Origin of the sequence: Bacillus sp. JJ1533 (genome assembly GCF_036965045.1) — a bacterium.
Classification (GTDB): Bacteria; Bacillota; Bacilli; order Bacillales; family Bacillaceae_L; genus Ferdinandcohnia.
On sequence record NZ_JBALOV010000017.1, the window covers coordinates 66,227 to 123,897 of the forward strand.

46 protein-coding genes (1 of these 46 cut by a window edge) are annotated in these 57,671 nt (G+C 41.0%); 37 read left to right on the forward strand and 9 right to left on the reverse strand.

Translation table 11 applies throughout. The annotated features are described in order from the left end of the window. Window positions 1-155: 155 nt before the first annotated feature. From V7138_RS08555 to V7138_RS08600, 10 genes are all read left to right on the forward strand, one after another. Window positions 156-785 carry a D-sedoheptulose-7-phosphate isomerase gene (locus V7138_RS08555; RefSeq protein ID WP_335396056.1) on the forward strand — a complete coding sequence of 210 codons (630 nt, stop codon included), beginning with the start codon at window positions 156-158 and terminating at the stop codon, window positions 783-785. After that, window positions 782-1,762: an ROK family protein gene (locus V7138_RS08560; protein WP_335396059.1), complete on the forward strand. Its 981-nt coding sequence runs from the start codon at window positions 782-784 to the stop codon at window positions 1,760-1,762. Before V7138_RS08555 ends, V7138_RS08560 begins: the two co-directional genes overlap by 4 nt. Before the next feature lie 529 nt (window positions 1,763-2,291). After that, window positions 2,292-3,044, forward strand: a complete 753-nt coding sequence (locus V7138_RS08565; RefSeq protein ID WP_335396061.1) for a glucosamine-6-phosphate deaminase — start codon at window positions 2,292-2,294, stop codon at window positions 3,042-3,044. A gap of 44 nt (window positions 3,045-3,088) precedes the next feature. Beyond that, window positions 3,089-4,027, forward strand: coding sequence for a carbohydrate ABC transporter permease (locus V7138_RS08570; protein WP_335396065.1), 939 nt, complete (start codon window positions 3,089-3,091; stop codon window positions 4,025-4,027). Between the two features lie 16 nt (window positions 4,028-4,043). Beyond that, the gene (locus V7138_RS08575; RefSeq protein WP_335396067.1) at window positions 4,044-4,868 is read left to right on the forward strand and encodes a carbohydrate ABC transporter permease; all 825 of its coding nucleotides are present in this window, start codon (window positions 4,044-4,046) and stop codon (window positions 4,866-4,868) included. Between the two features lie 68 nt (window positions 4,869-4,936). Next, on the forward strand, window positions 4,937-6,247 hold the full coding sequence (locus tag V7138_RS08580) for an ABC transporter substrate-binding protein (RefSeq protein WP_335396070.1): 1,311 nt from the start codon (window positions 4,937-4,939) through the stop codon (window positions 6,245-6,247). A gap of 91 nt (window positions 6,248-6,338) precedes the next feature. Beyond that, a complete protein-coding gene (locus V7138_RS08585) occupies window positions 6,339-7,439 on the forward strand; it encodes a LacI family DNA-binding transcriptional regulator (protein WP_335396073.1) in 1,101 nt (366 codons plus the stop codon). Further along, on the forward strand, window positions 7,399-8,544 hold the full coding sequence (nagA, locus tag V7138_RS08590; protein ID WP_335396075.1) for an N-acetylglucosamine-6-phosphate deacetylase: 1,146 nt from the start codon (window positions 7,399-7,401) through the stop codon (window positions 8,542-8,544). Before V7138_RS08585 ends, nagA begins: the two co-directional genes overlap by 41 nt. A 107-nt stretch (window positions 8,545-8,651) precedes the next feature. Then, window positions 8,652-9,662, forward strand: a complete 1,011-nt coding sequence (locus V7138_RS08595) for a Gfo/Idh/MocA family protein (protein WP_335396078.1) — start codon at window positions 8,652-8,654, stop codon at window positions 9,660-9,662. Window positions 9,663-9,796: 134 nt separating this feature from the next. Further along, window positions 9,797-10,780, forward strand: coding sequence for a C-terminal binding protein (locus V7138_RS08600; protein ID WP_335396080.1), 984 nt, complete (start codon window positions 9,797-9,799; stop codon window positions 10,778-10,780). 71 nt (window positions 10,781-10,851) lie between these two features. On the opposite strand, the gene V7138_RS08605 is transcribed toward V7138_RS08600, so the two are convergent. The 7 genes from V7138_RS08605 to V7138_RS08635 all read right to left on the reverse strand — a co-directional run bounded on the left by V7138_RS08605 (window position 10,852) and on the right by V7138_RS08635 (window position 18,557). Beyond that, complete coding sequence (locus V7138_RS08605) at window positions 10,852-11,910, reverse strand: BtaManbiosPhlase (RefSeq protein WP_335396083.1); 1,059 nt, start codon at window positions 11,908-11,910, stop codon at window positions 10,852-10,854. Window positions 11,911-11,978: 68 nt separating this feature from the next. Next, entirely contained in the window at window positions 11,979-12,944 is a 966-nt protein-coding gene (locus V7138_RS08610) for a DUF1861 family protein (RefSeq protein ID WP_335396086.1), read from the reverse strand. Between the two features lie 16 nt (window positions 12,945-12,960). Beyond that, on the reverse strand, window positions 12,961-13,899 hold the full coding sequence (locus V7138_RS08615; protein WP_438824333.1) for an MTP-1 family protein: 939 nt from the start codon (window positions 13,897-13,899) through the stop codon (window positions 12,961-12,963). 12 nt (window positions 13,900-13,911) lie between these two features. Continuing rightward, complete coding sequence (locus tag V7138_RS08620; RefSeq protein WP_335396088.1) at window positions 13,912-15,522, reverse strand: glycoside hydrolase family 13 protein; 1,611 nt, start codon at window positions 15,520-15,522, stop codon at window positions 13,912-13,914. A gap of 14 nt (window positions 15,523-15,536) precedes the next feature. Beyond that, the gene (locus V7138_RS08625) at window positions 15,537-16,364 is read right to left on the reverse strand and encodes a carbohydrate ABC transporter permease (protein WP_335396091.1); all 828 of its coding nucleotides are present in this window, start codon (window positions 16,362-16,364) and stop codon (window positions 15,537-15,539) included. Next, window positions 16,351-17,229 (reverse strand): carbohydrate ABC transporter permease, encoded by an 879-nt coding sequence (locus V7138_RS08630; protein ID WP_335396093.1) that lies wholly within the window; start codon window positions 17,227-17,229, stop codon window positions 16,351-16,353. The genes V7138_RS08625 and V7138_RS08630 overlap by 14 nt, the downstream gene beginning before the upstream one ends. Next, the gene (locus V7138_RS08635; RefSeq protein ID WP_335396094.1) at window positions 17,229-18,557 is read right to left on the reverse strand and encodes an ABC transporter substrate-binding protein; all 1,329 of its coding nucleotides are present in this window, start codon (window positions 18,555-18,557) and stop codon (window positions 17,229-17,231) included. Before V7138_RS08635 ends, V7138_RS08630 begins: the two co-directional genes overlap by 1 nt. 351 nt (window positions 18,558-18,908) lie before the next feature. Here V7138_RS08635 and V7138_RS08640 point away from each other — a divergent pair, with 351 nt between their 5' ends. From V7138_RS08640 to V7138_RS08675, 8 genes are all read left to right on the forward strand, one after another. Further along, window positions 18,909-19,919: a substrate-binding domain-containing protein gene (locus V7138_RS08640; RefSeq protein ID WP_335396097.1), complete on the forward strand. Its 1,011-nt coding sequence runs from the start codon at window positions 18,909-18,911 to the stop codon at window positions 19,917-19,919. A 66-nt stretch (window positions 19,920-19,985) separates the two neighbouring features. Continuing rightward, window positions 19,986-20,933 (forward strand): mannose-6-phosphate isomerase, class I, encoded by a 948-nt coding sequence (manA, locus tag V7138_RS08645; RefSeq protein WP_335396099.1) that lies wholly within the window; start codon window positions 19,986-19,988, stop codon window positions 20,931-20,933. Between the two features lie 130 nt (window positions 20,934-21,063). Next, window positions 21,064-21,957 (forward strand): aminoglycoside phosphotransferase family protein, encoded by an 894-nt coding sequence (locus V7138_RS08650; RefSeq protein ID WP_335396102.1) that lies wholly within the window; start codon window positions 21,064-21,066, stop codon window positions 21,955-21,957. Window positions 21,958-22,148: 191 nt separating this feature from the next. Then, on the forward strand, window positions 22,149-23,219 hold the full coding sequence (locus tag V7138_RS08655) for a glycoside hydrolase family 130 protein (protein WP_335396105.1): 1,071 nt from the start codon (window positions 22,149-22,151) through the stop codon (window positions 23,217-23,219). A gap of 43 nt (window positions 23,220-23,262) precedes the next feature. After that, a complete protein-coding gene (locus V7138_RS08660; protein WP_335396108.1) occupies window positions 23,263-25,770 on the forward strand; it encodes a beta-mannosidase in 2,508 nt (835 codons plus the stop codon). A 13-nt stretch (window positions 25,771-25,783) separates the two neighbouring features. Continuing rightward, on the forward strand, window positions 25,784-26,782 hold the full coding sequence (locus V7138_RS08665; protein ID WP_335396109.1) for a zinc-dependent alcohol dehydrogenase family protein: 999 nt from the start codon (window positions 25,784-25,786) through the stop codon (window positions 26,780-26,782). 68 nt (window positions 26,783-26,850) lie between these two features. Next, window positions 26,851-27,723, forward strand: a complete 873-nt coding sequence (locus V7138_RS08670; RefSeq protein ID WP_335396111.1) for an ROK family protein — start codon at window positions 26,851-26,853, stop codon at window positions 27,721-27,723. A gap of 812 nt (window positions 27,724-28,535) precedes the next feature. Further along, window positions 28,536-29,054 (forward strand): AAA family ATPase, encoded by a 519-nt coding sequence (locus tag V7138_RS08675; RefSeq protein ID WP_335396114.1) that lies wholly within the window; start codon window positions 28,536-28,538, stop codon window positions 29,052-29,054. Window positions 29,055-29,146: 92 nt separating this feature from the next. Here the strand turns inward: V7138_RS08675 and V7138_RS08680 are convergent, their stop codons facing one another. Together V7138_RS08680 and gtfA are read right to left on the reverse strand one after the other, a co-directional pair. After that, entirely contained in the window at window positions 29,147-30,388 is a 1,242-nt protein-coding gene (locus V7138_RS08680) for an MFS transporter (RefSeq protein WP_335396116.1), read from the reverse strand. A gap of 27 nt (window positions 30,389-30,415) precedes the next feature. Further along, complete coding sequence (gene gtfA / locus V7138_RS08685; protein ID WP_335396118.1) at window positions 30,416-31,885, reverse strand: sucrose phosphorylase; 1,470 nt, start codon at window positions 31,883-31,885, stop codon at window positions 30,416-30,418. A gap of 187 nt (window positions 31,886-32,072) precedes the next feature. Between gtfA and V7138_RS08690 the strand changes: the two genes are divergently transcribed. The 19 genes from V7138_RS08690 to V7138_RS08780 all read left to right on the forward strand — a co-directional run. Beyond that, entirely contained in the window at window positions 32,073-33,149 is a 1,077-nt protein-coding gene (locus tag V7138_RS08690; RefSeq protein ID WP_335396121.1) for a GNAT family N-acetyltransferase, read from the forward strand. Window positions 33,150-33,295: 146 nt separating this feature from the next. Further along, window positions 33,296-34,288 carry a LacI family DNA-binding transcriptional regulator gene (locus V7138_RS08695; protein WP_335396124.1) on the forward strand — a complete coding sequence of 331 codons (993 nt, stop codon included), beginning with the start codon at window positions 33,296-33,298 and terminating at the stop codon, window positions 34,286-34,288. Between the two features lie 66 nt (window positions 34,289-34,354). After that, window positions 34,355-36,409: a hypothetical protein gene (locus V7138_RS08700; protein WP_335396127.1), complete on the forward strand. Its 2,055-nt coding sequence runs from the start codon at window positions 34,355-34,357 to the stop codon at window positions 36,407-36,409. Between the two features lie 23 nt (window positions 36,410-36,432). Continuing rightward, window positions 36,433-37,776, forward strand: coding sequence for a GH1 family beta-glucosidase (locus V7138_RS08705; RefSeq protein ID WP_335396130.1), 1,344 nt, complete (start codon window positions 36,433-36,435; stop codon window positions 37,774-37,776). 11 nt (window positions 37,777-37,787) lie between these two features. Beyond that, on the forward strand, window positions 37,788-39,671 hold the full coding sequence (locus V7138_RS08710; RefSeq protein WP_335396133.1) for a beta-N-acetylhexosaminidase: 1,884 nt from the start codon (window positions 37,788-37,790) through the stop codon (window positions 39,669-39,671). Between the two features lie 317 nt (window positions 39,672-39,988). After that, window positions 39,989-40,795 carry a sugar phosphate isomerase/epimerase family protein gene (locus V7138_RS08715; RefSeq protein ID WP_335396135.1) on the forward strand — a complete coding sequence of 269 codons (807 nt, stop codon included), beginning with the start codon at window positions 39,989-39,991 and terminating at the stop codon, window positions 40,793-40,795. A gap of 18 nt (window positions 40,796-40,813) precedes the next feature. Beyond that, window positions 40,814-41,788 (forward strand): Gfo/Idh/MocA family protein, encoded by a 975-nt coding sequence (locus V7138_RS08720; RefSeq protein WP_335396138.1) that lies wholly within the window; start codon window positions 40,814-40,816, stop codon window positions 41,786-41,788. A 13-nt stretch (window positions 41,789-41,801) separates the two neighbouring features. Then, on the forward strand, window positions 41,802-43,925 hold the full coding sequence (locus V7138_RS08725) for a Sip1-related alpha-galactosidase (protein WP_335396140.1): 2,124 nt from the start codon (window positions 41,802-41,804) through the stop codon (window positions 43,923-43,925). Between the two features lie 84 nt (window positions 43,926-44,009). Further along, window positions 44,010-44,609 (forward strand): YesL family protein, encoded by a 600-nt coding sequence (locus V7138_RS08730; protein WP_335396142.1) that lies wholly within the window; start codon window positions 44,010-44,012, stop codon window positions 44,607-44,609. Between the two features lie 305 nt (window positions 44,610-44,914). Beyond that, window positions 44,915-46,246 (forward strand): ABC transporter substrate-binding protein, encoded by a 1,332-nt coding sequence (locus V7138_RS08735; protein ID WP_335396143.1) that lies wholly within the window; start codon window positions 44,915-44,917, stop codon window positions 46,244-46,246. 71 nt (window positions 46,247-46,317) lie between these two features. Beyond that, on the forward strand, window positions 46,318-47,277 hold the full coding sequence (locus tag V7138_RS08740) for a carbohydrate ABC transporter permease (RefSeq protein WP_335396145.1): 960 nt from the start codon (window positions 46,318-46,320) through the stop codon (window positions 47,275-47,277). Beyond that, on the forward strand, window positions 47,277-48,185 hold the full coding sequence (locus tag V7138_RS08745; RefSeq protein ID WP_335396147.1) for a carbohydrate ABC transporter permease: 909 nt from the start codon (window positions 47,277-47,279) through the stop codon (window positions 48,183-48,185). The genes V7138_RS08740 and V7138_RS08745 overlap by 1 nt, the downstream gene beginning before the upstream one ends. Window positions 48,186-48,244: 59 nt before the next feature. Further along, complete coding sequence (locus tag V7138_RS08750; protein ID WP_335396149.1) at window positions 48,245-50,944, forward strand: alpha-mannosidase; 2,700 nt, start codon at window positions 48,245-48,247, stop codon at window positions 50,942-50,944. 43 nt (window positions 50,945-50,987) lie between these two features. Continuing rightward, entirely contained in the window at window positions 50,988-51,650 is a 663-nt protein-coding gene (locus V7138_RS08755; protein ID WP_335396150.1) for an aspartate/glutamate racemase family protein, read from the forward strand. Window positions 51,651-51,657: 7 nt separating this feature from the next. Then, complete coding sequence (locus V7138_RS08760) at window positions 51,658-53,157, forward strand: FGGY-family carbohydrate kinase (RefSeq protein ID WP_335396152.1); 1,500 nt, start codon at window positions 51,658-51,660, stop codon at window positions 53,155-53,157. A gap of 59 nt (window positions 53,158-53,216) precedes the next feature. Beyond that, window positions 53,217-54,134, forward strand: coding sequence for a class II fructose-bisphosphate aldolase (locus tag V7138_RS08765; protein WP_335396154.1), 918 nt, complete (start codon window positions 53,217-53,219; stop codon window positions 54,132-54,134). A gap of 20 nt (window positions 54,135-54,154) precedes the next feature. After that, window positions 54,155-55,522 carry a protein O-GlcNAcase gene (locus V7138_RS08770; protein WP_335396156.1) on the forward strand — a complete coding sequence of 456 codons (1,368 nt, stop codon included), beginning with the start codon at window positions 54,155-54,157 and terminating at the stop codon, window positions 55,520-55,522. 51 nt (window positions 55,523-55,573) lie between these two features. Beyond that, window positions 55,574-57,394 (forward strand): MBL fold metallo-hydrolase, encoded by a 1,821-nt coding sequence (locus V7138_RS08775; RefSeq protein ID WP_335396157.1) that lies wholly within the window; start codon window positions 55,574-55,576, stop codon window positions 57,392-57,394. Beyond that, on the forward strand, window positions 57,387-57,671 hold the 5' portion of the coding sequence (locus V7138_RS08780) for an alpha-mannosidase (protein ID WP_335396158.1). 2,193 nt of this gene lie beyond the right edge of the window; 285 of the gene's 2,478 nt are visible here — the first part of the coding sequence; the start codon lies at window positions 57,387-57,389; its stop codon lies off the right edge, out of view. Before V7138_RS08775 ends, V7138_RS08780 begins: the two co-directional genes overlap by 8 nt.

Here is a 57,671-nt window from a genome sequence, read left to right on the forward strand (position 1 = left end):
AAATCGAGTTCGAAATGTCCTTCATAAGCTCGATGATGGGCAAAACCGATAGAAATCGAGGTCTGAAAGTCCTTCATAAGATCGATGAAGGACAAAACGGATTGGAACACTTGATAGATTGTTAAATTTGAACTGAAAGAGATGAGGCTGTTACTATGACGAAACATTATTTAGAGCAACTAACGAATCATTATCCTGAATTACAGTCCTGTATTGATGATGTTGAAAAGGCATATGAAACAATCAAAGAAAGTTATGAAAACAACGGAAAACTACTAATAGCTGGTAATGGTGGAAGTGCAGCTGACTGTGAACATATAGTTGGGGAACTAATGAAAGGATTTGTTTCTTCAAGAAAATTACCAGATGAGGAAATTGAGCGTTTAAACAAAGCCGGAGATGATGGCTCAATCGGACAGCACCTGCAAGGGGCCTTGCCAGCAATCTCGCTCGTAAGTCATTCTGCATTAATGACTGCTTTTTCGAATGATGTAGCACCAGAACTAGTTTTTGCGCAACAAGTGTATGGCTATGGAAATGAGAATGATATATTTTTAGGCATTAGTACGTCAGGAAACTCAAAAAATATTATTCAAGCGGCAATTGTCGCAAAGGCAAAGGGATTGAAAACCATTTGTTTAACTGGAAAAACAGGGGGCCGGTTAAATGACATTTGCGATGTAACCATACGAGTTCCGTATGAGGAAACGTACCGAATTCAGGAGCGTCATTTACCTGTTTACCATACGCTTTGTTTAATGTTGGAGGAGGAATTCTTCGGATGAAGAAGGTACTAGCTGGGTTTGATATCGGTGGAACCAAATGTGCCGTTGTATTAGGGGAAGAAGGGCAAGATCAAACCATTCAAGTATTGGAACGTCGTGCATTTCCAACCCCTACCAATCCACATGATGCAATCAATAAATTAATGAATGAGTTATCATCTATGATCGAAGAGAAGAAGTTGTCACTAGAATCAATCGGAATTAGTTGTGGTGGGCCATTAGATAGTATAAGGGGTCTTATTCTATCTCCCCCCAATCTACCAAATTGGGATCATATTGATATTTTTACGCCTATCAAGGAAAACTTCAATGTACCTGTTGCCATGCAGAATGATGCAAATGCATGTGCACTGGCTGAATGGCAATGGGGTGCAGGGGTAGGTTGTCAAAATCTCGTTTTCTTAACATTTGGAACAGGAATGGGTGCCGGACTCATTTTAAATGGCCAGTTGTATTCAGGAACGAATGATATGGCTGGTGAGGTTGGTCATATTCGGTTAGAGGATGACGGACCGGTTGGCTTTGGAAAAGAGGGTTCCTTCGAAGGCTTTTGTAGTGGAGGGGGAATTGCACGTCTCGCACAAACCATGGTAAAGGAACAATTGGAAGCTGGGAATTCGACGATTATATGCTCTGATGTACATGAACTTGAAAAGGTAACTGCAAAATCCGTTGCTGAAGCGGCTTTACAGGGTGATGAGCTTGCAATTGAAATTTATCGAATCGTTGGTACGAAATTAGGTAAAGGAATTAGTATTTTATTAGATATATTAAATCCTGAAAAAGTGATTATTGGAAGTATATACGCTCGGCAGGAAGGGCTGTTGAGGTATTTTATGTTAGAAGAAATTAATAAAGAAGCGTTACCACATACCATTCAAGCTTGTTCCATTGAACCAGCAAAACTTCAAGAATCTGTAGGGGACCTAGCTTCCCTGTCCGTTGCTAAATACGCATTAAACGGCGAAGAATTTTAATGGAGTGACTAAGATTTGTGGTTTAAATGAAATATTATATTAAAAAATGAAATCCCGACCATACAGTAATCTGTACTAATCGGGGTTTTTTTACGAATGTCGATTTCAAGCAAGCGTTTGTTTGAATGGATCTTATGGAGGAATATGGGTTTATAAGATAAACTGTTGCATTTTGGATTAAGTATTCTGCAATACCAAGCTAGAAGATTACATTAGCATTTTAATGTTGGAAATGTTGTTACTCTATAACTTACTCTCTTTACTCAATCTTATGGATAATATTCAAGGAACCTACCCTAATTCTAGAAAAGTTTCCAGAAATACCTCGAAAGGAAAGGTGTTGAATTTAAAGAGACCTCAATGAAAAAACAATGTAATTTCGGACATTAGGAATAAAGTAATGGTAAATTCGAAAAAAATAAATGAAAGCGTTGTCAAACTTTTATGATTGTGCTAATATTTAATCAATATTTAGAGAATTATCAATATTCAAAAGAAATCGATTTCCAAAAAGGATGGAGGAAGTATAATGAATGTGAAAATAGTAGAAACTCCTGAGAAACTTGGGAAAGAGGCTGCAGTTCTAGCTGCAAAAGTGCTAAATAGAGCTATACAAAGTAAGGGCAGAGCCAGGCTTGTACTCTCTACCGGTGCATCCCAATTTGAAACCATCAATCATCTTATAAGGATGGAGGTTGATTGGAGTAAGGTAGAAATGTTCCATCTCGATGAATACGTGAACCTGCCTGAATCCCATAAAGCTAGCTTCAGAAAGTATCTGAAAGAAAGATTTGTAGATTTTGTTTCTTTAAAGAAAGCCCATTTTGTAGATGGAGAAGGCGATTATCAAAAAACAGTGAAAGAATTATCCAAAGAAATAAGTAAAGAGCCAATTGACCTAGGATTAATTGGAATTGGTGAAAATGCCCATATTGCTTTTAATGATCCTCCAGCTGATTTTGACACAAAGGAACCCTACATAATTGTGAATTTAGATGACGGTTGTAAAGCACAGCAAGTAAGAGAAGGATGGTTTGAGTCTGTAGAAAAAGTACCAAATCAAGCCATTTCGATGTCAGTTCATCAAATTATGAGTTGTAAAGCTATCATCTCCTGTGTACCTCACAAAGTTAAGGCACAAGCAATTAAAGATGTTTTTGAAAAAGAAGTCACCAATATGATACCCGCAACCATTCTTAAAACCCACCCAGACATTACTCTATTCTTAGACGAACAATCATCTTCAGAACTTAACAAGAAATGCCTAAAACAATACCAATAACTATTTTTGCAGAAATCGATTTCTATATGTAGGGAGGCATGCTTATGGAAAGCCAGCCGATGCTAGAAAACAAGGTAGTAAAACCTAAAAAGAGTAGAACTATGAACCAGAAAAAAAGAATTTATGGCATCCTTTTTATTCTTCCTTCTTTCTTATTTATCTTTTCATTTATGGTTTATCCACTCATCTACTCGTTTTATATGAGTTTACATGATTACAATTTTGTATATGATGCAAAGCCAACATTTATTGGTCTGGAAAACTATATTGACGCTCTAAAAGACAAAAACTTTATCGTTTCCTTAAAAAATACATTTGTGTTTGGAATATCCTATTTTGTGCTTGTAATGGTGATCTCTTTAACATTAGCCTTACTCATATTCCATACGAAGCGATTCAATAATTTTCTTAGTACGATTATCTTTTTACCCATTGTGGTTCCTGTTTCTTTATCTGCCCTTGTATTTTTATGGATTCTACAAGAAAACTATGGTCTTTTAAACCATGTATTAGGTGACATTTTAAATATGCCATTTTTGACTTATGCCTGGTTGAACAATGGGGATACAGCAATGGCAAGTATCATTGGTGTTAGCCTTTGGGCCACAATCGGATTTGAAACCATTCTATTCCTAGGAGGATTGCAATCGATTCCTAAGGATATCCTTGAGGCCGCAGAGGTTGACGGAGCTAGTGGGATAAAGAGAATCTTCTATATTATTCTCCCGAACTTAAAGGAGACCTATATTTTAACAGGAATCTGGGCAATTCTACATGGCTTAAAGGCGTTTGTAGAACCGATGGTCATGACGGATGGTGGGCCTGGTAATTCAACACTTGTACTCTATCAAGAAATTTACTATACAGCCTTTACGTATTTTGATATGGGCTATGCTTCAGCGATGGCTTATATCCTTGGAACATTAGCACTAATCTTCTCGTTGTTTAATTTCTATATTAACCGTACGAAAGAAAAGGTGTAATGAAGGGGGGAATATGATGAGAGTTTCAAGATTAAGTAGTGGGATTAAGTATTTTATTTTATTTGCAGCAGCATTGTTTTTCATTACTCCGTTCATTTATACATTATTAAATTCATTTAAATCAGAGGAAGAGATTTTTCAGGTCCCACAGAGCTTTTTGCCAAATAATATCATCTTTGATAACTATATCAAAATATTTACTGAAGGATTTTCAAATTACTTTGTAAACAGTGCGATCATTACCATAGTTGGGGTTATCTTGATTACCATCTTAAGTGCATTAGCTGGTTATGCATTTGCAAGGTTACCGTTTAAAGGACAAGATATTTTACTTGTGGCTTTGCTTATGACAATCACTCTTCCCTTGGCTATCTTTCTTATCCCTATGTACCTTATGGAAAATCGCATGGGAATATTAAATACAAATTTAGGACTAATCCTACCTAACGTAGCGGTGGGGCTTCCATTTGCGATATTTATTATGAGGGCAACCTTCTTAAGTATTCCAAAGGAAATTGAGGAATCTGCTGCAATCGATGGGTGTGGGATCTTCCAAACATGGTGGAGAGTCATGCTCCCGATGGCCAAAAATGGCTTAATTATCATTATAATCCATGCCTTTTATAACATTTGGGGCGAATATACATTAGCCAAAACATTAGCTACTGACCAGGCATCAATGCCATTGACAGTTGGTCTAACCCTTTTTAAAGGAGAGGTTTGGGCGTTTGGTACCTTGGCTGCAGTAATCGTACTATCGATGCTACCGCCAATTCTCATATTTATTATTTTCCAAAAGCAGATGGTAGAAGGTATTTCACAAGGGTCAATTAAAGGGTAGAAAGGAGGAGCTTTTGTTATTTAGGCAAGCGGGTTTTGAATGAAAATAAAATTGCAGGGGGTAAATGTATGAAGAGATTTACTAGATTAATAGGTTTGATCGTTATTTCCATTGTGTTATTAATCCCTATTGCTTGTTCATCAAAAGATCCAACACAAAAGATATCAGGTGGAGAGAAAGAGAGCGGAAAAGTAACATTAAAACTAGGCGCCGATGCTTGGATGGTCGAAAAACTAAAATTAGATCAGGCAGTTAAAAAGTTCAATGCTAATCATCCAGATATTGAGGTTCAAATTTCTCCATATGCAGACAGAACAGTTTTATCTACTTTTGCCTTACAATGGTCGCAAGGTAAAACAGATGTTGACATCGCAATGGTTGATGGAACTGCAACGGCTGTCCAGTTTCTGGCAAAGGATTTACTAATTGATTTTAATGAAACAGACTTTTTCCAAGGTCCTACTGCAAAAGAAAACTTTGTTGGTAATTCGATAAGCTTTGGTGAGATTGATGGCTTTCAGTTTGCGATTCCAATCAGCTTAGAAGCATATGCAATCAATGTAAATAAAAAAATGTTTGAAGAAGCAGGTCTTTTAGATGCGGATGGTAAGGTTATTCAGCCAAAAGATTGGAATGAACTATATGAGTATGCCAAGAAAATGACGAAGGTTGAAGGCGGTAAGGTTACGCAACAGGGTATGACAATTCAATGGGGTCCTAATGCACAATCAACATTGATTTCAGTTGCGCAAGCCATGAATGGAACCTTTTACGATAAGGAAGGTGTGTTAACATTTGATACACCTGAAATCAGAGAAATGTTAGAGGTTTGGAAAAAGGGTGCTGACGAAGGCATTTTCTCTATCGATACTTTCACAAACAAAGATGCTGGCCGTAACAACTATAAAGCTGATCAAGTTGCCATGCTTTTACAGAGTGGTTCACACGCTCCTGAGGCTGAACCAACTGTAGGTGAAGGAAATACAACTGTTATCCCAATTCCAGGTTCAGAAGTAAATGGTTCTTATGCATTTACAGCAGGAATCATTGTTCCTAGAGCTTCTAAAAATCAAGATGTAGCTGTTCAATTTATTCAAGAGGCATTAATGGATGGTGAGACTCAAATCGCGGCTGGTACAGAGTGGGGGAAACTTCCTGTATTAAAAGAACATTTCGATAAAATTGATGCTGAATGGAAAGATAACTTACTTGCAATCATTGAAAAGTCTGTCACTGCTCCATTCTATAAAGAATACCCAGTGTTAATCAATGAGGTACCAAAACTACTCCAACAATATTTAACAGGAGAAATGGATCTTGATACTTTCATTGAAGAAGTTGAAGCGATGATTGATGATATTGATAAAAATGTAAAATAAGTTAGTTTAAAAAAGTCGAGGTACATTCCTTTAACCAACGTTTTGGGATGTACCCTTCTTTATATAATGTAGTGTAACGAGGAGACCTATGATGAATGAATCTAAAAAAAATATTACGATATACGACATTGCTAAGGAAGCGAATGTTTCTCCAGCCACTGTTTCAAGGGTCTTAAGTGATAGTGGGTATGGAGTTAGTCCGGTTCTACGTAAACGAGTTGAAGAAGTTGCTGATTTGTTAGGTTATATACCTAACATGATTGGCCGTCAGCTTAAGAAGAAAATAAACACGAATATCGGGGTGATTCTTCCATCGATTAGCAATCCTTTTTATCCGAAACTATTGTTGGGAATTGAAGAGGTGGCGAGGCAAGCGGGTAAGCAGGTTTTGTTATGTAATTCAGGGAGGAGTGCTGATGTTGAAAAAGGTTATTTACAAACGTTATATGAAAATCAAGTGAAAGGAATCATTGTATCATCGATTTCTGATGACTATTCCATGTTTTCTGAAATACAGGATAGAGGTGTCTCCCTTGTGGCATTGGATCAAAAAATGGAAAACTTTGATTGTCAGCAAATTCTATTTGACTATGAAAGAGCAGGTTTTATGGCTGCGGAGCATTTATTGAAAAAAGGCCATCGAAAAATAGGGTTCATTTCTGCGCCACTTGACCGATTTAGTCGGAAAAGTGTTTTCGATGGAGTTTGTAGTGCGATGCTAAAATATCAAATTGATTTACCGGAGGAGTACATCCTTTTTTCAACAAAAGAATATGAATCGATTGAGAATAGTTATGAATTCGAAAATGGGAGAAGCTTGACCGAAAAATTGATGAAGCTAAAGAATCCACCAACCGCCATTTTCGCTTGTAATGATATGACTGCCTTAGGTGTATACAATCAGTTGAATGAGATGGGATTAAAAATACCAGATGATGTGAGTGTCATGGGTCTTGATGATATTGAAGTTTCTTCGATGATTTCACCAGGCCTAACAACCATTCGTCAACCAAACTATGAAATGGGTAAAATTGCTTGTAAAATCCTACTGGAAATATTGGATGGAGAATTTAATGATATTGATATTTTGCTTCAACCGAAGCTTATTGAGAGAGATTCCATAAAGGAAATTAATGTTGGGAGGAAATTACATGGTACAAAGATGGGTAGGAAAGCATTGGGTTACCGGTGAGGCGATTGAAGTACAAGTCAGGGATGGTCGAATACATTCTATCACCAAAGCAATGGAAAAAACCGAAAGTTGGATAGCCCCTGGGTTAATTGATGTTCAAGTAAATGGAATTGGGGGCTTTGACATCAATAGTAATGATTCTACTGTAGAGACCATTCAAAATGTGGTAAGAGTATTACAAGAAGGCGGAGTAACGAAATTTTGTCCAACGGTTGTAACAGGAACGAGAGAACGTATCCTTCATTGTGTGAAAACAATTGCAAAGGCATGTGAGGTAGACCCAGTTGTAAATCATGCTGTTATTGGTATACACGTGGAAGGGCCGTTTATTTCGACAGAAGATGGTCCTCGCGGGGCACACAATCTAGATTGGGTTCGTAATCCTGATTGGGATGAATTTTTAGAGTGGCAAGAGGCTGCAGCCGGACGCATTCGCAAGGTTACTCTTGCTCCTGAAAAGCCAGGAGCGATTACATTCATTGAAAACCTGGCTAAAGCAGGAGTAGTTGCAGCTATTGGACATTCGGATAGTACGGAAGAGGATATACAGAACGCGGTAAATGCAGGGGCTACAATGAGTACACATCTCGGCAATGGAGCACATCCTTATATTAAGCGTCATCCAAATTATATCTGGGCCCAGCTTGCAGAGGATCGACTTTGGGCCGGTCTCATTCCAGATGGACATCATTTGCCATATTCGACTTTGAAGGTCATGGTTCGGGCTAAAGGAAAGAAGGCCATATTAACAAGTGATGCTGTTAATTTAGCCGGATTGCCTCCTGGTAGGTATCATACTCATATTAATGATGATGTGGTCCTTGAAGAAAATGGATTTCTGCATTTAGCAAGTACACCGGATATACTTGCAGGATCTGCTACTCCGTTACATGCAGGAATTGGAAAGCTATTAAAAAACGATGTGTTTTCTCTTGCAGAAGTTATTAATATGGCTTCGCTGCACCCTGCGGAACTCTTTGATTTAACCCCTGAGGGAGGAGGAACCCTTGAAGTAGGTCACCCAGCAGACTTTATCCTATTCAATTGGGATAAGGATAAAGATTTTACGATTTTCCAAACAGTATCAAATGGTCTGGTTGTATAGTTTTACAGAGTGGAAACAAGGGGCCGTTAGGACATACGGATATGTTCCTCGTTCAACGCTTGAACTAACATACACCTAAATTTCAAATAAAAGGGAGGTATTACTAAATGTTAAAGGTAGGACAAATTGGTGGGGGAATTATGGGTCAGCAGCATATGTCTATTTATCGTCAATATCATAGAAGCCAAATAAAAGCTTTGGCAACCCCAAATTCTATTCGGGGTAAAGAAATAAGTGAACAATTTGGTGTTGCTTATTATGCAAATCATCAGGATATGCTAGATAAAGAGGACATCGATGCAGTAAGCATTGCTACTCCAGACTTCGCGCACTTTTCTATTGTGATGGATGCGTTGGCAGCTGGAAAGCATGTACTTGTAGAAAAACCATTAACCATAAGTGTAGAAGAAAGCAGAGAAATTGTTGCATTAGCTCAACAAAAGAAAGTAACTGTTATGACATTATTTAGTAACCGATGGATATCCTCATATGCTCAGGCAAAACAGCTGCTTCAAAAGAAGAGCCTATCCCCGATTTTGGGCTATGCACGTAAAAACGACAGAATTTTTGTACCAACAGAAATGATCACTTGGTCGAATAAAACGTCACCGGCTTATTTTTTATCCTCCCACGATATTGATTTAATGAACTGGTTATTTGACTCCAAGGTAGTCGAAGTTTACGCAACAGCCGTTTATAAAGTACTTAATAGTAAAGGGATAAATACTCCTGATGCCGTTCAGATTCAAGCAAAATATGAGAATGGGGCAATTGCTACCTTCGAATCTTGTTGGATTTATCCAAATACATACCCTACTATTGTAGATTCATTTGTGGAAGTGGTCACAGAAGAAGAAGTCATTTACCTTGATAGAAAAATAGAAAATATTGAATATGGAAGCCCTGATGGTTTTACCACCCCGAGAAACCAGCTTAACTTTGAAATAGGAGGTAAACGAATAGGTGCTGTACCTTTTGCAATAGAACATTTTGTTGATTGCGTACTCGATAACCAACCTACCCAAATCAGTCTCGAAAGCTCTCATCATGTAACCGCAATCCTTAGTGCAGCCCACAAGTCCATTGAATCGGGTAGCCCAGAAAAAGTAGTTGATTAGGTAAAACAGGGTCGGATTCCTATCCCGATGGATTCTCAAATACCCTACTTTAGCATCAGCCATTCCATACTTATAGCGGGTGAGTTGTTGTTTCATCTTTTTAATATCCAATTTACACATAGAGGTGTCAGGTAATGAAAAAATTTAAAGTCGTAATAACGGATTACGAATATGATACGCTCGAACCCGAGAGAAAAGTGTTAGAACAATTGGACGTGGAAATCATAACTGTGCAGTGTAAAACCGAGGAAGACCTCATAAATATTGCTAAGGATGCAGATGGTATTATACACCAATATGCCTCTTTTACAAAGAATGTCATTAATCGATTAGAAAAATGTAAAGTAATTGCTAGATACGGAATTGGATTCGACACGGTTGATATAGATGCTGCAACTGAGAAAGGGATATACGTTGCAAATGTAACGGATTATTGTCTTGATGAGGTGGCGGACCATACCGTTGCAATGTTACTAACTTTAGCAAGAAAAATAGTGACTTTAAATAATTCTGTTAAAAGTGGTGAATGGGACTATAAAGTAAGCAAACCCATATGTCGTTTGAAAAATAGGGTTTTAGGTCTTGTAGGTTTTGGAAATATTCCGAGAAATGTAGCTCCAAAAGCCCAAGCATTTGGACTAAAGATTATTGTGTATGACCCCATTGTACCTACTGATATTGCTGAAGATATGGGGGTTGATTTAGTAGAATTAAGTGAGCTTTGCAAGCAATCTGATTTTATTTCTATTCATACGCCGCTTAATAAACATACAAAAGGAATGTTCAGTTTTGAAGAGTTTAACCTCATGAAAAAAGATGCATGTATTATAAACACAGCACGCGGACCGATCATTGACGAAAAAGCACTTATAGAAGCTTTGGAACAGAAAAAAATTGCAGCAGCTGCATTAGATGTTCTGGAAAAAGAACCTATAAACAGGGATCACCCACTTATCAAAATGGATAATGTCCTTTTAACCCCACATACAGCATTTTATTCTGAGGAGTCAGAACGGGATTTAAAACAAAAAACAGCACAAAATGTAGTCGATGTCCTACAAGGGCATCTTCCAAAATACCTGGTTAATCCAAATGTTCAACAAAGGATATCCTTATAGTGCATAGAACCAATTCCATTGTCCAAAGAAAAAGTGGGGTCAAGGAACTTGTTTCCTTAACCCCACTTTTATTAATAATATGTTAACGAATCGAGTATTTCCTTAAGACTCAATTCGGCACATGCCATTGATGTATCTGCAACACCATAATACATTTTGACAATGTCACCTTCTACGAGTGCTCCACATGAGAATACTACGTTTCCGAAGAAACCTTCCACTTCGTAGCTTGTTTCTGGTTCAAGGATTGGTTTTTCTGAACGTGCGATTATTTTTGTAGGGTCTTCTAAGTCAAATAAGACGGCACCCATACAGTATCGGTTATCTTGACTTGCCCCATGATAAAGCTCAAGCCAGCCTTTTTCCGTTTTGAATGGCACAGCTCCAGCGCCGATGCGGCCATCATCCCACATATTCTTACGGAGTCCAAATAAAAATTGATGATTACCCCAGTATCGTAAATTATCGGATTCTGCAATCCACACTTGAGGTGCTCCAGTTGCACTTGGTACTGGACGATGCAATGCATAGTATTTTCCGTTTATTTTTTCAGGGAAAATCGTGACGTCCTTATTTTCCGGACTGAAGATCATGCCATGGTGAACAGTATGTTCAAAGTCCTTTGTAGATACGAGTGATTCTCCCACTCCCATTGGTGAGATTGCACTGAAGTATACATAATACATATCTTCTATTTTGGTGACACGTGGATCCTCAATACCAAAGGTTTCGTGAATATTAGATGGATACACAAATGGTTTTTCATCGATTGTAAAATGACGACCATCTGTACTTCTTGCTAGCCGTAAATAAGAAAGAGATGTTAAATAGACGAACTTATTTGTTTCTTTATCTAAAATCACACGAGGGTCAGAAAAATCATATCTTGCATCGTCTTTATTTAACTCAATTACCTCTAACTCGTTCGTTGTTGGATTATATACAGGTGCTTTCACGATGTTCGGATCTTCACTTAAAGGTCTTTCAGCAACCCGCAGAACAAGGAGGATTTCCCCATTATATTCAGTGACTCCGGCATTAAAAGCCCCAATGACTTCAAAATTCTTATGATATGGTGTGACATCCATTGGTGTGATTAATGGATTTTCTTCATAACGATAAATATTCATTGATATAACTCCTATTTTTCAATTTGAATTGGTAAAACCAAGTCAACTTGTTTTTTTAAATATCTAAACTAGACCATTTTTCTTTCTACGATTTCGCCATATCCTTCAAAAGGATTGTCGATGGTGATTCTTCCTTCTTCTGTATCACCAATCCCACTATAGAGATCCACTTTGCCATCAGGTCGAACGACGATTCCTGAGGTAAATGCACAGTCTACAAGATTAGGTCGTTTCGCAGGGCCCTCTGGGTAACATGAACGTGTACCGATAATTTTTTCGTCTAACAATTGATGTGTTTTCGGATCAAAAACAAAAGAGACGTTCATGTATACCTTTAGTTCTTCTCCGTTATCTGCGAGTTGATTGTAGCATTTATGCCCAATCACTCCGATGTGCCCACTTGATAGTAGGTAACATTGATTGCAGCCGCCCCATTCATCCTTGTCAAATAATCCTTCGATGATAGGAGCATTTTCGATCACTTCAGCAGTTAATTCACTTAAATCGTTTATCGTTGTATAGCCAACAATCGACTCGCTGCCATATTTTTTGCGAATTTCTTCACTTCTCGGTCTTGAGAAAACGCCGATTTGGTTATCCTCTAATTGAACGAGACGAATATCTTTCATATATTCAGGACCTGTTGTGAAATAATATAAATTTTCCAATTCCGTTCCTTTGTAGAAATAAGCAAAAAACGTATCAACTTCACTTTGCTTATAACGGACATGGGTTCCACCCATCACTAGTTCCTGATGGATGAATGCAATGTATGGATCCTCCAGCTGATAGATCATCGAGTCAGGAACTAATGTCCATTCATCCTGTCCGGTATTCTCAAATAAACGAACCCATGATCGAGCCCACTCTGCACGCTTTTCTACTCTTCCAAAGAGAAATGTCTTATTCTTGTATGAAAAAGGAATGGAAGTGTTGTAGACATCAAATCCATCTACACCAATAAAGGTGAGTTTTGCAGACTCATAGATGTTCTTTGTTTTTTCAAACTGCTCTCTTTTTTCAACTAAATTCATGTGTGAGAATCTCCTTTTATTGTTCAAATGGTTTAAATGGGTCAGGAATGATTATTTTTTGTGCATCAGCATCACTAATGCCTGCATATAATTCCGCATTTCCGTCAGCATTCCGAACCAGTCCTCCGCTAAAGACGACATCAACTAAATCAGGACGCTTAGTGGGACCTTCCAAGAAATCTGCTCGCTCTGCAATGATCTGAATGTCACTGTATTCATCATTTTCCGGATTAAAAGAAAATACCATTGAATAATAGTGACGGTTGCCTTCATCATCAAAGCGGGCGATATGCCCTAAAACACCGAGATGACCATTTGAAAGGAGGTGGATTTCATTTGCGCCACCCCATTCTTCATCTGAAAATTGATTGAACAGAGGGGCATCATTGATGACTTCAACCGATAGCTCTTCTATATTTTTTACTTTTGTAAAGCCAATTTTTCCGCGACCGCCTTTTTCTCCTTGAGGACGAGTGAAAATTCCGATAGAACCATCTTTTAACTCAACTAGACGTAAATCCTTCATCCCATCTGGACCTTCAAAGAACTTTTCTAAACTAGCAATATTTTTTCCTCGATAAAAAACCGTTCTCCAGCTTAACGCACCTTGTAAGGCAGGATGTGGGAAAATTTCAACCCCGCCAAAAATCAATTCATCCCCAATCTTTGTAAAGAATGGATCCTGCAATTGAAAAACCCGACTATTTTCTCTTTGGATCCATTGACCGTTACGGTTGATGAAAAACATCACTTCAGAATGTTCGCTATCTCTGCTTTCGACACGACCGGCAATCACCAATTCTCCATCATCTTCAAATGTGGCGGTTATGTTATATACATCCTTTTCAGGAACGCCGGTAAAGGGGATGCGCAATTTTTCATAAGGCTGTTGTCTGTTTTTACGGTATTCATCTAGTAACTGGATACTAGAAATTGCTTTGTTTTCACTTGGTATGAACACTAGGTTCTACCTCCTTTTTTCAACAATGATGGCTTCATATGGCAGGATCTCTAATGACTGTTCGTTAATAATAGAGTTTCTTCTCGAAGACAATAAGAGATTACAATTAGTATCTAAAGAAACCTCTGCAGGTTCTTCGCTAAAATTCAAAAAGACCATGACGGTTGAATCTTTATAATTTCTTTCGTACATTAATAGATTGTTTTTCTCTTGCAGCTGTATATAGTTACCAACTGATAAACCTGGGATTTGCTTCCGCAACGTGATTAATTTCTTATAGTAAGAAAGCATCGAATCAGGATTGCCAAGCTGATTCTCAACCGTCACATCGTTATCTGGTAGTGCAATCCACGGTTCCACTTCGGAAAAACCGAAATATTTTGTAGATGCCCATTGCATGGGTGATCTTGAGCTATCTCTACCATTGCGATTGGCCTCAGCTAATGCTTCACTTTCATTTTTACCTGCTTCAATCGCCAACTGATGGGCAATCACACCTTGAACATCTTTCATCTTGGAAATATCATCAATGACAAGGTCACGCATCCCAATTTCATCGCCAAAATAGATAAATGGAACCCCTTTAGCTGTTAGCATGAGAGTAGCCATGAGTTTCGCTACTTCTTCTTCATAGCCATCAATAGAAAACCTGGAGATGAAGCGTGACATATCATGACTGCCAAAGAACAAAGTCGGAATCTGGTCATCATGATATTCGTTATCCATATCTGCTAGCTGTTTATAGATGTTTTTAACATCGAGTGTCGGAATACTGCCTAAATTGAATTGAAACACGACATCTAGTTTTTCGTTGCCACAGTATTCTTTTAAAACGGTTAAATCCTCTGAGCCAACTTCACCCACTAAAAATTTATCGCGGTAGGCATGTACAAAAGCTGAAACTTCTTTGATGACTTCAAGAATTCCTTCTTGGTCTTTATCGTATAAATGAATCTGTTGTTTTGTTTCTGGATCAATCGGATTATCAGGAAAGCTTGGGCTTAATGTTAAATGGTTGATGACATCGAGTCGGAATCCATCCACCCCTTTATCAAGCCAAAACTTCATCACACCAAACATCGCTTGTTTCACTTCTGGATTTGCCCAATTTAAATCCACTTGTTCTTCAGCAAAGCCATGATAGTAATATTGACCGGTCTTTTCATCGAATTTCCATGCAGAACCACCCATAAAGGACTCCCAGTTATTCGGTTCCTTGCCGTCTATTGGATCTTTCCAAATATACCAATCCCGTTTCGGATGGTCCTTTGATGACCTTGATTCTTGAAACCATGGGTGCTCAGTTGAAGTATGATTTAAGACAATATCGACGATTACTTTCATATCTCTTCGATGAGCCTCTTTGAGAAAATGCTCGAAGTCAGCCATTGTTCCATAATCCGGGTCAATGGAATAATAGTCAGCAATGTCATAGCCGTTATCGACCTTAGGTGACTGATAAAACGGAGTTAACCAGAGTCCGTCAATCCCTAAATCAGCTAAGTAATCTAATTTGGAAGTAATCCCAATAAAATCACCAATACCATCGCCATTTCCATCACAAAAGCTTGGCATATAAATTTCATAAAAGACTGCTTTATTCCACCATTTTTCCACAATAAACCTCCATATTATTTAAGTGTAAACTGCATACCTTCCTGGAACTTCTTCGAAAAGAACAAGAATAAGATAATAACTGGGAGTGTTAATAGAACGGATGCTGCATACATTGGTCCAGGGTAACTAGCATACGGGCCAAACATTTGAGAAATGAGCACGTTTAATGTCAACATTTCATCACTACGAACCGCAATCATATCCCATAACAATTCTGTCCACCGTTCTGTGAATAGAAATAGGAAAATAACAGTTGTTATCGATTTCGACATCGGTAAAATAATTTTAAATAAAATCTGCAAGTTACTTGCACCGTCTAATTTAGCCGCTTCAATAAAGGTATCTGGTATGGCTCTAAAGAAATTGGTATACATGAATATGGCCCATAAACTAACGGCCTTTGGAATAATTAAACCAAGATACGTATCATATAAACCTACTCGTTCAATCAGTAAGAAAGTAGGGATCAATAAAATTAAGGCAGGGAAGAACATGTGAAACAGAACAAAGTTGTTTACGAACTCTCTGCCTTTAAACACTAACTTTGATAGGGCAAAGGAAACCAATACGCCTATTAGCATCATTAAGAAAGTTGATACAAAAGAAACAATCACACTATTGAAGAAAGCATTTAGCCATGGGCGGGCAATTCCTACATCACCGCCAGTAAATAACCATTCATAGGAACGTAATGTAAACTCAGTTGGAATTATTTTTTTATCAACTTGAGTCCAATCCGCAAATGAATTTAAAACCAGATGGATAAATGGATAAACCATAATCAGTAACAATATGGTGGCAATGATGTAACGACTTATATAATTTTTTTTAGCTCCAACCATTTCGTCGACCCCACAATTCCAGAAGTTTTCTAATGATATAAATAGAGACAAATGTAACAACAGCTGCGATTAAGGCGATCGCCGAAGCATAACCAGCCTGTAGGTTCGTAAAGGCTCTTGTGAAGATTTCCATTTGCCATGTATTAGTTGCATAATTAGGGCCTCCACCCGTTAACTGAAACACTTCCGTAAAGATCCCGAAGCTTACCCCAATCGCCAAAATTAACACGGTAAATAATGCTGGGTACAGCTGTGGGATGGTAATTTTCCAAAGGGTTTGCCATCTTGATGCACCATCAATGGCCGCAGCTTCATAAATTTCTTTATTAATCCCTGCTAAACCAGAAAATAAAATCAACGCATAATAACCGGTGAATTTCCAGGCAAGCATGAAAGACACAACAATTAATGCGGCGATCGGTGTTCCAAGCCAGTCAATATTAATACCTAATTTTTCTCGTAAAAACGTATTTAGTGGGCCATTATATGAAAGAATTCCATTGACAATTAATGAAGATACAACGCCAGAAGATAAATAGGGAAGAAAGAAGCCTATTAAAAATAACCCTTTAAATTTTGGTAGCCCGTTGACAACAATGGCAACCGTCAATGACAATGCCACAACAATTGGTACGTAAATAATCAGGAATTTATAGGTATTAAAAAACGCAGCGTGTACACCAGGACTTTTTACCGCTTCAATAAAGTTTGAAAAACCAACAAAGTTAAATTCTGGTGAAATTAAATTCCAATCTGTAAAGGCTAAGAATAATGACCAGATTAGCGGTATAAAGAAAAAAATGATTCCGAAAAGAACGTATGGGCTAGTGAATAGCCAGCCCATACCGTTTGATGTTTTTTGCATTACTTAAGTTCCCCCTCAATAGCATTCACCATATCATCCCATGCTTGTTCGGGATCGATTTCGCCTTTCACGATTTTATTGAATGCGTATTGTCCGATATATGTTTGAATCTCGTTGTATTTAGAGTTTTCCATTGGTGGAACCCCTAATGCTACAGCATCTGCATATGCTTTCATAACAGGTTTTTCTTCAAAGTAAGAAGCAAATGCATCATTTGTTCCTAAATCATCTCTTGCTGGAGGAAGATCTGTACCTTGAAGCCATTTTAAATCAGCTTCTGGATTCGAGTACACCCAAGTTAAAAACTCCATTGCCGCTTTTTGTTCTTCTTCTGTTGCGGAAGCATAAACCACGACACCCTTCGCATCAGCAAATGTTTTTGCATTTTCTGGGTCCATGTTATCTGGAACAGGTGGTAGACTTAAAGTATATGTTTCGCCGTATACCAATTCAGGATATTTTTCCTTCCAACTGGATCCAGGAGTCCAAGGACCAACATCTGTAAAGATTCCTGTGCCTTCTTCAAAAGGATCTGTTACTTGTGCTGATAATACAGCATCTTCATTCACTAGATTTTGAACAAATTCAAGTACTTCGATTCCAGCCTCTTTATCTCCTACAAATTCATTGCCTTGCACAAATGCATTTCCATCAGATGCCGCATTGTAGAGCATAAAGAAGTCGAACCATCTTTTCCATGCTGTTGGGTCTGCTAAATCTGGTTTTGCCCAAACATATTTATCCGGATATTTTTCTTTTAATTTTTGAGCTACATCTAGAACTTCGCTATATGTTTTTGGTGCTTCTTCATATCCAAGTTCATTTAAAATGTCTAATCTCCAGCCAAATAGCATGGAATTCGAGTAAATAGGGAAAATGTATTGGCTGCCATCGCCTGATTTCCAGCTTTCAATTGTATCTGTCATTTGACGTGTACTTACTAACTCATCAAAACCTTCAATTTCATTTAAAGGTACAATTGCTTTACTTTCAGCCAATAGTGCTCCAAAACCGCGGTTAATATTCTCTGACATTGTTGGTGCTTGTTTAGCCGCAATTGCCGATTGGATACTTGCCTCTGAAGTAGGGCTTTCTTTAATGGCTGATACATTTACCTTAATATCGGAATTTTCCTTTTCAAATTCCTTTGCCATATCAGACCAGAAAGCTTGTTGTGTTGGATTTGGTGCAGCCCAAAATTCAATTGTCGTGACGCCATCTTCTGTTTTTTTAGCAGAAGAATCATCATTGCCTGTAGAACAACCAAATAGAGCGGTTGCAGATAATCCAAGCGTGACCAATAATGTAGCCGTTTTTTTGAATCTCATTTTTGTTTTCCTCCCTGTTTTACAATCATTCCCACGATATAAAAAACGCTTTCATAACACGTTAAATAATAAGTGAGAATAAGTTGTTAGTTGTATTGTTACCTAGTAACTTACCAATATACATAATTAGAAGTCTGTAATTATGGTTTGTAATGATAATTACAAGTGTATTTGTAATGTTATTAGTGGTAGTTACAACTTGATTATAATGTTGATATAATGTTGTTGTCAAGAAAGAAACATTATTTCACTTGATCGTCAAATTTCCAATGACTACTTCCACTTTGAACTTTAAAATGATATTATTGTTGTAACGTTACAAATTACTTCGTAATTATATTAGGAGGAAATATGAAAAAGAAAGTAACGATGCAAGATATTGCAGATAAATTAGGGATATCAAAAAACTCCGTGTCCCAAGCGTTAACCGGAAAAGGTGGAGTAAGTGCAGATACCAAAGATTTAGTAGAAAGAACGGCGGCTGAACTTGGATATGTATATAAAGGTAAGAAGACTCCAAAAGAAAATAGACAATTAACGATCGGATTGATTGCGACGGAATTTGCCTTTTCCATGAAAAGCTTTTTCGGGGAGATTTTTTTATCAGTCGAGCAAAATGCGATTAAGAACGGTGTCAATTTGCTCATCCAATCCATATCAGACTCTGCGAAGAAAGATCTAATTCTGCCAAGTTTTATAAAAGAAAACAAAGTGGATGGAATTATCATTGTTTCACATATCAGTTTAGACTATATTAATAAGGTCATTTCGACTGGTATTCCGACTGTGCTAATTGATCATCATCATCCCTTGATTCCTGCCGATGCTATCTTGACCAATAATCGATTTGGAGCCTATATGGCAACAAAGCATCTGCTTGATTTAGGGCATAGGGAAATCGCATTTGTCGGGAATATTGATTTTTCTCCCAGTTATTATGAACGGATGGAAGGGTATTTATTGGCATTGAAGGAAGCGAATATGAATCCAAGTGATGAAGTAATGTTTCTTACGGCGAAAGAAGAAAGCGATGCCATTGATCACTCTATCAAATCACTAAAACAAATTCCGAGCGCATGGCTCTGCGTAAATGATGGATTTGGTTTTATGGTTAGTTCGTCTCTCAAGAGTCTAGGGCTTAAAATACCAGATCAAGTCTCGGTTTGTAGTTTTGATAACGGTCAATTATCTCAACTATCAGATCCTCCGATCACAACCATGGCCATAAACTTAAAATTGTTTGGGTCTTACGCATTCAAACAATTATTATGGAGGATTGACCATCCAAACGAACCTGTCCAAGAAATCTTACTTCCAGCCAACCTCATAAAAAGAGGCTCCACTGGTAGGGGAAAGGATTAGGGTCCCTCGTTCAAAGATAGAAAGATGTATTAAATAGGAAAGTAATCGAAAGGGAAGTGACTTTTTATGAAACAACCGATTTTTTTAACACCACAATTTCAAGAACGAATCTGGGGCGGAACCAAGTTGCGTACAGAATTTGGATATCCAATTGAATCTGACTTAACAGGAGAGTGCTGGGCTGTATCCGCACATCCCAATGGGCAAAGTACTGTAAGCCAAGGTTTATATGAAGGAAAAACTCTAGGGGAACTATGGAAAGAACAGCGTGAACTATTCGGAAACATGGAGGGAGATGTATTTCCGCTTCTCACCAAAATACTGGATGCCAATAATGATTTATCCATTCAAGTCCATCCAAATGATGCATACGCGAACGAACATGAAAATGGTGAACTCGGTAAAACAGAATGCTGGTATGTGATCGATTGTAAAGATGATGCAGAAATTATCTATGGTCATACAGCCCAAACAAAAGAACAGTTTATTGAAATGATTGAGAATGGAGAATGGAATCAATTATTAAGTCGTGTAAAGGTGAAACCTGGTGACTTTTTTTATGTCCCAAGTGGAACGATTCATGCTCTTTGTTCAGGAGTTCTCATCCTGGAAACACAGCAAAGCTCTGATACAACCTATCGTGTGTATGACTATGACAGAGTCGATCAAAATGGACTAAAGCGTGAATTGCATATTCAAAAATCAATTGATGTTTCGACCATTCCGCATGAAGATGCAACTGTAAAGCCTAGTGTTGAGAACATTCCGGGTGCTACAATTACGACTTTTGTAAACGAACAGTACTTCTCCGTATACAAATGGGAAGTTGAGGGTTCTGCATCTTTCCAACAGGACAAAACATTCTTAATTTGCAGTGTATTAAATGGGTCAGGGGGAATTGTCACAAATGAAGGTACTTATTTAATTGAAAAAGGCAACCACTTTATCCTGCCGGCTGGGCTAGGAAACTTCGAATTGAAAGGCAACCTAGAATTGATAGTTTCTCACCCTTAAATGGGACGGATGGACAAGGTTGGGGGTGTGACAGGTCAAATACCTGACTCCTGACCACAGCCCTTTGGCCTTAAGTTAATTTGGCGCTGATACTAGTATTATGGTGATTGGAAAATAAGGGGAGTATTAAATGGTTATGATCAACACAGAAATAGTTAAAAGATTAATAAATGAACAATTTCCTGAATGGTCACATTTAGAAATCAGACCAGTTAAAGTTAGTGGAAATGACAATAGAACATTTCACCTGGGCGACTATATGAGCGTAAGACTACCAAGTTCAGAACATTATGCACCTCAAGTAGAGAAAGAACAAAAATGGCTACCGAAATTAGCAAAGGGACTTACTTTACCAATATCTACTCCAATAGCAAAAGGTAATCCTAGTGCGGAATATCCATATCCTTGGTCTGTCTATAAGTGGATAGAAGGAGAGACCTTAACTCAAAAAAATATTAATGACAGCAGCCAAATTGCAAGAGATTTAGCGGCCTTTTTAATTGAGCTCCAATCAATTGATGCGAGTGATGGTCCTATTGCAGGAGCACATAATTTTTATAGAGGCGGAGACATTGCTGTGTACAATCAAGAGTCCAGAGATGCAATTAACCAAAATAAAGATAGATTGGACGCTCCATTATTAAATGAAATCTGGGAACGTGCATTAGATTCAAAGTGGAATTCAGATCCAGTATGGGTTCATGGTGATATAGCACCAGGCAATATTCTTGTTAAAAATGGCAATCTCTCCGCTATTATTGATTTCGGCATCTTGGGGGTTGGAGACCCTGCTTGTGATGCTGCTATGGCATGGACTTTTTTTGACGCTAAAAGTAGAAAGATTTTTAAACATACACTAGCGATGGATGAAGAAACATGGAACAGAGCAAGAGGATGGGCATTATGGAAGGCTTTAATTACTTATAATGGGAGTAGACATTCAAATAAAGCAATCGCAAAAGAAGCATATAATATTATTCGTATAATACAACTGGATTACCAATCAGATAGAAAAATTAAATAACTGGAGGCCGCCTTAGACGGTTCTTTTGGTGCTTAAAGATGACACATTTCTTTTTCAATTTTTATAACGATAGTACCATGACTGTTCATTTCTCATTTGCAGTGTATTAGATGGGAAAAGGCGGGCGGTGGTGATCAAAGGGGTGGGACGAGAGACCTTTCCCGCTGGATAGAAAAGGAGGAGATCTTTAAATGACAACAGTGATTGATATAAAGAGAAGTGTAAAAAATCCTCTCATTACACCTCAAGATGTAAAACCATCACGCCCAGATTTTACAGTTGAATGCGTCTTCAATGCGGGCGTGACACGTTATCAAGAAGAAGTTATTTTACTGATGCGTGTTGCGGAACGTCCTGTTCAAACAAACCCAGATGTATTGACTGTTCCTGTATTAAGGGAAAATGGGGATGATTTTTACGTAGATGTTATGGATATTGATCGAAACAATCCGTCGTATGACTTTTCTGATCCTCGAAAGGTGAAACAAATCGACATTGATACGTATGTTTATTTAACTTCGATGTCTCATTTACGTATTGCTCGCAGTAAGAATGGTGTGGACTTTGTAGTTGAGGACGAGCCATTTATTTTCCCAAGCAATCGTTACGAAGCATTTGGTACTGAGGACCCACGTATTACCTTCATCGATGACTACTACTATATTAATTATACAGCGGTTTCCGATAAAGGAATTACAACCGCGTTAGCGAGAACAAAGGATTTTAAATCAGTTGAGAGACGAGGCATTATTTTTACGACTGAAAATCGCGATGTTACTATTTTTCCTGAAAAAATAAACGGGAACTATTTTGCCTTACATCGTCCGGTTCCAAAGCAAATTGGCCGTGGCGAAATGTGGACGGCTACTTCACCGAACTTGACTCATTGGGGAGAGCATACGTTTCTAATGGGAGTGGAAGAAGGCTGGGAGTCGCAAAAAATTGGCGGTGGGGCTGTACCATTTAAGACGGAAAAGGGATGGATGGAAATCTATCACGGCGCAGACCGCAACAATCGTTACACACTGGGAGCTGTACTTCTTGATTTGGAGGATCCGAACAAGATTATAGCAAAAACAAAGGAACCAATCCTTGTACCTGAAGCAGCATATGAAGTTGAAGGATTCTTTGGAAACGTTGTCTTCACGTGTGGTGTGTTATTTGAAAATCAGGTCGTCAAAATTTATTATGGCGGTGCTGATAATGTGATGGCACTAGCTGAAGTTCATATTGATGAAATCTACCGGGCTTTAAGTCTCTAAATCTAGCACGAATAAAAAAATGAAGTGAGAAGGATGACAACCAATGAAACTAACACAAAACTGGAAAATTCAGCATTTTGAACGGGGACAAGAAGGAGATTTAGTCATCGCCTCGCCAGATTATATCGACCATTTTTGGATGACTGCGAATGTACCTGGTGATGTTCACTCCACGTTAATTCAGAAGGGGTTAATCGATAACCCGTTCTTCGGACATCATGATTTAAAATCAAAATGGGTTTCTGAGAAGGTTTGGTGGTACCGATCAGAATTTCAATATGATAAGAAAAACCTTCAACCGGATGAGCGTCTGGAGTTAATTTTTGAAGGGCTCGATACGTACGCAACGATTTATTTAAATGGATGCGAAATTGCCTCCACTGAAAATATGTTTATTCCTCATGTGTTTGATGTGACAAGAGAAGTTGTGGATGGAAAAAACATTATTGCCGTTAAATTTGATGTGGTGGCAGATGTCCTAAAAGAAAAGGAAAAGAACTACTGGGCCGGCTACGGGAAAGATCGGATTTGGGCACGTAAGGCTCAGTATCATTTTGGCTGGGACTGGGGGCCACAAATTGTAACGGCAGGTATTTGGAAGGATGTTCGACTCGAAAAACGAAAAATTGCCAAGATTGATAGTGTGTTTGCAAGAACAGTAGAAATTGCAAATGACAAAGCGGTTGTCGAAATTGATGTTGATACAAAGACATATGCACGAAAATCTCCTTTATCTGTACACGTGGAGTTCCATGATGGTGAGACCGCAATCATCAAAACCGCTCGGGTTCAGAAAAACCATGTGAAATTTATGATAGAGCTTGAAAATCCAAAGCTATGGTGGACACATGATTTAGGAACGCCTCATCTTTATACACTTGAGGTGGAACTCGTGTGTGAAGGCGAAGTTATAGATACGGAGTCAACAGATGTGGGTGTTCGTACAATTGAGGTTATGCAAAAAGATGGTGAAGGCAATAACCGTTTTACATTTGTCTTAAATGGTGTTGAACTGTTTGCGAAGGGTGCGAACTGGATTCCAATTGATAACTTCATAGGAGCTACACCAGATTCTCGATACAGCCAGCTCTTAACCCAAGCCAAAGAGGCGCATATGAACATGATTCGTGTCTGGGGCGGCGGAATTTATGAAAGAGATATTTTCTATCAGGAATGTAACCGTCTAGGTATGCTAGTCTGGCAGGATTTCATGTTTGCTTGTGCTCTTTATCCAGACTACAACTATAACTATATGCAAAATGTACGAATTGAAATAGAGTCAGCTATTAAGATGCTGCGTAACCACCCATCAATTGCAATATGGTGTGGAAACAATGAAAATGACTGGCTTTACGAAGTGGAATATACAGCAGGAAACATCGATACACCATTTTATGGAGAAAAAATCTACCATGAACTGATCCCTGAATTATTAGAGGAATTGGATAATAGTCGTCTGTATTGGCCAAGTTCCCCATTTGGCGGCAATGACCATGACTCACAAGAAGTAGGCGATCGTCACAACTGGCAGGTATGGCATGGCAATGTCGAGCCTCGAAAATTTGGCGAGAACTTAGGCCAGGATTATAGTGTTGAAGGTGTATCTTTTAAAAACTACAAAAAGGATTACACCCGTTTTAGCAGTGAGTTTGGTATGCATGCCTCAGCTAATCGATTTACATTAGAGGATAATCTTCCGGAAGGCACCTTCTATTGGGGAAGTGATGAAATGTCTTATCGAAACAAGGACTATCACCACCAAAAAGGGATTATGCTCATGGAAGGCTACACGGGGATTCCAACAAATATTGAGGAATACATGAATTTTTCCATGCTTACTCAGGCAGAAGGATTGAAGTGTGGAATTGAGCATTATCGTCGCAATAAGCCATTCACAAGCGGGTCTTTAATCTGGCAGCTAAATGATTGCTGGCCTGGCACAAGCTGGTCGATGATTGATTATTATCAGCTTCCTAAAGCATCCTATTTTTATGCGAAGAAATTCTTCCATCCACTTTTATTAACGATTGACCATGATGCAGGAAGCGATCTTCATATTTGGGTCATCAATGATTTGCTAGAGACGTATACAGATGTCCTCGAATTAACGGTAGAGAGCTTTAGTGGAGAAAAGTTATTTACAACCACTATTCCAGTTGAGGTTAAGGAAAATGCTTCCGCTAAAATAACTCGTTTTACAGAAGAAGAGCTGCTCAAGGGTTACCCTGCGAATGAGGTCGTAGTCCGTCTAACCTCTATGGAAGGTAAGGCGCAACAAAATGTGTACTATTTAAGAGACCATAAAGATTTGGCACTTCCTCAAGCTCATCTTCAGGTCGCGGTTGATGAAGACAATCAGACTGTTACGGTCAGTACTGACAATCATGCAAGAATGGTAAAACTAGAGATTCCTTCAAAGAAGATTCATTTTAGTGATAATTTCTTTGACCTCTTACCGAATGAAACCAAGACGATTGAAATTGGCCATCTTGAAGGTGAAAAAGTAGATTTAGGTCGTTTGCGTGTTTCGGCCATCAATTCGGAACAATAAGGTGGAGAAAAGAATGAAAGCAGCTGTATTAATTGATAAAATGAAAATGGAAATACAAGAACTTCCCGTTCCGGCACCAGCAGATCATGAAGTCATTGTAAAAGTGAAAGCATGTGGAATTTGCGGAACAGACCAGCATATTTATCATGGGCAACCTGGTTCTGCCGAGGTCCAGTATCCGATTGTATTAGGACATGAGTTGGCCGGGGAGGTTGTTAAAGTTGGTGCGAAGGTTACGTCGCTAACGAAGGGTGACCGCGTATCGATTGATCCTAATATGTATTGCGGGGAATGCGAATTCTGCCGAGGCGGACGTCCTCACCTATGTGACGATTTACAAGCCGTTGGCGTCACAAGAAACGGAGGCATGGGAGAATACTGTGCCGTTCCATCCCCTAATTGCTATTTACTCCCAGACAAGCTATCTTATGAAGAGGGAGCGATGATCGAGCCACTTGGTTGTGTGTTACACGGTGTAAGTCAACTGAAGTTCTGGCCAGGCGCATCTGTTCTAATTATCGGTGGTGGATACATTGGCCTGATGATGCTGCAAATGGCAAAAATATACGGAACAAAAGTGACAATTAGTGAACCTGACCAGAAAAAACACGAGGTTGCAAGTGAATTAGGAGCCGATCAAACGGTGACTCCGGCTGAACTTGAAAACTTGAGCAGTGGATTTGATCTAGTCATTGAGTGTGTCGGCCGAAAAGATAGCATGACCCAGGCCGTACAAATGGCACGAAAAGGCGGTTCGGTCTTACTATTTGGCGTATCAGCACCAGATACAAATATAGAAGTAAACCCGTATGAGATTTTTTCAAAAGAATTAACGATTAAAGGATCATTCATCAATCCCCACACACATGAACAAGCGATTGCCTTAGTTGAACAAGGAAAAGTCCAAATCAAACCATTGCTGAGCCATCGTTTTACAATGGATGAGCTACCAGTGATCATGAAGGAGTATCCAAGACTAAAGGTAGTTAAAGGAATTGTTGTTGGGGAATAGTGGGACGTAGGCAAAGGTTACAGTCCTGTGCATCGTCATCATTATAATAAGAAGGGAGAGTTTGACTTATGAAAATAGGTGGAATAGAAGCAGGCGGAACAAAATTTGTCTGTGGAGTAGGGAATGAACATGGAGAGATTTACGAAAGGGTCACTTTTCCAACTACATCTCCAGAAGAAACGATGGAGAAGGTCTTCTCATTTTTTCAAGATAAAGAGGTTGAGGCAATCGGTGTCGGCTCGTTTGGCCCCATTGATGTAGATATCGAAAGTGAAACATACGGATATATTACTGAAACTCCAAAGGTGAAGTGGAAAAATTTTAATATTGTGGGTGAACTGAAGAACTGTTTTAATGTACCGGTAGGGTTTCATACGGATGTAACGGCAGCTGCATTGGCTGAATCTACTTGGGGTGCAGCAAAGGGTTTGGACAACTGTCTGTATATGACTGTTGGAACAGGAATTGGCGTTGGTGCGGTCATAAACGGTAAGCCATTCCAAGGCTTAACCCATCCTGAAATGGGGCATATCTTGGTGAAACGTCACCCGAATGATTCGTTCGAAGGGATCTGTCCTTATCATGGAGACTGCCTTGAGGGGCTAGCAGCGGGGCCAGCCCTTGAAAAAAGATGGAACAAAAAAGGACAAGAACTAACAGACCAGCCTGAAGTGTGGGAAATCGAGTCCTATTATCTAGCTCAAGCTCTCATGAATTACATTCTTGTTTTATCACCTAAAAGGATCGTTGTTGGTGGAGGTGTGATGAAGCAGGAACACTTGCTGCCACTCATTCGTAAACAGGTGTTGGAATTGTTAAACGGCTATGTCGCTGTTCCGGAATTAACACCGGAAAATATCGATCGTTACATCGTTTTGCCAGGGCTTGGCGACAATGCAGGTTTAGCAGGGTCTATTGCGCTCGGGGTGAATGGAAAATAAAGATTGGATAGGTGTCTGAATAGGCGATGAGTTAAACCCAAGAATGGTGTTAGATGGATCATTCTTGGGTTTGAAGATTGTACAAAACTAGGGGTTTTGGGAATCTCTTTTTATGCTTTTACATAAAATGCAGTGTGTATTCGGACTGCTTTCCGAAAATAGGGGTACCATCAGTCCAAATGAGTCTCACATTTTGACTCCTTCACCCTCAAATTCTCTTAACCTGTCCAAATGCAGAGTGTATTCGGACAGATTTCCGAAAGTAAGGGTACAATCAGTCCAAAAGAAGCTTACATTCTGACTCACTCACTCTAAAATTCTCTTAACTTGTCAGAATGAAGCGTGTATTTGGACAGATATCTGAAAATAAGGGTGCCATGAGTCCAAATGGTCTCACATTCTGACTTACTTACTCTAAAATTCTTTCAATTTGTCCAAAAGAAGCGTGTATTCGGACAGATTTCCGAAAGTAAGGGTGCAATTAGTCCAAAAGAAGCTTACATTCTGACTCACTCACTCTAAAATTCTTTTAATCTGTCCAAATGCAGCACGTATTCGGACAGATATCCGATATGAAGGGCGCCATCAGTCCAAATGAGTCCCCCATTCTGACCCAATGACTCTTAAATTCTCTTAATCTGTCCAAATACAGCACGTATTCGGACAGATATCCGATATGAAGGGTCCTATCTGTCCAAATGAAGCAGGATCGATTGAATTCGGCCTGAAAAATATAAGTGACTCTCCATTAATAATGGGGAGTTTTTTCGAAGGAATGTAGGGAAAGACTGACCCAGGAAGGATGCATAACATTGCAAAAAGAAAAAAACGTCATTTATCTTGTCTCTGGCCCAGTCGGGGTTGGAAAATCTACCACATCCAAAAAACTTGCCCAGAGTGTTAAAAATTGTGTGCTTCTTGAAGGTGACTTTATTTTGAATATGTTTGATTATGGAGCAGAAGCATCCTGGGAGGAACGCTTACGTCTATCGTGGGAATATATCCTTACTTTAACTAGAAGTTTGATTCAAAAAAAGTTTAATATCGTCATCGACTTTGTGGTAGAAGATGAGCTGGATTGGTTTTGTGAACAAATCTCTGATTTGCCGGTAACATTGAAATATATTGTATTGAGAGCTGACAAGGTAAAGCTAATCGAACGTATCAATAAGAGGGGAGATATTGAGTTAATAGACCGCTCGTTGTTTTTATTAAACAAATTAGAAACAACTCCCTCAAATCAGCCATTTTTGCTTGACACTACTTTGAAGAGTACAGAAGAGATTGTTGATGTCATCATGAGTCATGACGAATTTACGATTACTATTTAAAAAGTGTTTACATTATCAGTAATCGCCTCGCTTCCAAAGAAAGCGGGGCGATTACTGCATTTGTTATGAAGTCAACCCGAGAGATTCTGCTTTTAGTTTTTTATCTTAACCGCTCCCACACTTTTACCGAAATACTTTCTCTTGTCGAATTGAAAGTAGATGATAAGGAAAGAGCATGCAGCAACGATTCTTAGAGTCGTTGCGGTAACCAATGTGGTTGTCATATTGTATTCTTCCAATATGTAAACTCCCAATTGGGGTGCAAAAAAACCAATCAATGATAACAGAATATTGTAAATGGCTATACTGCTGGTCCGTTGTTCAGTATTGGATACACTGAGCAGGTGGTTAAATAATAGGATGCTGAGCCCTGATAGTGATAATCCAGAAAGAAACTGAACAAAGGCCAGGTAATACAGGTTGGTCGAAAAGAGACTTAGGAGCGGGATCATCCCCATGCCGAGCCCCGCGAAAACAAGCATCAGGGGGTTGCCATATTTACTGCTCATTTTTCCCCACCAACCAAAACTGATAATCTGGCCAATGGAATTGGCTACCGTAAACAAACTAAACCATAAAGCGGTCGCTTCTGCATATTTTATTTGATAAATGGTGAGTGTCGCCCACGCAATCTGCCAAGAAAAATGATAGAAGAGTGCACACAATAGAAAAGCGAGATACGGTTTTTCTTTGATCACCTGTAAATTAATCGAGTGCTTTTTCTCGATTTTGTCCACTACTCTTTTTGGTTCTCTATGTTTACTTAAATAATAGACCTCGATCATGCCTATTAAAAAGGCAAGCAGGAAAAGAAATTGGTAGGGCAGTGCCCATTCCTTGTTAAACTGGACCATGACAATTCCCATAAGGAGAGTCACGATCATCGAAACAATGCTTAGAATTCTACCGCGTTTACTAAAAAAGATGGCTCTTCTGTTTTCCGGAAAAATATCCCCCATCATCGATTGCCAGCTAAGGTTTCCCATTGAGCCGGGTAAATTCATCAATGCGATCACTGCGATAAACCAAATGGCTAGATCTGCATTGGGAAGAAAAGGGATGAATGCTACCAGCAAGAGAAAAGACCGGGCTATAAGAGTGGAAGTGGTTGTGAATTTTTTCTTTTCTTCCAGCCGATTCACCCAGATAGCCCCTGGTATCATTGCGATCATACTGACTAATGGCGGCAGCGAGCTTAGCAACCCAATTTGGTAATTCGTCGCTCCCAATACATTGATTGCAAAAAATGAAGCATAGTTATTTGTTAGATTCAACGACATAATATTAAAGATGCCGTGCCTTATGCTCCATTTTTCATTTGCTGCTTCATTCAAAGGAATCACACCTTCTCCTTTACCCGTTTAGATGAAATATTGAACTGGTTTTCCTTGTTCATCGGTATAGTCAATTATCGACTTGTACGTTTTCAGATCGATTGATAGCGTACAACGATGGTCCTCTTTGTTCCAAGATAGTCGAACCTCATCCTTTGCAGAATCCAACACTTTAAAGTCTCCATTAAAAGCAGGATACTCATTTCTAAATCGAATGAGCTTTAACAGCCTTTGAACGACTTCTTTTTGAACGGAGCCTTCGATTTCTTCCAGGGTGAAATTGTGGCGGTTCATTTCCCGTGTTTCGCCTGTTTTCTCCACTGCTTTATAATCATTTTCTCCGGCCAATAAACCAACATAATAGACCTGTGGAATACCCGGTGTAAAGAACTGAATGGCTCTCGCTGCTAAATAAGCGTCGTCATTGCGATCCAGCACCGAATAATAAGTCCCCCCAATTTGATGAACATCAAATCCGTCTGGTCCTTTATGTTCATCAGATACGATGAGACTGAGGTTTGAGCCCCTCTTCAGGCAGATATCCACTACGTTTCGGGCATCCTTTATATCTATTAAATCCTGAAGGTCAGGCAATACAGGAACACCATCATGACAGTCCAGCATCGTAAATTGATTCTGTGGGCGAACCTTTAAATAGGCGGTCAGCTTCTCACTCGTTTTGTTCAAGATGGTATCAAGAACGGTATACGGTAAAATAAAGTCGTAAATCCAAAAGCCTCGTTCCGCCAGTTTGTTTTGAATGGAATAATGAGCATGCACTTCTGGAAGCAATTCAATCCCCTCTGAGTCTGCCATCTCCTTCATCCAATCAAGGAAATCATAGATTTCCGGTTCAACAAAGAAGCAGCTAGTCCCAAGCTTTTTATTAACAAATCCAACGGCATCTAATCGAACGGTTTTGATCTGGTTTTCACTGAAATTCCTAAAGAAATCACTCAAGAGCTGTCTTACCTTCTCGGAGGTGACATCTAAGTCAATCTGTTCAGAAGGGTCTTGCCTCCCAAATGTTGTCCAAACCTTTTCTTCTTCTCCTGTTTCTTCCACGATAAAGGTAGAATAAGGTCTAGGTCTTCTTAGAAAAATTTTATCGATATCTTCCTGCAACGGCTGGCCGTCTTTCCACAGTTTATCTAACGTAATAAACATATCCGCATATTCCGCTTTTCTTCCTTTTTTGATGAAATCCTGGAAGTACAGCGATTGTCTTGAAATATGGTTAACCATTAAATCCACTAATACATCGAAGTTTTCACCAATCTCTCTTATATCGTCCCAAGTTCCAAATTTCGGTTCGATTTCTAAATAAGTGAGTGGAGCAAAGCCTCTGTCCCCTGATGAAGGGAAAGGAGGAAGGATGTGAACCCCGCCTTTAAAAATATCTCGAAAATGGTTCAATAGCACCTGATTAAGCGTTTTTAAGTCTCCACCAAGAGAATCTGGATACGTAATGAGTTGTACTTGATTTTTTACTGGCATATTCGTCGCTCCTTCTAAAAGGTTTTTTACAAAAATGGGAACGTTCCCAAAAAGCTCTTTTTTTATTATACTTTATTCTTTATAATGATACTAACAAAAAATAAAATTTTTAAGAAATTAGACAAATAGATTTCTGGTTTGTGTCTTACTGGAAGACACAAACCAGAAAGAAGGGGGAGAAGAAATAATGGAGTATCGATTATTGCAAGAAGATGAATTTGGGCAGGCAATCGAATTGGCCGATGGAGTCTTTCGCGAAGAGGGCCATGTTTCCATGGGGGAGGCTTTCCCGCACGTATTTTCACCGGCTTTCAACCAGTCCTATGGTGCCTTTGAAGACAAGACGCTTGTCGCTTTTATCGGTTTGGTGCCTTCTGTCATTTGTAGTGAAAACGCCGAGATTCAAGCTTATTCCATCGGTGCGGTCTGTACCCACCCTGATTACCGAAAAAGAGGAATAGGGACCCACCTTTTGAAGCAAGTTTTTGCCCACATTCAAAAGGCTGGGGCCTCCATCTTGTTTGTTTCCGGTGATTTGCCCATTTATAAAAAGGCCGGCTGTACCTATTACGGTGAGGTCTATCGGTATGATCTACATCCCGGCAGCTTAGAGTCTAATCGGAAGTACACTGTCCGCGAGCTGCTGCCATATGACTGGTTTCACATCAGAAAGCTTAGCCATAATCGACCTGTGAGATATGAGCAAAGTCTGTTTGAATTGGCGCTCCTTCGCCAATCAGCTGGTTTTGCGAGCATTTTTAAAGCCAAGCAAAACGTCCTCGTAGCCGAAGAGGATGGAGTAGAAAAGGGCTTTTTGGTCATGACAACGCCAACCCAAGAGGAGAATCAAGCATTTTCCCGTGTCATCGAATGGGGAGGAGAACCTAAAGCCATCACGTCCCTTCTAGCAGAATCATTTCGATTTGGTATGGATACTTTGAGAGTAAAAGTTCCATGGTTTGAAACGAAATTAATTGAAAGCCTTGATTCATTGAATAAAATAAAAACTGCCTATCCAGGGACCATCAAAATCATGGATTTGGATATCTTGTTAGAGCAGCTGGCTCCTTACTTTGAGGGGAAAATAACCATTTCATCGACAGATGCCAATCAAAAACAACTTACCTGGAAACAACATTCCATTACGGTTGAAAATCAGATGCTAGAACAAATGATTCTGACGGGGGAACATGGTCTAGATTATGATTTTTCTGGTATTTTTCCCGTACCGTTACCATATCCTGAAGGGTTGAATTACGTTTAATAAACCCGTCTTAAGGGCTTGAGATGTTGGATTTCCTTTTTCCCTTTTTGCTTGACATCAATGGAAAAGTGAAATAATCTAACCTCATAAGGTTTTTGGGAACGTTCCCAAAATTTAAGAATATCGACCATTGAGGGTGAATGTGATTGAATCCTACGATACATGATGTGGCCAAGCTAGCGAATACCTCCAAGAGTACGGTTTCAAGGTATTTAAATGGCCAAAAGGTAAAAAAAGAAACGGAAGAAGCCTTGAAAAAGGCGATTAAAGAATTGAATTATCACCGAAATGTGAACGCGAGACGATTGGTTATGAATAAAACACAGACCATCGGTATTGTAGTGGATGATATTTCGAACTTCTTCTATTCTCCGATCTTTAAGGGAATCGAAATGATAGCAAGGGAAGAAGGGTTTCATTGTATTTTTTATAGTTCGATTTCTCATTACGACCAAGAGGTCTCGGCCTTGCCGCTTTTATATGAAGGCCAGGTAGATGGCCTGATCCTAGTAAGTTTTTCGAATCGTTCAGAGAAGAGCTTGAAGGAAATCGCAGAGTCCCGTTTTCCAATTGTGCTGGTGGGGACAGCGGGAAATCAGCCGGATATTGATTCCGTGGATATTGATAATTACTCAGGGATATCGGATATTGTTTCCTACCTATACAGGCTTGGGCACAGGAAGATTGCCTTCATTTCTGGCCCTGAGGAACTCGCTCCAAACAGAGACCGCTTAGCGGGATACGAGGATACCATGAATCAACTCGGGTTGGAAACCCTTGTTACAGCATCCGATTGGACGAGCCAGGGTGGGTATCAGGCGATGTATCGGCTGCTAGAAAATAAAGAGGCATTTACGGCTGTAATTGCCTCGAATGATGAAAGTGCGGTAGGGGCATTGAAGGCCGGTCAGGAACTTGGATATCAGGTACCTGTTGATTTTTCCATTACCGGCTTTGACGATATCGCCATCGCCAGCTGGATGTACCCGTCCCTCACCACTATGAAACAACCATTTGTCGAAATGGGGGAAGAGGCAGCCCAGTTATTAATCTCTAAAATCCATGAAGAGCAACATTCGTTTAACAGAATCTTACTTAAACCGGAACTCGTTATTCGAGACTCCTGTCGAAAAATATGAAAACCGCGGTTAGGGTTCTCGCGATTCAATTACTTAATCTTTGTAAATCAAAAAGGAGGGGTTGGATTGGCTGATTTTATCAACAATATGTCAATTAATGGGGAAACAATTGATCTTCACCCGGCAAACGGGCATACAAAAAGTGAAAAGACCTTTTTACGATTCTCGTCGCTGATGCAAGTGCTGAATGAGGAGGGAATCGTCGAAACGATACCAGTCGAGCAGCAAAAAACAGAAGGGGATCTGGTTCATATTTCCGGGAGCGGCCGTTTATTTACGGTTCATTCCATTTGGAAAGCAAAACAGGATCATTGTAACTACTGGGAAGTGGAGTTCGAGGTAACTTATCATTCGAATCAATCCGGACGGTATAGTCTTCGTCTTAATAGCGAGCTGATTGGAGAGGGAAAACCGACATGGATGATACCTGGTGCTTTTTATAAAGAGAACCGCTTTAAACATAATCTCCGTCCGTATCCGCGCTATGACTATGAGGGGGGCGACCCGGATGAAATGATTTCTGATTACTGGTCCTTCCGATCGGACCGGGCGGCACTTCCGGCGGTTTTTTCTTGGAATGATGAGATGTCTGCTGCGCTTTGTGTGGATGAAATGTGCCAGCTTGGACTAACTGGCGTGGGCTTTAAAGGCAGCCAATCCGGGACAAACATTTGGGTTGATTTTCCCTATCGGGAGGAGCCTGTTACCTTTATTGGCCAAGCCAAACCGGCGCCAAAGGATATTCAGCTCCATCGTTTTGAGCCAGAGGAAACGGTTCAATTAAAGGTGCGAATTTACACGGCAGGCCCGGAATTGCATTCCTATGATGCTTTTGTCCGGCAAATGTATTTGCTCCATAAGGATGAGCACGATCTTAATCCGTGGATGGGACTGGAGCAGGCAGCAGAGTTGACCGCTCATGGTCTCTATACATGGCATTATAACGAGGAGAATCAAGCTTTATATGAAACGGCTGCTTTTGACCGCGAACTGAATAATAATGTCAAGGGGCTGGGGGATCGGCCAAATATGCATGCAGGCTGGGTAAGCGGCATCCCTTATGCCTATGCGCTGCTTCGGTATGGCAGGGAACATAACATCCAGACATATATTGATGCGGGTATCGGGGTATTAGACCATATCGCCTCGGCGATTGCTCCATGCGGAACGTTCTGGGCCTCGTGGCAGCTTGGGAAAGGCTGGGGAACCGGCTGGAATCCAAAAAGGACATGGCTTCAGGCAAGAACGATTTCGGAAGCAACACTATTCTTAGTCCGTGCCCTCAAATTTGAGAAAAAGCACGGCATTACCCATAAAAATTGGGAAACAGCTGCCCTTTCTAATTTAGAGTTTGCTGTAACAAGTCAGCGTGAAGACGGTAACTTTGGTTCTTATTACCACTGTGAAACCGGTGATGTGGAAGAATGGGATGGAGCAGGCGGGATCTTATGGATTGCAGCACTGCTGGAAGGAAAACGTTATTTTGAAAATGAGGCGTACGGTATTACTGCAGCTAGGGCTGGAGAGTATTACCAAACCTTTGTCCGTGACGAATTCATTTATGGCGCCCCTGAGGATGTTCATTTAACTCCAACATCGGAGGATGCTTACAATGCGGTTGTTGCGTATGTCCTGCTCTATGAATATGACAAGCAGCATGTGTGGTTAGAATTGGCCAAGCTGGCTGCCGATTGGCAAATGACCTTCCGCTGGACCTATAATCTTGATTTTCCTGAACACACCTTTTTAAGCCAATACGATTTCAGGTCTCGGGGAGCGGATCAGGCTTCTCCTTCTAATCAGCATTTACATAATTATGGGCTTTTCAGTGTACCGGAGATGCTTCGTTTGTGGAAATATACGAATGATTCCTATTATCTGGATCGGACTCGTGATCATGTAGCTTGTTTTTTACAGTTTATTGCCCGGTATGACGGTGATTTTAATGCTTATAAGGGAATGGTCACCGAACGATTTTACAATACCAATTGCTTTCAGCCAAAAGGCATGATGCTTACTTTATCGCATTCTTGGTGTATAGGTCTTATTCTATATGCTGCGCAGGAAGCGCTTCCTTATCAGGATGTTTTAGATTTACCAGACCAACTAATAAAAAAATAGATGACTAGAAAAGGAGAGTTACCATGGCTGTTATAACATTTCCACAGGATTTTCGCTTTGGCGTTTCGACTGCTGCCTACCAAATTGAAGGGGCTTACAATGAGGATGGACGCGGTTTGTCCATCTGGGATACTTTCAGTCGTATTCCAGGAAAGGTGTTGAACGGAGACACCGGTGATATTGCGGTTGATAGCTATCACAGAGTCGATGAAGATATCGCACTTTTAAAGGACCTAGGGGTCAATGTCTATCGATTTTCAATTGCTTGGCCACGCATCTTCCCTAATGGAAGAGGGGAAGTAAACAAGAAGGGGCTGGAGCATTATCATCGCTTCGTTGACAAGCTATTGGAAAATGGGATTGAACCGATGTGTACGCTTTACCACTGGGATTTGCCGCAGGCACTCCAGGACGAAGGCGGCTGGAAAAATAGAGAGACCATTGCTGCATTTACTGACTATGCAGAATTCATGTTTCGCGAGTTCAACGGAAAAATCAAGCTGTGGCTGACCATAAATGAGCCGTGGTGTGTTTCGTTTCTCGGACATTTTTCCGGAGAACAAGCACCGGGTGAACGAAACCTGCAATCAGCCGTTGATGTAGCCCACCATCTTTTACTTGCACATGGTCAAGCGGTCAAGCGTTTTAAAGAGTTAGAGATTCCTGGTGAAATTGGGTTTGCACCGAATTTAGTATGGTACGAGCCATTCAGTGATAGACAAGAGGACATCGATGCGTGCCAGCGTTCATCAGCTTGGTTTATGGAATGGTTTCTTGACCCTGTATTTAAAGGAAGTTACCCGGACATTTTAATCGATTGGTTTGAAAAGAAGGGGGCTAAAGTGAATATCCAGGAAGGTGATATGGAGATTATATCCCAGCCAATGGATATTCTTGGAATCAATTATTATACAGGAACTATGGCGAGATATAAGGAAAATCACGGGAACTTTGATTGTGAACATCTTGATATGAGTTACGAAAAAACCGACCTTGGGTTCAAAATATTCCCTGAAGGCTTTTATAACATTTTAATGGACGTCAAGAAAAAATATGGGGATATTCCGATTTATATTACAGAAAACGGGGCTACTTATAATGATGAGCCTGTGGATGGACGTATAAGGGATGTAAAAAAGATCGATTACTTAAAGCTGCATTTAACAGAAATTAGCCGAGCCCTCGCTTCTGGTGTGAACTTAAAAGGCTACTGCCAATGGTCCTTAATCGATAACTATGAATGGGCCTATGGGTACAGTATGCGTTTCGGCCTTGTTCATGTTGATTACCGGACATTGGAGCGCACGAAAAAAGATAGTTTTTATTGGTATAAGAATGTGGTTAAAAATAGATGGTTTGAACTATAGGAGATGGTCGAATGAGGATTTGCTTTGATGGTGACCTGACGGAACTGGAATCTGGCTTGACCATTATGGGCAATGAATTGGGGTTCAATCGAGAGGATAACGGTTTCCCAATTACGATTGTCAAGAAGGAGGGCCCGATTGTTGTTTCCAGTAATGGGCTTGCCGGAAGAATTGAATATCAGGAGAAAATCCACTTTTTCAGGGCATTAGGGCTGTGGCTTGAGGAATATCAGAGAAATCATGAGTTTCTTCTGCAGGAGGAACCGCAGTTTATCTCAAATGGGATCATGGTGGATGCGTCCAGAAATGCTGTAATGACCGTTGACGGGATACAAACGCTGGTAAGAAAAATGGCTTTAATGGGTCTCAATTTATTGATGATGTATACAGAAGATACCTTTACAGTCAAAAATTATCCGTATTTTGGGTATATGCGCGGTAGATACAGTGAAGACGAACTCCGAGCTTGTGATGACTATGCTCATCAATTTGGCATCGAAATGGTTCCTTGCATTCAAACCCTTGCCCATTTGACAGAAGCGTTGAAGTGGAATTATGCCGCGGCTGTAAGAGATACCTCGGATATCCTGCTTGTCGGTCATGAGGAGACGTATAAACTGATCGATGATCTGTTAGTGGCGGCATCCGCTCCGTTCCGCTCGAAGCGCATCCATATCGGAATGGATGAGGCCCATATGCTTGGCTTGGGGAAATATTTAGAGCAGAACGGCTTCCGCAGACGGTTTGACATCATGAATGAGCATTTACAACAGGTCGTTTCCTTGGCCGAGGAGCGTGGCTTAAAGCCGATGATTTGGAGTGATATGTATTTTCGGCTCGGATCAAAGACAGGAAATTATTATGATCTGGAGGCGGCTATTCCGGAAGAGGTTGTTAAGGAAATCCCTCAAAATGTTCAGCTTGTTTATTGGGATTACTATCATGATGATGTGGAATTCTATCAAACTTTCATCCAAAAACATAGACAGCTTGGTTCCGAGCCTGTGTTTGCAGGTGGGGTATGGACCTGGAATGGGATCGCCCCGAATTATGGAAAAACCAATGTCACCACAGAGGCAGCCTTAACCGCATGCAAAAATGAAGGGATTAAAGAAGTATTTGCGACCATGTGGGGAGATAACGGTGCTGAAACTGATTCTTTCGCCATGCTTGCCGGCCTGCAATTATTTGCAGAGCACGGGTACGCCGAGAAGGTTGAGAAGGAAAAATTGGCAAGACGCTTTGCGTTTTGTACAGGCGGTAAGCTAGAAGACTTCTACTTATTAAATGAATTTGATGAAACGCCAGGGGTTTCGAAGCATAATTTGAAGGAATCTCATCCATCGAAATTTCTATTGTGGCAGGATTTGTTAATCGGACTGTATGATGCGAACATTCACGGTTTGCAGATGAATGAACATTATCAAAAGCTCGAGTCCCGGTTATCTGAAGCTAAAGACCGAAATCTGGAGTGGTCAGAGCTGTTTGAATTTTATATAAAACTAGCAAACGTTTTAAGTATAAAAGCAGAGTTTGGAATTAAGTTAAAACAGGCATATGATTCGAATAATAAAGAAGAAATGAAATCCCTTCAGGAGCAACTAATAGATTTAAGATATCGGGTGGAATGCCTGCGCAGGGCACACCGGACATTATGGTTTTCAACCTATAAACCATTCGGATGGGAAGTGCTTGATATCCGCTATGGGGGAGTCTTGACCAGAATCGAAACGGCTGGTTTCCGCATTGGCCAGTGGCTTGACGGGGCCATTCCAAGAATATCAGAGTTGGAAGAAGAACGCTTATTCCATGATGCCCCATGGAAAATGCCAGAAGGGGCGCTAGGGAGAAACTCGTATCACCGCATTGTAACGGCGGGAGCATTTTCGAGTTAACCCCATCTGCATAGGTTGGTCGCACAAATACTGTTACTCTTTACGGTTGGGGTATATCATTTATCGTTTTGCGACTAGATGATATAGCGATTAACTCATTTGGGGTATATCATTTATCGTTTTGCGACTAGATGATATAGCGATTAACTCGGTTGGGGTATATCATTTATTGTTTTCCGGCTTGGGGATATACCGATTAACTAAATGGAAATTGGGGTTCTTCAAAAATTCCAGTTGAGATAAGGGAGCAGCATGTCGGCGATTGAACCATCAGAAACTAGCAATATATGAAAATAATTTAGATTGGGGTGTTAAACATGATTATTGGGTTTCAAACGGCAAATTACTTTGCCCGTGCCACCGATTATCAAGCAAGTATGGAGACGTGGGGCGAGGCGGAGCGCAAGGTCATTGAGAATTTTAGCTTAGCGGAGTTCGACCGGATTTGCAGTGATATTCAATCAGCAGAGTTTCAACAGATGGAATTATGGATGGGTCATGCCTTTCCGAAGTTCGTGACACCCTATTGGGCGGCAGAGTTAAGAGCCATCTGGGAAAGTCATGGACTTGATGTGTACTCGTATTCTTGTTCACTAGGAGACCCGGTTCACTATCCAAAATGGACCAGACTGTGCTTTGAAACAGCAAAAGCACTCGGGATCGAGCTTATTACGAGTGGGATCTCCAAAGAATCTGCCCCTGTCATTTACCGTCTCTGTAAGGAGTATGGAATGAAAGTGGCGGTTGAAAATCATCCAGAAAAACATCCGAATGAAATTAGGAGCATTATTGGGGATTACGGCGACTTGTTGGGGGCAGCGGTTGATACAGGCTGGTTTGCCACACAGGGATATTCCCCTGCAGAAGCGATTAGGCAATTGAAGGATGTCCTCGTGCATGTTCATTTAAAGGATGTTAAAGAGGCTGGAGCACATGATTCAGTACTGCTCGGAACCGGTATTGCTGGTATTTCCGATTGTATAGACGCACTTAAAGAAATAGGGTATGACCGTACGATTTCCATCGAGCAGGAAGCGGGAGACCATGACCCAACGGAGGATTGTGCAGCTTCCCTAAGATGGGTGAACGATTATTTGAGCAAGAATGAGTCAGTGCAGCAATAACTTAAGGAGGGATTAGTTATGGTAAAGCTTGCGGTAGTTGGTACTGGATGGCAGGGGCAAGGACATTTGAACACAATGAAGGATATTCCGGAAATTGAAATAGTGGGAGTCTTTGATGTTAATCAAGAAACTCTGATGAAGGCAGCCAATAAATTCGGTGTGGTCGGGTATACCGATTATGTCGAAATGCTGGAGTCTGTAAAGCCTGACGGCGTGGTGATCTGTACCCCTCCTGAAGTGAGGGAATCGTTAGTTCGGGAAGCAGCTGAACGGGGAATCCACTGCTTTATTGAGAAACCGCCTGCAAAAACAATGGAAATGGCTAAGCGGGTGGATGAGATTTTGGACAGGACAGGCGTTATTAACAGCGTTGGTTTTATGTACCGATACAGTCCGGCAGTTACCTATTTACAGGAATTACTTAAAGGAAAAAGAATTGCCATGGTTCGCAGTGCGATGCTGGACGGACTTGCGCTAAGACCGAATTGGCCGCGTTGGTTTTTTAACAAGGAGATTTCCGGTGGACCGGTGTTTGATCAGGCCATTCATATGTTTGACATTTCGCGCTTATTGTTGGGAGAAGTATCACAAGTAACAGGGTATCAGGAGAATTTGGTTGTTCCCAAGAGCGAGGATTTTACCGTTGAGGATAGTTTCATCCTTTCGATGCGTTATGAAAATGGCATCATTCAGAATCACACCCATACTTGGTCCTATCCCGATGTATTTACACAAATCGAACTGATTTCTGATGAGCTTCACTTGGTCCTTGACCTGGCTAAAGGAAGTGTCAGCGGAAATGTAATGGGAAATAGTGTTCATTTTAACTCGGATGACCACGCATTGTACCGCTTGGAGCTTGAGGCATTTGCCAAGGCGATTGCAACGGATAATCGTGAACTTGTACGATCAACCTATAAAGATAGCATTCAATCCCTTGCGGTCGCACTTAAGGCAATGGATGCACTAGAAGCCAAAACCACAATTAGTTAAGGGGGAGTAGAAGATGTCAACGATTGTAGATCAAGAAGCTATCCATCTTTGGATGAAGGAGCAGGCAGTCTTGCAAGGTTTACGTCTCTCGGTTACATTAAATAACCATGTGACGCTTGAGCTGACCAGGAAGGATACCACGAAAAAGGAAGTCGACAATTATACCGAATTAACCCATCGTTTTGAGGATGCGGAGGAAAAGGCGGCAATAGCCCTACGGTTTAAGATTTATCCAGATATCACGTATGCTTATGTCGATGTAAAAGTGAAGAACGGAAGAATGATGGACAGACAAAACTATCTAGCGCCGGAAGGTAGTGTTGTCATCCATGTCCAAAGCTTGGGAGATCTAAAAGGTGTGATGGCGAACTATCAGCATAAGGACTGGTGGACACGTCCGCATTTTTCAACAGAGCTGGAAACACTGCCGGAACGGACTCAATCCTTCCTTTGGAAAACCGATCAATCGTATTATTATTTATTGCCAGTAGTTGATCAAGTTTACCGTGCTGACATAAAAGGAGGAAAACAAGGCTTTGATATCCGTCTTTCCTCTTTTGCTGGTGGATTTGATGAATGCCATACACTTGCTTTTGTTCTCGGCGAGGGTCAGAATCCGTTTCAACTGGCAAAGAACACGATTTCGAAAGCACTCCAAGCATTGGGATATCCCACAAAAATGCGGGAAGAAAAACACTATCCAGAGAGACTTGATTATTTGGGCTGGTGCAGCTGGGATGCTTTTTATCATGAAGTGAGTGAGTCGGGCATTGTTGAAAAAATGGATGAATTAAAAGAAAAGAACCTGCCGGTAAAATGGGTCATGATTGATGATGGCTGGCTCGATATTGAGGATAATCGTCTTCGCTCCTTTGATGCCGATACCCGAAAGTTTCCTGGAGGACTCTCGTCAATTTCAGGCAAATTAAAAGAAAAATACGGTGTAGCATCAGTCGGAGTTTGGCACACGATTGCCGGATATTGGGGCGGTGTTCATGCTGAACTTGCAAAAGACCGAATGAATGGCTTATATCAAACAAACAGCAATAAATTCTTCCCTCATCCGGATGCGGAAAAGGGATTTGCCTTCTGGAATGAGTGGCATGAACGGTTAAAAAAGCAGGGCATTGATTTTGTCAAAGTCGATAGTCAAAGTGCCATCAATAATTTTCTAATGTACCAAGAGTCCATTGGAGAATCCGCTAAAGGTGTTCATGTGGCATTGGAAGCCTCGGTTGGGATTCATTTTGATCAAGTGATTATCAACTGCATGGGAATGGCAGCTGAAAATATCTTTAACCGACCAAGTTCTTCCCTTTCCCGCAATAGTGATGATTTTGTACCTGGAGAAGAAATCAGCTTTAAAGAGCATGCACTCCAAAATGCGTATAACTCTTACTATCACGGGCACTTTTACTGGGGTGACTGGGATATGTTCTGGACCAGCCACGAGGAGGATCAGCAAAATGCTGTACTGAGGGCGGTCAGTGGCGGTCCTATCTATTTCAGTGACCGCGTAGGGGAAACCGACGCGAAGAAAATTTGGCCATTAATTTTGCAGGATGGCAGAATTTTGCGTGCAGACCAGCCGGGGCAGCCAACAGAGGATTGTTTATTTACGAATCCTAACCACGAGGCGCTCCCATTAAAGATTTGGAATACCATTGGTCAGACAGGCGTCATTGCTGCTTTTAATATTAATGTGGATGGGAAAGAAGTGAAGGGCACTGTTCGTCCAGACGATATTCCATCCCTTTCTGGAGAGGAGTATCTCCTATACGATTATTTTAGCGGCAAGACAATCTCTTTAAATAGAGATGAGGGGTACGATTTTTCTTTACAAAAAGAGGAAGCTGTTCTGTTTATCCTTGTTCCAGCCCACAAGATCGCTACACCAGTGGGGCTTGTAAACAAATATCTTGCACCGAAAACAATTACCCGGACCGAATATGTCCATAATCGCATGACGGTACACTTGGTAGAAGGCGGCAAGTTTTTCTTCCATGCAGCCCAAGCAGCTGCTAAAGCGGAGGTTAATGGTCAAGAAACAACAATTAAGGAACTGAATCCGTCAACATACCTCATAGAATGTGAGAATAAAACGGGTCCTGTGATCATCGACATTTATTTCGAATAGAGATTTCGGTATACTATAAAAGAGGGGAAAGGCGGCTTTCCTCTTCTTTTTTCAACCGTGTAAAAGGGAAGTGACGATGAGCATATGGGAAAAGCACTTATTACTATCATGGAATGGCTGTACAAGCTTGTCTTTTTAAATTCTATTTGGATTTTGTATTCTCTGCCAATCGTGACGATTATCCCTGCTACTGCAGCGATGTTTGCCGTCATGGATAAATGGATCAGGGAAGAGGACGATGATGAGCCCTATTTTAAGCTGTTTAATCGGAAATTCAAGCAGTTTTTTTGGAAAAGCTATCCGCTCGGCCTTGCCCTGCTAATCATCGGAGGAATATTGATAATTGACCTGTTGTTTCTCTCGAACGCTACATCAGCACTCTGGTTGGTTGCTCGCTATGCCTTGATCGGCGTTACGATCCTGTTCTTCATTAGCTTTTTGTACAGCTTTCCGATTTTCATCCGCTACCAATACCCATGGTATAAAACGATGCTGTTTTCGTTTATGCTTGGAATCAGGCAACCCATCGTTACGATTATGGGGTTTTGTGGCATATTGTTGATTGTTTTCCTGTTTTTATTCGTAACGGGAATAGGTATCTTGTTTTTTGCTAGTTTATTCGCCTTGGTCAGTACCATGGTGGCCCAAGTAAGTTCAAAAAGCGTCATAGAAGAAGGAGCTTAACCTTGTTAAGTTCCTTTTTTTTATGACCGAAATGCAGTGAAACATAGATAAATAAGGCGACGTTCACATGATCCTCACAATCTACGAAAAAAGTAGTATAAAACTTTTCGAAATTGATTGACATGTAAGCGTAAACATATAATAATGGTAATAAGTCAACAAAACCTCACAACATCGGTAACGAAAACCACAAAATAACACATGATAGATTAGTAGCTAAAACTTAGTAGGAAAGGAGTACAGTAGAGTTGAACTTAGCTATTGTGAGGGATGTGACCAGTCATTCTGTAAGGGGGAAATTATAAATGAGAAAAGGAAAAAAATCGCTTTTAACTTTATTAACTCTAGTTCTTGGCTTTTCTTTAATTCTTACCGCTTGTTCAAATAGCAATAATAAAAGCAGCAGTGATGGTCAAAAAGATGGTGAAAAAGTAGTTCTTGATTTTTGGACGTTTTGGGGATCTGAAACCCGTCGCCCGATTATAGAAAAAATTATTGATGACTTTAACCAGTCTCAAGACAAAATTGAAGTGAAACATACATATCTTCCTTGGGGAGATATTTGGACGAAGAACCTTGCTTCGATTGCTGCTGGCAACCCGGCAGACGTTATTATCAACGACATTAACTCAGTGGCACATCGCGCACTAAATAATCAAAACATGGACCTTTCTGAGTACTTCGAAAAGGATCCAGCGTTGAAGGATCGTTTCTTCCCGGAATTGTATAATGCAACATTGTACGAAGGAAAGCCATATGCCGTTCCATTTAACACAGATACACGTGTATTGTTCTACAACAAGAAAATGTTTGAAGAGGCTGGCCTTGATCCAAACTCACCGCCAACAACTTGGGCTGAGCTAGAGGAAATGGGTAAAAAGCTTGATGTGAAGAAAGACGGCAAGTACGAGAGAATCGGTTATCTGCCAAACTTCGGAATCGGTGCTGATACTTGGATGATTAATGCAGATGGAAAAGGATATTGGGATTTTGATGCAAATCAGCCGATTATCAATGAAGAAACAAATGTAGAAGCATTAACTTGGTTGAAAAATTACTATGACTATTACGGAGATAAAGTAGTTAACGCGTTTAAGGCTGAATTTGGTGAACAGACAGCAGATCCATTTGTTGGTGGAAAAGTTGCCATGATCACAGAAGCAGCTACTTTCTATACAAAAATCCGTGATTACGGTGAAGGTATGGAATTTGGAGTTGCTCCACTTCCTGCAATGGAACCAGGTAATGGAAATACAAGCTGGGGTGGAGGATTCGTCGCTGAAATTCCTAAAGGTGCAAAACATCCTGAGGAAGCGATGGAATTTATCAAGTATTTAACAGATGTACAAGCTCAAGAATATTGGGCGCTTAAAAACTTTGACAACGTAGCTAACAAAGCAGCAGCGGAAAAAGTTTCAAGCAGCTCTGAACTTGATGAAGCTGGAAAGATGGTTTATACATTAGCAACTGAAAATATGGAACAAACACTCATAACTCCGACACCAATTGAAGCACCGGATTATATTAATCTCATTAATCCTGAAATCGAATCTGTACTCCTAGGTAAGAAATCACCTAAAGAAGGATTGGATGCAGCCCAGAAAGCAGTGGAGAAATTGGTGGAAAGCAACAAATAATATGAAAAAATCAGGGAGTGAAAGGATTTCGCTCCCTGATTGGTTTAACCTTTAAAGAAGGGATGAACGAGATGGAACCAAATCTGTCAAACAACACAGGAACAAAAGTGAAAACGAAAAAAACAAAAGGACCAACCTCCATGCAGAGAAAAGAAGGATTGGCAGGTTATCTGTTTATTTCCCCTTGGATCATTGGATTTGTGATTTTTTTAGCAGGCCCACTTTTGTTTTCCCTCTATGGAAGCTTCACTAATTACAATATTACGTCGAAAATGGATTTTATCGGTTTTGAAAACTATAAGGAAATGTTTCAGAATGACCAGAGATTTTGGATTTCCTTAAAAAATACCCTTTACTATGTCGTCATATCTGTTCCTTTAACCACTATTGGCGGAATTATCATTGCCGTCATGTTGAACAAAGGAATTCCTGGAATGAAAATATTTCGAACCATTTATTACTTACCGGCTGTTCTTTCCGGTGTTGGTGTTTACTTGCTTTGGATGCAGCTGTTAAGCCCTTCATCCGGTCTGGTGAATACCCTTTTGGGATTTGTTGGAATTGAAGGTCCTTCATGGTTAACAGACCCATCCTGGACAAAAAATGCATTAATCTTCATGAAAATGTGGAGTGTTGGGGGCGGGATGCTTCTTTATCTGGCTAGCCTGCAAGGTGTTTCACCAGCTCTTTATGAAGCAGCGGAAATGGACGGAGCAGGTGTGTTTAGGAAGTTTTTCCATATCACCCTGCCAATGATTACTCCGGTTATTTTCTTTGACCTAGTGACAAGTACGATAGGCGCTTTCCAGATTTTCCAGGAAGCGTATGTCATGAGTGAAAACGGGGAAGGGGGACCGGCCAATTCCTTGCTGTTCTTTAATCTCCATATGTGGCATAAGGCCTTTGTAGTCTTTGATATGGGCTATGCGATGGCCATGTCTTGGATTCTATTCTTTATTATTCTAGTACTGACAATCGTCAACCTGAAGCTTGCCCCTCGATGGGTGCATTATGAAGGGGAGGACCGCTGATGAGGACCGCAACAGATACAGCATCGAATAAAAACGTCAAATTTGGCGGAAAAAAGGTTAGTTATCATCAAAATGTAAAGGTTAAAAAAAGAATATCCCAAACGATTTTACTAATTGTACTTCTTGCCGGAAGTGTACTAATTCTGGCTCCTATTTGGTGGATGTTTGCCACCTCTCTTAAAGATATGAAGGAAATTATGACCTATCCTCCTACGTTTATTCCTAAGGAATGGCATTGGGAGAACTATAAGATTACATTGGAAAAGGCACCGTTCATCAGGTATACGATGAACACTTTAACAATCACAACGATGGTTGTGATTGGAAATGTTCTGTCTAACTCATTTATTGCTTACGGATTTGCTAAAATTAAATTTAAAGGTCGAAATCTTCTATTTGCCTGTGTATTGGCCACGATGATGATTCCGGGCTTTGTAACACTAATTCCGCAATATGTGCTATATGCCAAGCTTGGCTGGTTAAATACGTATCTACCATTAATTGTCCCGGCGTTTTTCGGGAGTGCATTTAATATTTTCTTGCTTAGACAGTTTTATATGGGTATTTCAAACGAACTGATCGAAGCAGCCAAAATTGATGGGGCAAACCATTTGTATATTTGGTGGAAAATTGCCATGCCATTAGCTAAACCGGCAGTTGCGACCATCGCCATTTTCTCCTTTAATGGGGCATGGAATGACTTTCTCGGTCCGGTTCTCTTCTTGAATGATGAGTCGTTATATACGTTGCAACTGGGACTTCAGGTATTTAAAGGTATGAATGATACCCAATGGAACTTCTTGATGGCGGGTTCACTCATGGTACTGATTCCGGTCATCACGATATTCTTCTTCTTCCAGCGTTACTTTATTGAAGGTATGAATATCACAGCCGGTACAAAGGGCTAATCGCTATTCTCTGACACCCGAATCATGACGAACAACGCGTTGAAGGGAGACAATTTTTTATGAATAACGCAAAACAAGTTTATGTATATCACCATACCCACTGGGACAGAGAATGGTGGGCGACGATGCAGGATTTGCGAATCCGCTTGGTCGAACTAGTGGATGAATTGCTGGATACGTTGGAAGAAGATCCAGAATTTCGCTGCTTTTTACTGGATGGACAAACGATCGTCTTGAAAGATTATCTCGAGGTACGCCCGGAAAACCAAGAACGGTTGGTAAAGCTCATTCGTGAAAACCGAATCCAATGCGGACCGTGGTATATCCTGCCTGATGAGTTTCTGGTTAGCGGCGAAGCGCATATCCGCAATTTTTGGCTGGGAGAAAGAATGGCTGAAAAATTAAACATACAAAACGAAACGGTTGGATATATTCCGGATACATTTGGCCACATTTCCCAAATGCCGCAAATCCTACAGGGCTTTGGGATAGATAATGCCTTATTATGGCGCGGGACTGGCGGCAGCCCAGAGGAATTTAAACAAGAGTTTTCTTGGAGAGCTCCTGATGGAAGCGAGGTATTGGCATACTGGTTTCCGGACGGATACTATGTGGTTGATTTCCTGCATTTTGATAATCCTAAAAAAACGTATGACGAAACGTTTGGAAGGGTTAAACGCTCTCTTGATAAGTGGGCAAAAATAGCGACAACCCAATCGCTGCTCATGCCTTACGGCGGAGATCATCGTTTAATTGATAAGCGCCTCCCTAGGTTGATTAAAGAAGTAAACGAAGAGCTTGGCGAACACTATCAATTTAACTGGGCAACGACAAAGGAATTTATTGATTCCATTAAGGAACAGAAACCGGAATTAACCACGATAACGGGTGAATTGCGAGATTTCGGTGCAGACCTGCCGCATGTTCTTCCAGGGGTGCTGTCAACACGCTTATACTTGAAGCAAAGGAATTTTGAAGGACAAAATTGGTTGGAGCGCTATGCAGAACCATTCTCTGCCCTTGCCTGGAAGTATGGCAAAAAATATGAAAGCAATCTATTATGGACTTCATGGGAATTGCTGATTCAAAACCACCCTCATGACAGTATTTGTGGATGCAGCATTGATCAGGTCCATAGAGAAATGATACCGAGGTTCGATCAATCGAAACAAATAGCCGAAATTATTACGGAGAAAAGTGTTCAATATATTAACAGTTTAATAGATACAAGCCGTTTTAAACATGGCGAAATGCTGGTGATCCATAATCCGTTGACATGGAAGCGGACGGATATGGTTCAACTGCTGATCGCCGAGGATCTTGGGATCCACCCGCGGACGCATATGATACAGGATGCCGAGGGGAATGAGATTCCTTTCCAAGTAAAAAGTATTGGTACCACAAGACCGATGACGGATCGATACCAGTTTACAGAAATCACCTTCGTTGCCGAGCAGGTGCCTGCGTTAGGCTATAAAACGTTTCATTTGGTCAAAAGAGACCAGGAGCTCGATCCTAAATTGAAATTTTTCACAGCGATTCAGGAGACCGCAAAGCTAAAAGGCAGTGAACAGGTGACCGATTTGCGACTCGGTGGCAATAGTATTGAAAATCAGTTCCTAAAAGTGGAGGTAATGCTCGATACTGGAGCCCTCACGGTGTTAGATAAACAGACTGGACATGTTTATCAAGGTCTAAATATTTTTGAGGATGGCGGCGATGCAGGGGATGAGTATTCGTATTCAGGTCCGCTGAATGACGTTGTTTTACGTTCAGATTCATCCAATGAAAGAGTCCATGTATCCGTTCACGAGGCAGGGCATGCCAAGGTAACTCTTAAGGTGGACATTGATTGGAAATTGCCAAAAGAAATTTCTGAAGACCGCCTTAGCCGCAAATCCGAATATGTTGCTACAAGAATTTCTACCTATATCACGCTTGCGTCGTTGTCAAAGCGGGTGGATATCCGGACAGAATGGGAGAACGAAACAAAGGATTACCGCCTAAGGGTGTTATTCCCATTAGGAGAAGAGGTTTCTGATTCGGAGGCGGAAGGTCATTTTGATGTGGTTAAACGCCCTGTCTATGTAGAGGACAAAGGAAATGGCTGGCCAGAGCCTCGGGTCATGACAATGCCGCAGCAAGGGTATGTTAGTCTGCAAGGGAAGGTAAAGGCCTTTACCATTGCAAATAAGGGTCTGCCAGAATTTGAAGTGCTTGAGGATGGAACAGGAACGGCTGCAATTACTCTATTAAGAGCGGTCGGCTATTTATCAAGAGAGGATACGCTTGTTCGTGAAGGAGGCGCAGGTGCGTATACGGGAGTTCCGGATGCCCAATGTTTAGGGAAAGTTGTAACGGAATATGCCTTTATTCCGCATGAAGGAAACCTGCTTGAAGAAAAAGCGTATGAAACGTCTCATGAATTCTTAAGCCCTTTATACGGCTCCATTACAGATATCCATGATGGAACCCTTCCGCTTGAAAAAGGATTCATTGAACTAAAGGGCGATCATTCATTCTTGCTCAGCTCCTGTAAAAAAGCTGAGAAATCAGAACGAATGATTATACGATTCTGGAATACGGCAAAAGTTGAAACAAGTGCCCTTGTGAAATTGGAAACGACGCCGGCGAGGGTTTATAAAGTAGATTTAAAAGAAGAAATGATAGAAGAACTGGAATTGAAAAACGATGGAAGCTTTTTCTTAGAGGCAAAGGGATCTGAAATCGTGACGCTTGCCATCGAATTTTCATCCTAAAAGAAAGCGGTACATTATTTTTTAACGGAAAAGAGGGGGACAAATGAGTAAAAAATTAGCGATTGTTCATACCACTCCTGTTACGGTAGAGCCGTTAAAAGCACTGGCTGCACAGTATTTACCGGATTTTAATGTGATCAATTTTGTGGATGATTCCATACTGCCGCAACTGGGACAAAGTGGAGGGAAGCTTGAAGAGGTTCAGGACCGATTTCTTCAGTACCATGCATTTGCAGAGGAGGCAGGGGCTGATGTGATCTTAAGTGCCTGTTCTTCTGTTGGCGAACTTGTTGCCTTAGCACAGGAAAAAGTATCGGTTCCAGTCGTTCGAATTGATGAAGCCATGGCAGAAGAGGCGATTAATCGGGGAGAGAAAATTGGCGTTGTGGCGACTCTGTCTACGACACTTAATCCGACCTTAAAGCTGCTGGAGGAGAAAGCTGCTGCTGCGAACAAAGAAGTACAGCTTGAGCCGAAACTAGCTGATGAGGCCTATAAATGTCTCCTTAACGGGGATAAAGAAGGGCATGATCGCATCCTTGCAGAAATCCTGGGAGAAATGGGTAAAAGGCTGCAAGTGATTGTCTTGGCACAGGCATCGATGGCTAGGGTACTCGATAGCCTTCCAGAAGATGAGAGGGGAAAATACTTAACGAGTCCTCAGCTAGGGATGGTCAGGGTGAAACAAATAGCAGAAGGGATCTGAATAAGATATGGCGCTAATTGGGGTTGACATTGGGACCACCCATTGTAAGGTAGGGCTGTTTCAAGAAGACGGGAAAATGATTAACATAACCGTACGGCCCACCCTAACCCACTATGACAAACTGGGTTATCCCTCTTACAAACCGGAAGAAATATGGGGAAATATCAAGGCCGGCATTCTCGAGAGTCTGGCCGGATTCGAAGGGAATGTCTCTGTTATCGGGATAACAAGCATGGCGGAAACGGGTGTTGTGGTTGACAGGGAAACAGGAAAGGCCCGAACCGACTTTATCCCATGGTTCAGCCGTTGTGCCGAGGCCGAGGCAGAGGAAGTTGCGAGTGAGGATTCATCCTTTCAGCGGTTTCAAAAAACAGGGCTGCACATGAGCTATAAATATGGGCTGGCCAAGCTTCTGCATTTGAAAAAACAACATTCAGAAATCCTGCGGAATGCTGTATGGCTATCTGCTTCGGATTATATTGCGTATCGGCTGACTGGCCGGTTTGCTACCGATTATTCACTGGCGGCAAGAACTTATGCCTTCATGATAAATCATAAATCATGGGATCAGTCATGGATTCGTCACTTTGGTCTTCCCGAGGACTTATTCCCGGAAGCCTTGCCAAGTGGCACGGTCATGGGAGAAACGACAGAAGAGATGCATGCCGAATTAGGCATAGCGACTGGAATCCCTGTTTCCATATCCGGACATGATCACCTCGTAGCAGCCCTGGCTGTAGGGGCAATCGATCCCGGAACCATCTTTAATTCCATTGGGACAGCTGAAACACTTGTGGGAGATCTTGGCCGGACAGAGCTTACGAAAAGGGATTATCAAGCAGGTCTATCGTTTGGCTGTCATATCCTGAGAGAAAAGTTCTTTTGGATGGGGGGAATCTCGGCTTCGGGGGGGTCTGTTGAATGGTTTAGGTCACAATTTGCTGATGAACAAATGTCCTATGAGCAGATTCTAAGCCTCTCTGAAGCAGCAGCTAAGGGACCGACAAAAATTTTGTACTATCCTTACCTATCAGGCAGTGGAGCTCCTAATCCGGATCCAATGGCAAAGGGAGCCTTTATTGGAATCAAGGCATCCCATAAACGGGAGGACCTGTTAAAAGCGTTGATGGAAGGAACAGCCTATGAATTGGAATCCATTCGCAGAACCGCTGAATCAACAACCGGCTATCCGATTACAAACATGATATCAGTTGGAGGCGGAACAAAGAATCCTTTATGGCTGCAAGTCAAAGCGGATATCACTAACTGTCGGCTAAGCATTCCGAAAATCAAGGAGGCAACCCTTCTTGGTGCAGCATTAACAGCGGGTATTGGCTGCGGTATTTATAAAAATGAGCAAGAAGCGGTCGCAGCCGTTAAACTTACCAGCCAGCAAGAGATACAGCCAAATGATACATTTCATCAGGAATACAAACTGTTGTACGAAGAAGGGTATATGGCTTTTCAAGAAGCATTGCGAAATTATTCCCTTCGCTTCCGCATGTGAACCATAGTTGTACATTCCTGTTTTTCAAACATTCGTTTTACACAAGAGGAGATATGATGATGACTAAACATACAAAAGTGAAAAATGTGTTAACACTTAAAGCAGCCTTAGAAATAGCCGAAAAAAATGGGTTTGCCATCGGCTCCTTCTCACCGAGGTATACTCCGATGATTCGTCCCATTTTACGTGCAGGGGAAAAAACAAAATCCCCATTAATTATTCAGATTTCACAAAAAGAACTAGAACGCTACGGAATCACACCGACTGAATTTGCCAAGCAATTTTACAAGGATGTAGAAGAAGAACAGATTACTGTTCCGGTTGTTCTCCACCTTGATCATACAAAGGTATTCTCCGTGATCGAGGAAGCGATTGAAGCAGGATTTACTTCCGTGATGATTGATGCATCAGAGAAAGAGCTTGCTGAAAATATTGCGATTAGTAAGGAAATCGTGGATTACGCCCATGAAAAAGGTGTTTCGGTTGAAGCAGAGCTTGGAAAAATTGGCACCACCGATTTTGTTGAAACTGACAAGGATGAAGAGCTTTTTACCGATCCGAACGAAGCAGAGCGTTTTGTCAATGAGACTGGCTGTGACGCCTTGGCTGTATCCGTTGGAACAGCTCATGGGGTTTATGTCGTCAGACAGCCAAAGGTTGACCTGGAGCGTCTTCGTCAAATCCGAAATCGATCCGATGTTCATCTTGTCCTGCACGGCGGCTCCGGTGTACCTGCGGAAATGGTGAAAGCGGCCATTGCACTGCCAAATGGCGGAATTAGCAAAATGAATATTGCGACGGATTTGGAGCTTTCCTTGCTTGCGGCACTTGGCAGAGAAGAACGAATGACGAATACAGAATGCAAAGCTCTAGTAAAGGAAGATTTAGAACTTGGCCAACAAGCTGTGGAAAAAACCGTAGTAGAAAAAATAGAACACTTCCTAGGGAGTGCCGATAAGGCTGAAAAATTTGCCTAATCCTAAAAGGAGGAGCAGAAATGGGAAAGGACTCATTTTCGATTAAAGGAGTCATTGAAGGGTTTTATGGGTTGTTTTATACCATGCCTGAACGAAAGGATTTAATTTCTTTTATCGCTGAGAATGGCTATAACCTCTATATTTATGGACCGAAAAATGACCGCCAGCATCGTGCGCGCTGGCGGGAGCCTTATCCGGATTTCATTATGAAGCAGTTTGCCGAAACCGTGGATCATGCGAAAAATGTGGGCGTAGATTTTTGTTACGCGATCGGCTCAGGTGTTTCGATCAACTATGCATCAGAAGAGGATTTAGGGCTGATTCAAAAGAAATTTAAGGCATTCTATGATATCGGTGTCAGGACCTTCATGATTGCCCTTGATGATATCTCGGCTGAATTTCAGCATGAGGAAGAGCAGAATCTGTTTCAAAGCTATGCCGACGCACATGTCTTTCTGACAAACCGGCTCTATCATTGGCTGAAAGAACTAGATCCGGCTTGCAAGCTGTCTCTGTGTCCGACCGATTATCATGGAACGGCACCGTTTAGCACGTATATCCATGAACTGGGAGAAGGGCTTGAACAAGAAATTGATCTTTTCTATACCGGTCCGGAAATCTGTTCAAAGACAATCGATGAGAAACATGTCGCGGAATTTACAGAAGCTATCGTTCGCCGTCCAATCATCTGGGACAATTATCCTGTCAATGACTTGGCTATGGTTCCAGAAATGCATATTGGCCCTGTCACAGGACGAGATGCGAACCTGCCAGAGGTTTGTAAAGGAATTGTTGTCAATACGATGCCACAAGCTGAAGCATCTAAAATTGCACTGCTGACCTTTGCTGATTATTTCAAGGACCCGAAAGGCTATAAGCCTTGGACTTCCTGGGAGAATGCCTTGAAACAAATAGCTGGTGAGGAAAACTATGTGGCAATTAGACGATTTGCTGAAAATTCCTTGTATTCCTGCTTGGGGCAAGAAGAGGCCCCGCAATTGAAGGAATTGACAAACAATGCCCTTCATGCACTTGAAACGGGGGAAAAGGCAGTCACAAGTAAAGCCGTACAAAACCTGTATCACTATCTTGATTTACTTGATGAGGCAGGTTACCAACTCAAGTTTCGAATGTCCAATTACGCATTAAGAAATAATCTGGTGCCATGGATCGAATTGATGGAAAGCATGGCATGGGCTGGAAGACGCGCAATTGTTGTCCTCCGGGCGTTGGAGACGGGTGAGGATGTGAAAGGACCTCTCAAATGGCTAGAGGAATCCTTTGAAGAAGTAAAAAAACATCCGAAGCGATATGCTGGTGACATCCTGCTTCCATTAATAGAGTATGCCAAGTCACAAGTAACGGAAGCAAACGAGACACTGATATAAAACTAATGGCCCTTTTAGCTGGTTTTGAGCATAAATAGGGAGGTGAGGAACATGTTCACTCAGATTTCGAATCATTTATTTTTATATGAAGATACATGTAACGTCTATATCATCCGAACAGGGGATTCCGCTGTCTTAATCGATTTAGGAAGCGGGGATGTACTTGAGAAGCTCCCATCCATTGGGGTAAAAAAAGTAACCGATATCCTTTTTACCCACCATCACCGTGATCAGGCGCAAGGCTTAGGAAAAGGGATCGATGGAATAAAGGTTTGGGTACCTCATCACGAACAAGACTTGTTTCATCATGTCAATGAACACTGGTGGGGAAGGGAATTCGATAACAATTACAATATGAGGCAGGATCGTTTTTCTTTGCTCCATTCGGTTCCGATTACGGGAACATTGACCGATTATGCAACCAAAGTTATTGAGGGTGTAACCTACAAGATTGTTCCGACACCGGGCCATACGACGGGTTCCATTTCCATCTTGGCTGAAATTGATGGAAAACGATGTGCTTTCACCGGAGACCTTATCTATGCTCCCGGAAAGCTCTGGTCTCTTTCCGCCACTCAATGGAGCTACAATGGCGGTGAAGGGATTGCCTTAACGACTTTGTCATTACTCGATTTACGAGATCGCAAACCTGATGTGCTGCTTCCGTCTCATGGACAGATCATGGATGAGCCAAAAGCGGCGATGGAGCAATTGGTGAATCGCCTGTCCGCTCTAATGAAAGTGAGAAAACAAAATCCAAGGCTGTTTCTCTTCCGGGACAATCCCTACGAGGAGATTACACCCCATTTATTGAAAAATCGTACGAGTATGGCGAATGCCTATGTATTGTTATCAGAAAGCAAGAAAGCGCTGTTTATTGACTTTGGCTATGATTTTATTGGGGGATTGGCAGCCGGCAGTGACAGAGCGTCAAGACGGCCATGGTTATATACAATCAATACATTAAAAGAACAGTATGGTATCGAAAAAATTGATGTCGTCATCCCGACCCATTTCCATGATGACCATGTCGCTGGGATTAATGTATTAAGGGATGTAGAAGGCACAGAGGTTTGGTGCCCGGAAAACTTTGTGAATGTAATGGAACACCCAAAATCATACGATCTGCCTTGTCTTTGGTATGAGCCCATTAAAGTGGATAAAAAGCTGCCGTTACAACAGAAAATCCAGTGGGAAGAATACGAATTTACCATCTATGAACACCCTGGACACACCTTATATGCTGCAGCGATTGAATTTATCGCAGATGGGAAAAAGATTCTGGCCATCGGGGATCAGTATCAAGGGCCGGATGGTTCCGCTAACTATGTGTACCATAATCAGTTTCGAATCGGAGATTATGTAGACAGTTCCAATCTCTACCAAACACTAAAGCCTGATCTTCTCATCACAGGTCATAGTGAGCCGATAGAGGTGACGAAGGAATTTCTGCAAACGATTGGCGAGGCTGGTCGGACGATTGAAAATCTGCACCGGGAACTATTGCCATTAGAGGAGCTGGATATGGGTGCAGATGGTTTTATAGCTGCTATTCAGCCTTACCAGATATTCGCTGAGGACCCTATGTTTCAGATCGAGGTTGAACTGAAGAACCCATTTCCGGAAGAAAAAACGCTTGTTGCCAAATTGGCGGTTCCGGATGGGTGGCATGTTGAAACAAGTGAATTCCAAGCCCTGGTGGTCGGGGAAGAATCGATTTCGTTCCGAACTGCCATCACGGTTCCAAAAGGGATTCAGGTATACAGGGAACGGATTGCAATCGACCTGACAGTTGGAGAATATCGTTTCGGCCAGCAGGCTGAAGCAATCGTAACCATTAATGATCAAAAAGGGGGAGCACAAAGTGACTGAAAAAACTACCACACTTGTTAAAGAAGAGAAGCTACCGAAAACAAAGGAAAAGACTTTACATATGATTGGAAATGCCCATTTGGACCCAGTCTGGCTGTGGCAATGGCAGGAAGGCTTTCAGGAAACAAAAGCTACCTTCCGTTCTGCGCTAGACCGAATGAAGGAGTATCCGGAGTTTGTATTTACCAACAGTTCTGCGGCGAATTATGAGTGGATTGAAAACAATGAGCCGGAGATGTTTGAAGAAATTAAACAGCGTATTAAAGAAGGGCGCTGG

Bases quoted from the DNA above. Each gene is read 5' to 3' on its own strand.
- V7138_RS08555 (WP_335396056.1), top strand. From the start codon at position 156: ATGACGAAACATTATTTAGAGCAACTAACGAATCATTATCCTGAATTA.
- V7138_RS08560 (WP_335396059.1), top strand. From the start codon at position 782: ATGAAGAAGGTACTAGCTGGGTTTGATATCGGTGGAACCAAATGTGCC.
- V7138_RS08565 (WP_335396061.1), top strand. From the start codon at position 2,292: ATGAATGTGAAAATAGTAGAAACTCCTGAGAAACTTGGGAAAGAGGCT.
- V7138_RS08570 (WP_335396065.1), top strand. From the start codon at position 3,089: ATGGAAAGCCAGCCGATGCTAGAAAACAAGGTAGTAAAACCTAAAAAG.
- V7138_RS08575 (WP_335396067.1), top strand. From the start codon at position 4,044: ATGAGAGTTTCAAGATTAAGTAGTGGGATTAAGTATTTTATTTTATTT.
- V7138_RS08580 (WP_335396070.1), top strand. From the start codon at position 4,937: ATGAAGAGATTTACTAGATTAATAGGTTTGATCGTTATTTCCATTGTG.
- V7138_RS08585 (WP_335396073.1), top strand. From the start codon at position 6,339: ATGAATGAATCTAAAAAAAATATTACGATATACGACATTGCTAAGGAA.
- nagA (WP_335396075.1), top strand. From the start codon at position 7,399: ATGGTACAAAGATGGGTAGGAAAGCATTGGGTTACCGGTGAGGCGATT.
- V7138_RS08595 (WP_335396078.1), top strand. From the start codon at position 8,652: ATGTTAAAGGTAGGACAAATTGGTGGGGGAATTATGGGTCAGCAGCAT.
- V7138_RS08600 (WP_335396080.1), top strand. From the start codon at position 9,797: ATGAAAAAATTTAAAGTCGTAATAACGGATTACGAATATGATACGCTC.
- V7138_RS08605 (WP_335396083.1), bottom strand. From the start codon at position 11,910: ATGAATATTTATCGTTATGAAGAAAATCCATTAATCACACCAATGGAT.
- V7138_RS08610 (WP_335396086.1), bottom strand. From the start codon at position 12,944: ATGAATTTAGTTGAAAAAAGAGAGCAGTTTGAAAAAACAAAGAACATC.
- V7138_RS08625 (WP_335396091.1), bottom strand. From the start codon at position 16,364: ATGGTTGGAGCTAAAAAAAATTATATAAGTCGTTACATCATTGCCACC.
- V7138_RS08630 (WP_335396093.1), bottom strand. From the start codon at position 17,229: ATGCAAAAAACATCAAACGGTATGGGCTGGCTATTCACTAGCCCATAC.
- V7138_RS08635 (WP_335396094.1), bottom strand. From the start codon at position 18,557: ATGAGATTCAAAAAAACGGCTACATTATTGGTCACGCTTGGATTATCT.
- V7138_RS08640 (WP_335396097.1), top strand. From the start codon at position 18,909: ATGAAAAAGAAAGTAACGATGCAAGATATTGCAGATAAATTAGGGATA.
- manA (WP_335396099.1), top strand. From the start codon at position 19,986: ATGAAACAACCGATTTTTTTAACACCACAATTTCAAGAACGAATCTGG.
- V7138_RS08650 (WP_335396102.1), top strand. From the start codon at position 21,064: ATGGTTATGATCAACACAGAAATAGTTAAAAGATTAATAAATGAACAA.
- V7138_RS08655 (WP_335396105.1), top strand. From the start codon at position 22,149: ATGACAACAGTGATTGATATAAAGAGAAGTGTAAAAAATCCTCTCATT.
- V7138_RS08660 (WP_335396108.1), top strand. From the start codon at position 23,263: ATGAAACTAACACAAAACTGGAAAATTCAGCATTTTGAACGGGGACAA.
- V7138_RS08665 (WP_335396109.1), top strand. From the start codon at position 25,784: ATGAAAGCAGCTGTATTAATTGATAAAATGAAAATGGAAATACAAGAA.
- V7138_RS08670 (WP_335396111.1), top strand. From the start codon at position 26,851: ATGAAAATAGGTGGAATAGAAGCAGGCGGAACAAAATTTGTCTGTGGA.
- gtfA (WP_335396118.1), bottom strand. From the start codon at position 31,885: ATGCCAGTAAAAAATCAAGTACAACTCATTACGTATCCAGATTCTCTT.
- V7138_RS08690 (WP_335396121.1), top strand. From the start codon at position 32,073: ATGGAGTATCGATTATTGCAAGAAGATGAATTTGGGCAGGCAATCGAA.
- V7138_RS08705 (WP_335396130.1), top strand. From the start codon at position 36,433: ATGGCTGTTATAACATTTCCACAGGATTTTCGCTTTGGCGTTTCGACT.
- V7138_RS08710 (WP_335396133.1), top strand. From the start codon at position 37,788: ATGAGGATTTGCTTTGATGGTGACCTGACGGAACTGGAATCTGGCTTG.
- V7138_RS08715 (WP_335396135.1), top strand. From the start codon at position 39,989: ATGATTATTGGGTTTCAAACGGCAAATTACTTTGCCCGTGCCACCGAT.
- V7138_RS08720 (WP_335396138.1), top strand. From the start codon at position 40,814: ATGGTAAAGCTTGCGGTAGTTGGTACTGGATGGCAGGGGCAAGGACAT.
- V7138_RS08725 (WP_335396140.1), top strand. From the start codon at position 41,802: ATGTCAACGATTGTAGATCAAGAAGCTATCCATCTTTGGATGAAGGAG.
- V7138_RS08730 (WP_335396142.1), top strand. From the start codon at position 44,010: ATGGGAAAAGCACTTATTACTATCATGGAATGGCTGTACAAGCTTGTC.
- V7138_RS08735 (WP_335396143.1), top strand. From the start codon at position 44,915: ATGAGAAAAGGAAAAAAATCGCTTTTAACTTTATTAACTCTAGTTCTT.
- V7138_RS08740 (WP_335396145.1), top strand. From the start codon at position 46,318: ATGGAACCAAATCTGTCAAACAACACAGGAACAAAAGTGAAAACGAAA.
- V7138_RS08745 (WP_335396147.1), top strand. From the start codon at position 47,277: ATGAGGACCGCAACAGATACAGCATCGAATAAAAACGTCAAATTTGGC.
- V7138_RS08750 (WP_335396149.1), top strand. From the start codon at position 48,245: ATGAATAACGCAAAACAAGTTTATGTATATCACCATACCCACTGGGAC.
- V7138_RS08755 (WP_335396150.1), top strand. From the start codon at position 50,988: ATGAGTAAAAAATTAGCGATTGTTCATACCACTCCTGTTACGGTAGAG.
- V7138_RS08760 (WP_335396152.1), top strand. From the start codon at position 51,658: ATGGCGCTAATTGGGGTTGACATTGGGACCACCCATTGTAAGGTAGGG.
- V7138_RS08765 (WP_335396154.1), top strand. From the start codon at position 53,217: ATGACTAAACATACAAAAGTGAAAAATGTGTTAACACTTAAAGCAGCC.
- V7138_RS08770 (WP_335396156.1), top strand. From the start codon at position 54,155: ATGGGAAAGGACTCATTTTCGATTAAAGGAGTCATTGAAGGGTTTTAT.
- V7138_RS08775 (WP_335396157.1), top strand. From the start codon at position 55,574: ATGTTCACTCAGATTTCGAATCATTTATTTTTATATGAAGATACATGT.